The following is a 57,671-nucleotide window of genomic DNA, read 5'->3' as shown; positions in this document are numbered from 1 at the left end:
AGGACCTGTCGTATCTTCTGTGCCGTGAATCATCGTTAACCAGCCGTCTTTAATCGTATAATCACCAAAAATATCGACAATCCCATAATTGACATACAGTTGGCCGCTTTCCTGCACAACATTTCCTTTAGCTGCCGTCTGTGCCATCGATTCACTAGAACCTACTTGCAAATAACCACCATTCACATTGAACGATTTATTTTCAGTGAATGCATCATCTACTAATGATCCACCGTTAATCGTTAGGTTACCGGAAATAGTCATTTTTCCTTTCTCAAGGTCAAAGAAGCCTTTTTGAGTGACATTGTTATTTACATGAACAGAACCGCCACCTAGTTGGATATTCCCACTTTGATCCAAATTATTAGCAACCAGTAGTTTATGACCGTTTAACTGCAAATCACCGCGAATTCGCTGCTGATAATCTCCACGAATGCTGATCTCTTCCTTTGAATCACCACCGTAGTCACCATTGACGCGAACAAGTCCATCTTGCGTAAATTCATTCTTCACATCTAGCTGACTATTGTTTAAATTAATCGTAGCTCCTGCCTTTTGATCAACATTTCCTGCTTGGATTGTTCCACTAACAGCACGAAGCTCCGAGCAAGAAAGCAAAACTAAATCGCCATCCACTTTTAAATCATAGCCATTCAAATCTAATTTCATGTTTTCTGTTAACACTAAATCGCCTGTCTTATGTAGATCTTCTGTCAACGTCCAATCACTAAACACTTTCGGACCTCGTAAGTCTTCAATGCTTTTTCTTATGTTTTGAAAAGTATCTTGCAAATCAGAAGCATTAACTGCGCGCTCATATTGTCCATTTGTATTTGTCGCAATTTTGGTTAAAGTTTCTTTATCAATATCAGTATCATTACCAAGACCAATTGTATAGATCGTTATATTGGCTTCATTGGCTTTTTGAGCTAGCTGCAATGATCTCTCGTTATTAATTGAATAACCATCCGTTAAAATGATCATAACTTTATGATTGTTTCCACCATTATTAGCAAACTCCTTCAGCGCTTCTTCCATTCCTGTACTCATATCTGTCCCGCCGTTGGGCTGACCTGTTTTCAAAGCTTGCTCTACTAAATAACGATCATACGTAAGCGATTGTAAATTCATCGCTGTTTCATTAAATTTAATAACGGACGCTCGGTCATATTCATGAAACGATTTCAATAAGTTCATTGCTTCCGTTATGCGAATATTCTCAGGATCATTCCCTGTCATACTCCCCGAATTATCCAAAACAAAAGTGATATCTAACCCTCTATTCGGACTACAACCAATCGCCGAACCACTTTGTGCAGCTTGTGCTGACTGCTGCTGAGGACTGAATACCATAGATACAAACAACAACATCGTAATCAATAATGCCAACTGCTTCTTTACTCTCATAACTTTGCTCCTTTCATTCTATAAAAAGGTAGATAATAAATAGGAAAGTACATTTCTACCACGTGAAAACCATCATTTTTATGTTAATATATTACTAGTATACAATAATTTAATTACCCATGTAACCTTAACCAAAAACAAGGAGGTCCTTTCGTGAAAAAAAGCTTTATCCTACTATTAATTCTATCCTGTTGCTTGTTTTTCTGGATTCCCGAAGCAACAGCTAAAACTTTTGAACCAAAAATGATCACGAATCCGATGAAAAGTTGGAATATCTCTTTCAATAACCCAGTAAAAGGAATCCCTAACGACTCCGATTCCATTTACATTTCTAGTCCATCTGGAGACAAGCATCCCATCTCCTATGAACTATCAAAAGATCAAAAAATGATGAAGATCATCCCTTCCGAACCATATTTAATCGGGAAGTCCTACACACTCGTCATTAAACAAGGGGTGGAATCTGCAAAAGGGAAAAAGCTAAAAGAAGACGTAGTCATGAATTTCCAATTACAAGGACAATACATCAAATCCATCGAAGCCGCTCTGAACCCATTAGCAACGAACGTCAAAGTGCAAGGAACAGACGGCGTAGCAGCAGTGAAGGTTTCTATTAACAAAGGATCAGAAACACCTCTTCACCCAAACAGCAATTATCTATTCACCCGCGGATTCATCGGCCTTATGAATGGAGACCTACTACAAATCCGCGCGTACAATCAACAAGGCAAATTAATAGAAGAACAGACGTATCAAATAGGAAGTTAGGAGGGATATATAATGAAGAAAAAGATAGCAATTATCTTGCTGTGTATCATTACTGTGTTTAGTAATATTCAAATGGGTATCGGAATACAGGTTTTAGCAGAGGGAATATTCCCCGGAAGTGTAGCAGGGAGTACTATTAGTGGTAATGATGGGAAAGGGAAAGGAACGGTTACTGTCACTGGAGCCCCTACTGGTGCTGAATTAACGCTGTACAGAGCAAAAGACAATAGTTCTGTTGGCAGCCCATTACAGGTTCAAGCTGGCCAAAATGCTATCTTTCAAGATGTCGATGCTGGGCGCTATTATGTGAAAGCGACAGTGGGAACTACCATATCAGATGCTTCACCAATCGTACATGTTCAACCTAATCCTGTTACTATTCATAGTGAGGAAAATTCAACAACCATTACAGTTTCAGGAGGAGTAAGCGGCGGTACTTTTACTCTTTATAAAGATGATGATGGAACTGCACCGTTTACACCACGTACAACAAATGTGGATGGTCAAGGAAACGGGAAATTCGAACTCGTTCCTCCTGGGAAAAACTATCGAGTGAAACAAGTCATTGACTCTGTCGAAAGCGCACCCTCCAACAATGGAGTCACCATCCGTCCTAATAAAGTAGCAGTTATTCCTTCAGCGGACGCTGGACCTAATAATGATCAAGGAACTTTACAAGTATTAGAATCAAAAGCAGGCAATATTATTCGTGTGTATTTTGGTGAGTTTAACGAAAGTAATTTATTAGACTCAAAACCAGCCGATTCACAAGGAGGCTATACATTTACAGGTCTAAAGGCAGGTAAATATTTCGTCACTCAGCGAGAAAACGGAGCAGAAAGCTTATACACAGAAGTGATAATTAAAGATGCCCAAGCACCTGTTATTACATTAAACGGGGACAGCGAAATAACGTTAGTACATGGAGAAGAGTACAAAGAGCTAGGAGCAACTGTAACAGATAACATTGATGGGACTTTCCCATTACCAAGTGAAAATATTAAAAATCCAATTACGAAAGACTCACCACCCGGTATTTATATCATTACTTACAATGCAACAGACAACAACGGAAACAAAGCTATTGAAGTAACGCGAAAAGTAATTATTAAACCGAAAAGAGTGAAATTAACAGCTACTCATACAAGCGGAGCATCAACACCAGATGGACCAAATGGCGATATTACCGTTCAAAATGTATACCCTGGCTCCATACTTTACTTGTATCAAGATCCAGGTGGTCAGCTTATTAAAACTTATCCAAAAGCAAATGCAGAAGTTATCGACTTAAAAGACATTCCAGTTGGAAAAGGCTATTTCGTCATCCAAGAGTATAAAAATGAAAATGGCTCTACTGTAATGAGTGAACCTTCTGAACGTATTGAAATCAAAGATACAACCCCACCAAAATTAACTTTAAATGGAGACAATCCAATTAAACTAACGATGGGTGACCAATATATTGAATACGGCGCTACAGCAACAGACAATGTCGATAGTTCAGCTGAACTGTCAGCTAAAATTCAAATTAGTGGTAACGTCGATACAAACAAACCAGGGACATACACGATCACTTATAACGTAACAGACAAAGCTGGGAATTCAGCTGCTTCTATCACGAGAACCATTATCGTTAACCCAAAAGCAGTAACGGCTATTGGCAGTAAAGCAGATATCGGTGAAGTAGGAGTTAAAAACGGGCTTCCTGGAGCGACACTTACGCTATATTACAGCGATGGTAAACCAGTCCCTAATCAAACCTACACGTTAAAAGCTGGTGAAACAACACACGTTTTTAAAGATGTAAAACCAGGTAAATATTATGTAACACAAACGGTTGGAATATTAGAAAGCTTACCTTCCAATGTTGTAGAAGTAGTAGATATTGACCGCCCACATATCACATTAGAAGGGCCTGAAAAACTCTCATTTGTATGGAATGAAGATGCAGAACCCTATTACGATGGGGGCACTCATAAATTTACTGATCCTGGTGCAACAGCAGAGGATTATATAGACGGAAACTTAACAGAACAGATTACAACAACACTGACATTACCAGATGGTACTACTAAGCCGTGTAATAAAACATCATGTAATATCACATTTACAGAACCTGGCGTTTATAAAATCACTTATAACGTAATGGCAGATCGTGGTACAGTAGCGGATCCTAAACAAAGAACAATCACTGTTACTCCACCAAAATTAGCCAAACCTACTAGTGAAACAGGAACAAGCATGATCAATGTATCAAGTGTATTTAATCATTCTACATCCGTTGTTCACTTGTACAACACTTACGATCAACTAATTGAATCAAAAGCAGCCAAAAATACAACAATCGCAAGTTTCAAAGACATTCCAGCAGGTTTAGGCTATTATGTAACACAAACAGTTAACGGTATCGAAAGTACGCCTTCTGAGACAGTAAATGTTAGCTCAGACAATGATGCTGACAAAGACAAACTCATTGGTATTTCTTCTTTTAGATTTTCAAAAGAGCAAGCCTTTGGAGTGATTAATCAGGAAAAGGGAACGATCACAGTGACGGTTCCTAAAGGGACGGATCGAACGAAATTGATCGCCTCCTTTACAACGATTAATGGACAAGAGACTGTATGGGTAAATGGGCAAAAACAAACGAGCGGTACAACTGTTCAAAACTTTACCAACTCGGTTACATATGAAGTAAAAAAAACCGGGGCTACAACGAAAACATACAGGGTCACTGTATCCGAAGCTTCTGGGAACTCGAACACATGGACATCGACACTAAAAAGAAACATCAATGTCTATACAACGCCGCAAACGTTCACTTTATCACCAGAAGAACAACAAGTGGCAGTGAAACAAGGAGTCAGCTTCGTTAACAATGACTTGTCGATCCATGTGTCACCAGTCAATGTGAAAGAAAGTAGCAGTCCATCCTTGAACATCAACAGCATGAGTAAAAGCTCCATGATCAAGCCGCAAGATCCGAGCTGGAAAAATAACTTAAGTAACATTATCGAATTAAACTGGGGACAAACAACGAAATCGTTCCTTCAACCAATCGAAGTGGAACTGCCTAATGCGACGGACAAAACTTTCGTCCGTCTGGTCCGCGACAATGATCAATTGTATGCCATTGTCCAACCAACTGAGACCGTTGGAAACTCCATGGTTGGACTCGCAACAGAGCCTGGTATTTATGCTTTACTCGACAAAGTCAACCGCCCGATCATTACGACAAGTACAAACAACGGAGAAACGACTTATAAAATCAGCTCATATGTCTCAGGTGCTAAGATTCTGTACACAGCGGACAGTAACAAAGTTAGCTTTGATCGCAGCGCAAGGAAAAATCTATTTAAGAGTCATCTCTTCTTTGGTAGTCCATCCGATTTACAGGAGTGGCAACCTTATAAAGGACCATTGACTAACGTTCACAACGGCGACCTTTACGCTGTCGCGGTAAAAGATCAAATCATTAGTGCGGTCACGGCAGCCGAGCCACCGCCAATGAAAGAGTGGGTTAAAGATTATCCGGTCGTGCCGCGCCATAAAGTATGGGAAATTAAATACAATACAAAAGTAGACAAAAAGGCACTATATTCAGACGTTATTTACGTGACAGATGATATCACAAAAGCAAATGTACCCGTTTCATTACAACTAAGCGCCGATGGAAAAACCATTTTTGTCGCCCCGCTTCAGCCGTATGAATCGAACAAACAATACACTCTGTGGATTGAAAAAGAAATCAAAGGTCAGTATAAAAACACCTTTTTAAAACAACCAACGAAAATGACGTTTATCGCTAAATAAAGTAATATGTTCAAAAGGGAAAAGCTATCCAGAAAGTCAGTTTTCACTGATCTTCTGGATGCTTTTTTCACTTTATGAGTGGGTTCTTCGACTTTCTAGTCCTTTCTTTCACCTTACGAGCAATTTCTTCGACTTTCTAGCCTGTTCTTTCACTTTACGAGCAACTTCTTCGACTTTCTAGCCTGTTCTTTCACTTTAAGAGCTGGTTCTTCGATTTTTTTCCAAAATAAAAAAACTCCCGCTAAGAATGAAATGCTTCTCAGCAGGAGTTTTCTTTTACAACCCAATCGTAAATTTCATTTGGACCGGCTCTTTTAATGCTTTTCCATATTTCGTTTGTACCGTTTTTTCAACAAATAGATAGTATGTTGCCCCACGTTGATATTGGAAGCCATCTGCTGGTCGTAATTCTAGCGTTCGGCCATTATTCCTTGAGATGTGGGCAATTGGTACTTTCACACCTGAATCATTTAACACATAAACACTTTGCAAATGAACCGTAGACCAATCAAGCTCTTCACTAAATGAAATTTTCCATGATTTGTTTGTACTAACACCTGTACGATGACCTTGATCTTTATATCCAACACGCGGATAAGATACGGCATTGTCACGCTCATTTACCGTTACGTTCACCATAGCAATCTTTCCACCGTCCACTGTGGAAACAGCGACGACGGCTGTTCCTTTTGACAGCGCGGTGAGCTTACCAGTTGCATCAACATTGACGATTGATGGATTACTAGATGTCCATATGACGTTTTTATTCGATGCATTCGATGGACGAACTGTTTCACGAATCGTTTCTTGTTCACCAACGACTAGATCGAGGTTAGGTCCTTTATCTACTGTAATACCTGTGACTGGCACTTTAATCACTAACTCTTCATCTACATGGAGCTTATTGCGCGTTAAACCTGTGACTGAATTCGTTTCAATATTCGGGTTCAATGCATCAATCCGCTCGACTGCATTCGAGTTTCGCTTATCACGAACGACGAAAGTATAGTAATAATCGCCAGGCTCAATCGTTTTTGTTAACGTCCATGTATTATTCGTTTGCTTCTCTAATGGGATTTCCACCCAGTTACTAAAACTACCACGAACGGCCACATATTCAGTTTCAGCATCGAGCTCCAATTTATTATGATCCGCATAGCTATCATAAATAAACGTCACTTCCCTGTTATCAATGCTTGGTCCTGTCGTAGCGTAAGGTAACACTTTCAGCACACTAAACGGACTACCGAAATCATCCACGGTTTTCCGTCGATTCAATGGGTCAAGCGTCCATTTGCCATTGACGATAAAACCATAATTGTATTCTCCTGGCGCTAAATTGACTTGTAGTTCCCATACATTCCCACCGACATTCTGCAAAGGAAGGTCAACCCAGTCGTTAAAACTGCCGTTTACTTTCACGCTATTTGTATTGGCATCACCAATATAACGGAGTAACACTTGTCCCCCTTGAACGAACGGGAACTCATTATATCTCATCACGTTATCGATACCAGACACTTGTTTAAAGATTGGTAGTTTCGTTGTTGAGTCAGAGGACATCTTATCCCATGACCAAACCGTACCCTCTTGGCTGATTGCTAATGTATAGTCATCAAAGTCATAACCACCACCACCGATAGCCACGGCATTAGTCATGCCTTTCACTTGAATCGGTGTCGTACGAATGGATTGTGTACCTGAAGCGTTGCGCCCCCACATCCAAACCGAGCCACCTTCTTTAATCGCCATCGTATGGTTCGCACCAGTGGAGATTGATTCCACATTAGTCATGCCTTCTACTTGAATTGGGTACAACTTCTGTTCACGACCACCATCACCGAGCTGACCGTAAGAATTCGATCCCCACGCCCACACCGTTGTGCGATCTTGTTTTAACGCGACTGTGTGATTGGCACCGGCGGCAATTTCCATAATATTCGTTAAACCTGGCACTTTCATCGGAGTATAATTGACATCTGTCGTTTCTCCATTTCCGAGCTGACCGACTGTATTACGCCCCCATGCCCACACTGTACCATCACGTTTCAAGGCAACCGAGTGTTCTGCTCCTGCAGCAACGGCAATGACATTAGAAACAGATGATACTAGTGTCGGTGTGATCATTGTACTGCCAACACTTGAGCCAAGCTGACCGTAAGCATTACGGCCCCACGCCCACACTTGTCCACTCACATCAACAGCTAACGTATGATGATCACCTGCTGCGACAGCAATGATATTGGACAATTCCTTTATTTGTGTCGGGTGTTCATTCTTTTTTACACTGGCTGAATGTCCTAATTGGCCATACGCATTGCGGCCCCACGTCCATACATTCCCGTTATTATCAAGGGCAACTGTATGGTCACCACCTGCAGCAATCGCTTTAATATTTAATAAACGATTGCCGTCCTGTTTTTGAATCGGTGCTGGTTTATTAGAGCTAGGGCTGATACCATTCGATCCTAACTGCCCGAATGTATTGTCTCCCCAACTCCATACACTTCCATCTTCCTTCAATATTACAAAATGCTTATTTCCTGCATCCACGACCCGTTCATGATTCATAACACCGTATGCGGCCGCTTTTTCACCAAATGGTGAGAAAAGCGGTGTCAGCAATACTAGTGCAACAAGCATCACGAACGTTCTTTTTAATTGAATAAACAATGCAGCGACACCCCCTTTTAGATCCTATTCTTAATTTAAGGTTCAACCGTAACAGCAATTTGGATTTTATATACTTTTTCAGTATCTTCCGCTATTAATACTACCTCTTTCGTTACTGGTTCTCCGCTAAGCGACACACCTGAAATTCTTAAATTTTTGCTTGCATTATCAAATGTAATAGTTGAATCTCCACCGAATACTTTCGAATCTTCAATACTCCATGTTAATCCTGCTGGAATATCACTAATATTGTCAAAAGTCAAATTCTCACCTAAAGACTGCCAATCTGATACCATGTTACTAACACCCTCACCGTACACTTTTGCAACAATCGGCTTCGCACCTGGAACTGGAACTTCTTCTACAATATTTCCCTGACCTTCTATCTTGGAACGGTCATAACCTGCTGGGATGTTAATTGTTAAGCCTAAGTGACCCGTAAATGCCCCATTAATGATCGTATTGTTTTTCAATGTAAGCGATGTTGCCTGTGGGTCAACTGCTATATCTCTATACACACCTTCTAACGTCACTGCTCCAGCACCATTCATTGTAATCTTTGGCGCTTCTGTCGCTGAGACGATGCGCAGTGGCGTGGTGTTCTTAAGAGTAATACCACCTGTAGATTCAAAATCATTCAAGTGAACAGAATTTGTACCGCCGCTAATAATTGTCGTTGTACCATTCACTTTATTTTTATCGAAAATAGCTGTACCATTTGCACCAACATCTACAGTTAAATCATTTAGAATAACAAGATCATCTAAACGAACGTGAACATCCGCCCCTTGTAATTTAAGCGATTTGAAGTAGTTACCATTCCCGATAATTGTAACTGAACGATTCACTTCGATATCCTCATTAATATTAGCACCAAGCTTAATCGTACTAAATCGCGGATTATCTAATACCATCTTTAATTCTTCGAGATTATTAACTGTCGCTGTATTTCCGCCAACAGAATACGTAACACCTAGTGAGTTTAATTCCTCTACAGGTATTTGTTTCATAATTTCAGTTAGTAAAGCTTTGTCTTCCATCAACTCATACAATGTAAAAGTCGTACCAAAGTTTTTCTTTTCGAATGCCTTAATATAATCGTTAATCATCACAGTTGCAGATGGTTTACCATCTTGGGCCGTCTCTGCTGCTCTTAACTTGAACTTTCTTTCCCCAAGGTAACGTCCGGTCGCACTATATGACTTGAGGCTAAATTCATCTGATAGCTCCGCCCCTGGCATTGCCTCAATTCCTGCTTGTCCCATCGAAAAACCTTTTACATCCTCACGATAAGACAAATCACGACTATAGTCTGCGTTACCTCGAAAAGTCACTTTCATCCTCGATACTTCTTCGTCCGTTAAAATGTCAATGTTCGTTAAAGAAGGTTGTGTAATCCCATCAATTAATGTTTGATGGTGAATCGTCTGAATTTCTTGTACAAACATTTTTGGTATATGAACGAAAACATCACGCGGTGCGTTGTTCTTTAATACATATTTGTTTAAATCTGTCGCAGGTGTATCAATAAATGTAGACTTAAACCCTGGTAATAAATCATAAATTTTAAAAGGAAGGACATAATCACTAAGCTGGTCAAAACGAAGTGTCTCCTTCTCGATAACTAGTTGATAGTCTAGGCTAGCTGCATAATCAAGAAACTCCAAATTTTTAAAGGTAACAGTCACCTCGTTTGATCCTTGAGTTCCTGTTACTGTGTCAATAATGTTAATCTTTTTCGTCGTGTCTCCCACATGCTCAAGACTTAATTTACTTGAGTCGACATTTTTTGTTAAAGGTTTATCTAAAGTAATTTTGAGGGTTTTGGCTCCATCAATCTGATTGAATACTTTCGTACTATCTGAAATAAATTCATACGAATATGGCTTCGCTGCTGCTTCAGCATGGAGAGAGCTCACAAACAAGCCTGTCACAGTAAGCAGAAAAATCAATGCGAGTTTCCACATGTTCTTTACGTGCTTCATAATAATCCTCCTTCTGATTTTAGTTTGCTATTAAACGATGAACTTTCGTTTCTAGTAAATTGCCATACTTATCATAAAGTCGAAGCGTCACTGTTGCCCCTTTTGGATAATCCGCACTTACTAAGCTAAATCGGTTATCTCCTTCATAGTGCATCATGTTGTTGTCTACTTTAGCTGTGTAGACTTGGTTAGTCGCTTGTACCGTAATCGTATGCAAGCTTAATAGTTCGAAATGTTCGACCGTAATGTTCTGCACATAATTCTCATCCACCACATGAATTTTCACTGTCACGATGAAGCCTGTGTTACCAATCTCACCTTTGGCGGATGTTTCGCCTAGTTTAGATGTATCGACTGGTCCCCATGTCACTTTCTCTTTACCTTTTGTATTGTCTTTATACGTGACCATCACTTCTTTTGGAAGGTCCGGTGTTTCGCCACGTTTGACGTTAATCGGCTCGAGTGGTTCGACTGATTTGATGTTGGAGTCGATGACTTTCATTGAATAGGAACGCTCAGATACATCACCAACGATGTCTGTCACTTGAATGGTGAATTGATAATCACCAGCACGACTTGGCGTTCCTTTGATTTCTCCTGTCGTTTCATTCAGTTGCAAACCAGACGGCATAGAGCCGGAACGACGCTTATATGTATATGGTGCTCGACCATGTACCGCTTCGACCTGTTCCGCGTATTCACTCTTCACAACACCTGTTTGTAAATCTTTTGCTACCATCGCTAGAAATGTCATACGCTTCCCAGTGGTGTAATCTAAAATATAATTGACATCTACTTGCGTCAACACCCCATCTGCATCAACATCGGCAGATAAAAATTGTTCTCGGCTCGTGATGTAATTTCCATTTAAGTGCTGTAAAATTCGAATCGCTCCAGCGGCTGTTACTTTATTTTTTCCAACGACATCGCCAATTGGCATTTTATGTTCAATTTTTCCGTGAAGCGGTTGAATGTTCAAATCCAATCCGCGTTGGCCTGTTGCTGTTAGATTCGCAACCTCTAACGGAATCGACTTGCCTGGTGTAAACTCGCTTGACAGGTTATAAGTGATGTACCCAACAACCGCGTTCCCCATCAGTCTTTGTTCTTTACCTATTTGCGAATAAAAGTCAATCGTTAAGCTATTATTATTTATGTGAGATTCGGTCCGAAATAGGTCCTCATCAAACAGAGCACCTGGCTCGTAACTGGCTAATGTCGCTCCTTTGCTCGTCGCTGGAACAGAAACTTTCACATGTCCGGATGTGAGGTAGGAGGTATTGCGAATAATTACAGGCACTTTCGCTTGCTGTCCAAGCGAGCGAACTTCCCCCACTTCCAGCATCGGATCAGCTGCTGCTTGTGTCGAAACAGCTGATAATACTGTAAATAACATTACTAAAAAGAACATACCTATATGTTTAAAATGCTTCATCGTGATCCCTCTTCCCTCCTTACTCTACAGTGAATTCACGTTGAATGGCTGTTTTTAACTTATTGCCCTTAATGGAGCGAAGTTGTTCAGTAATTTCTAACGTATAATTCCCTCTGGATAACGTGCTTTTTGGCTGCACTGTAAATGATTTGTTATCACGCTTTTTGATGATGATATCTACTTCATATCCTCTACTATCCTTCATTCTTACAGTGTGTTTGTTCAAGGTAGCTGTCCGAAATTCATTGTTTAAGCGAATCGTCCACTGTTTATCACCTTTTACTTTGGAAGGATGTTTTTGCTTGTCCCCTTTGAATGGTTTAATGCTGCCATCTAATAGATCAACAGGAACGAGTGAAAGACCTTCGCTAAACAATTGAACATTTTCCAATTTCAATGGAATCGTCTCGCTAGCTTTAGATAAACGAACAGAAACCGTGAGCAACGTTCCTTCAAGAGCTTCCCCAGATTCATCAGCCCACACGAAGGACACTTTCCCAGGTTGGTCATCATTGGTCGAACTAAGATAGCTTGTCATTTGATCACCAACGACAGCTTTTGAAACAGTCAGTAGATCTTTATCATAAACAAGATCCAACGAACCACCCGCTAGCTTTTCCTTGCTGTGAATATAAATGCCTATGTCCACATTGACCCCTCTTCGTTCTTCATAAACAGTAGAAACGCCAACAACCGCTTTCTCTTCAGCTCGGACAGAAATCGTCGGAAGCAAAAAGCTAAAGCAGAGCAACAAGGCTAGAAATTTCATCTTTTTCATCATTATTTAGTTAGAGACACTTGAATAAGTGTCCTTCCCCCTCTCCGCCATTCTAACAACCAACTCTATTTATTCCTTTTCTTTAAATATATCGGCCAAAATAGAAAAATGTTAATAATTTATTCCAAAGAATCCAAGGGACGGAGGGACAGGTCCATTGTCCCTCCCCTCCATAAAAATAGAAAAAGCAGCAAACCAATTGAATAGGTTGCTGCTCTTGCTTTTCTGATTTCAAAATGATGTCTAGTATATATTTTTTTCCGATTTTAACCTTTTCACCAGATCGCTTCGGCCTATTCAGGTTGATCAATGAAAGGATTGCGATTGCCTTGCCATTTTTGGATCGTATCATTTCTTTTTCTTTCAAAGTCATCGACTGGATCTTGTTTGTGCCATTCTAATAGAACGGACTTTTTGCCATGGTATGGGTTCTTTCCGTTGTTTAACTTCTCATTCAACTCAAGGTCGACACGATCTCCACTTTCATAGCGAACCGCCATGTAAAAGATCATTCTAGCCACATCACCTTTCACACGATCAGGTGGCTCCCATGAATCAGATGAGCGATAACAACCGTTACAATCACTTACGGTACTTCCACCGTTATCAAAATCTAAGTTCCCTCGCGTGCTATTGATACGAACATCTGTCGGACGTAAATGATGGATGTCTGTACCTGGACCTTTACTCGTTCCGAAATCACCATGTGATTTCGCCCAAACGTGCTCGCGGTTCCAATCGCCCATATCTCCGCCATTTAAGCTCTTTGAACGAGATTTTCCCGAGTAAAGTAAAATCACGTTATTTGGGTTGTTAGGGTCCTCATCCGTTTCTTTTAGCGCTTCCCACACTGTATCATAAGATAGTTGTTTATGATCATCAATAATTTCATGTAAAGCTACTTTCAACTTGCTTCCTGTTTTCCCATAGGCATCTTTATAATAACCATCAACTGGCGTTTCTTCTGCTTTAACAGTCACACCAAAGCTCCCTGTTTTGCTAGCCTTTCCATCTGTAGCCGTCACCGCAACAAGGTGGCTTCCTTCTTCAAGTGCTAGTGTAAGAGTAGCTGTCGCCTGATCAATTTTCCCTTTCGTAGAGGTGAACGTTAAAGGGTCATTGTCAGGATCAGAAAAATGATCGGATAAGCGTAAAGAAATCGTTTCCCCCACTTTTACTGTGCGATTCGTAAATTCCTTTTTTAACACAGGAGCTTTATTTTCACTAGGCAAAGAAGGAGAGCCAATTGGCTCTCCTTTTGAATCTGTGAATTTAATAGAATCAGGTGTTGCGCCATTTTCGTATTTAATTTTTTCAATGATGTTTTCAGCGCCTCTAATTTCTTTCACGTTCTTACCATCAATGATTACTTCACTTACATCGGCACCTTTGAAGTCAATGATGGCACCTGCTGCTTTTGGTTGAATGATTACTTTTGTTTTGCTTAAGCCAGCACCTTCAAGTTGAGCATAAGCACCTGTTAACCAAATACCTTCTGTAATTACAGATGAATCATCTAAGTTAATAGCTACGCTTGGTGATTTAATTGTTAATTTCTTTGTTTTAAAATTAGTTAAATTGTATTCTTTTTCAGGCTTGATTGGTTCTGGAGTCACTTCTCCATCACCTTTCAAATCAACTTGTACTAGTACTGGATCATGGTCACTTGCACGTCCTGCCATATCTGTGAAATCGGCATTGATATGAAGAATATCAACTTCTGTAGCTTTCTCAAGGTTGTTAGATACTAAAATATGATCTAATACTTGAGAGTTCCCTTGATATACGTATGTGTAACGATCAGATGTCTCTACTTTGTTGATCATATTCGTCATATATTCACCTTCATGAATCTTTAACGCATCAGAGAATTGGAAGTCGTTAAAGTCACCAAGAGAAACAATGTTTGCGTTTGGATTCTCAGTTTTTACATCTTTGATAAAGTTAGTTACCACTGTAGCAATTTGCTTACGTTGTACTTCACTTCCGTAAACAGGCGGCTGTTGTGAACCGAATAATGGCGTATCTCCACCTTTAGAGTTCCAATGGTTCGCAATCACAATAACATTTTCCCCTTGGAAATCAAACTGAGCAGCTAATGGCTTACGACTGCTATTAAATGCACTGTTGTTTGGATCAATACGACCAGGGTTATGCGTTAATTTACCATTTTCATATCCAACGGCTGTCGTTGCATTCCCTTGAGACATACCTTCTGTTAACGACACACGGTCAGGGTTGTATAAAAAACCAACTCGAATATTTGCTCCTGGTGCACCACCATCTTGGTCGTTCACAGGATCGATATTGGCATACTTATATGTTGGTCCACCTGCTTTTGCAATCTCATTAATTAATCTTTGATAACTTTGGTCTGCCTTTGAATCACCAGCATCTTGACCGTTATTATCTTGAACTTCCGTCACGCCAACAACATCAGGGCTTTGCATATCTTTAGCAATCGCTCTTGCTAGCTTTTGTGCTTTATCATCTGTTGTAGATTGTTTATTATTTGAGAAGTTTTCTAAATTATAAGAAGCAACTGTTAACTTCTTATCATCCTTCACAATCTTTGTTTGTTCTGGTGTTGCCTTACCTTTTTCATGAGCAGCTTCCATCTTATCTAATCCAACGTAAATTTTGTAGTTTTGGAATGAGTATCCTACTACTCCTGTGATCGGTCCTGTAAATTTATCACCAGTTGCCACTTCAAAGTCACGAGCTGGTTTGTTCGGCTCTAAACGGAATTGGATACGATCTGCGTTTTGGTTATCTTTTTCTAATAATACGCCACCATGTAAGGAGTTTGTTTGTCTGTTTTCAAGGACTGTAATTAAATCCCCATGCTCTTGTGGAGCAACAGCTTTCACATTGCCGACTTCTACACGCATACCTTCTAAGCTTTCCCAGAAATCAATCGCATCTACTTCTGGATTAAATTTAGCTAGTTCATCACTATCAATATGTCGAGTCGGTAAATTAGTTTCGTCAATTACAATTGGCTCTGGTAACTCCACATTGTTTTTTACGACTTCAACTTTACCGCCTTGATCATCCCGAACATTGATTTGTGTCGTTTTCATATCTGTTGTTTGACGGTCATTGAACCCATCAATCGCAAATTCACTGACTTTACCAGTAACAGATACTAAATCGCCCACTTGAATTGGCCAAGCACTTTTGCCACTGTAAAGGACAATTCCTTCAGATGTTTTTGCATCATTATCTGCAAGTTCATCTGGTGTTTGGATGTGATAATAATTGGCTGTTCCTAATTGGAAGGAATATGTCACAACACCTTGAAGATTTTCTACCGTTTGTCCATCAAATGATGATTTATGGCTGGCTCCTTGAATATCATGGATTTGTAAGCTATCTGTGATTTTATAATCAAACGTTTTTACTTCAGAAGAACCATCTGCTGTAATTGCTACTGCTTTAATTGTTGTGTCTTCTGTAATTTCTATCGCTGTTGTATATTTAGTGCTTTCTTTTGTAGGTTCTGTACCATCTAATGTGTAATAAATTTCAGCACCAGCAGTGTTTACAGATAATGTAACTGTTGTGCCACCTACAAATGTGCCGCTACCTGGGTTCGCAAAAACCGATTGGATCACAGAGCTATCAACTACGATATCTTGTTCTGAGCGCGGGATGATTTGATAAGTAGCATCAAATTGAGAAACAATCCCTGTGATTGAATCATATTTTGTGTCGACAGTCAGACCCAAAACACCGTTTTCATCACGAACTGTTACAGTCTTTCCATCCGCTGTAGCTGTGTAGTTGCCTGAACCAGCGTCAGCCGTGATTGTAACGTTTTTAATCATTGCCAATTTGGACTCATTGTCTTCATTGACTTCATCAGCGGTAACCTCTAAAGGAGTGGGAACACCTACATTCTCCCCCTTTGTTACGATCGTAGCTGGATCCATTTGTAATAGACTTCTATATTCCTTCAGAGTACCTTTTATCGTTACTTCCTCACCAAGTTCCACACTTAATGATGTTGGACGTACGGCAATGGCTGCTGTTTCGTCTTGAAGTTGAATCGCGTTTTTTAACTTAGCTGTGATGATTCCTTTAACGACTACTTCCTCACCAAGCGATTTTGTGCGTGCATCGGCAATTGACTGCTCTTGTAATAGCGTATAAGTAAATGTACTTACCTCACTATCTTCAAGCCCATCTTTTTGAGCAAATGCCTTTATTGTCAGTTCTTTATCAATAACAATTGGGTTGCTGTAAGATGTACTTGCAACAGTTGGTTCTGTTCCATCAGTCGTATAATAAATATTGGCACCTTCTGTTTGTGTAGAAAGCGCCACTTCCGTACCAGCAACTACACTTGATGCTGCTGGAGAAGCGCTCACTGCTTGAACCTTTGTTTCGTCAGTTGGAGTTTCTGGATCACTCTCCACTTTTGTAATACTAGTTGTAGACTTCAACCCCGGATGAGAATAATAGGCGGTTAATGCCCCCGTAATATCTACTTGTGTATCAAGCAACTGAGGATTGGTTTTTAAATTCCAATTGTTTCTTAATTCCCCAGATGGCAACTGTACGTAAATCATTTTATTTGTGTCTGTTTCTTCAGCTGTATCTGCTATAGCAATATTTGTATCGCCAAATTCATCTGGTGTTCTCGTTACACTTGTAGTTCCTTTAACAAAACCAACAATATAACCTCTGACTGTTTGTGTTCCGGTATTGTTCTCAATTGCATCAGCAACAGTGATGAAGCTTTCGGCACTTACCTTCTGAGCATTCATTGGTGTAAAAAGGCTAATAAATAACAAAATGACTAATCCAATGTTCAAACTTTTCATAAACTGCTTGGTCTTCATTTATTCTGCTCCAATCAATTTAATTATAATTTTAAAAACCTACAATAACCATTTAATCCTAAAATTATGTCGTTGAAAATCTTCGTGCTAGCTCACATGCTTGATTATGCCAATAAACTCCAAAGCCCTCTGCCCTAACAGCGGAAGGCTTTGTCTTTAAAAAATTATAAAATTGTCTCTCCAACTACAGTAATGTCCTCCAATAGATTCATAGTATCCCCTTCAACTGCAGACAGATCTAAATTACCTTGTACTTTAATATTAGAGATGTTAATATCCTCATCCAATGTTCCAGTTAGGATTAAGTCACCTTTAATTTCAGCATTTCCTAATTCTGTGACATTTGAAAGGTCAACTGTGACACTCCCTTCATGTACTTTCGGCTCTTCAGCTGTACCACCAAAATCTTCAGGTGCTACTTCTACTGTGCTATTCCCGTCTTATACCTTTTTATTTTTGTATTGGTTTTCGATTTGGGCCTACACCGTACAAGCGACTTTCATCGCATACGGCGTGCTATCAGCAATAATTACCATAAAACTTATTTCCCCACAGACAAAATTACCAATGTAATGTAAATACTATTCAGGCATTATTTTTAATTTTTTGTAAATTAAATGTTAACAAAAGAATTTATTTCTATAATTTCACACTTAATCCTAATCAAACAAAAAGAAACAAAAGAAAATAAAAGAAGGGCATAAAGGCAAATTCCTCGTCCCGCTCCTCCATAAAAACAACAAAAGCAGCAAACCAACTAAATGGCTTGCTGCTTTTGACATATTCAAAGGGACAAGAGGCCTGTCCCTTCGTCCCACTATCTAATAGTAAATTTATAAGTAATGGCTTCTTTTAAGTTTTTATCTTTGATTGATTGTAACGATTTTTCGATGACGAGGTAGTAGTTTTCGCCTTTTGTGTATCCTCCAGTTGGGGGATAAATTTTTAAGGTTTTGCTGTTTTCTAGCTTGATAAGCTGGTTACTTTTTTCGCCAAAGCGATTGACGACGTATATTTGGGAATCGCTAAAGTTGTTTTTTATATCGTTATTAAATATAATCGTCCATATTTTGTTCGGGTCGACATTGCTTTGTTCGCCGAAATGCTTATAACCATTCATCGGGTATGTAATTTCTTCTCTTTCCTCTTTTACATCGATAGAAAAACTTGTTTGTTTCCCTTGAAAGCTGACGTTAACGATAGTTGATCCAGCATTTTTGGCCGTTAAATAGCCGTTCTCGACTGAAGCGATTGTTGGATCAGCAACTGTAAATACGGCTTGATCTGTAACATCCATCTCCGTTCCATTGCTCAGCTTGGCCGCAACTATTAGCAGAATTTGTTCTCCCTGTTCCAGTGCTTTGTCAGGCAGCCTTAACATCTCAAGACCAAGGACTTCTTTGCTATATTGGATATCAGCAATTGTAACAATATAATCATTGGCTTCTGTACGAGAATATTCTGCCCAGTTATATCTCCAGCTTGTGGCACCTGTTTGCCTCGCTGCCGTTTGAATTAATCCGTCTAGCTTCTCTTTGATGTTATCAGCTTTTATGATAAAACGAAGTGAAAATTCTTCGGCCATCTTATCGAACTGACTAGAAACAAGATGAACAAACTCCTCATCTGTTTGACTAGTAAACTCAGAAGATAAATAATGTAAATCTAAACTTTTCGCTAGCTGATCATAGCCCAACTTGAACAATGCATCAGCGTAATCGGCATTTGCTGTCGGATAAGGTCGCTCATAGCCATTTAATCCTCCCGCTTGCCACAAATGGTCATCATCAATCATCTCATCTGACACTAAATAATAGTTGTAAAGAACACGTCCTGCTTTATCAGGAATCGGATCATCCCATGTCGCATCCAAATGGTACCACTTTCCATCTAATTGAACTAAATTCCATGCGTGACCAATTCCATCGGCTTCACCACTGATGAGACGAACGGGAATTCCAACTTCAGTAAGCATGTCATACATTAACATCGCATAGCCGTTACACAATGTTTTTCCTTCTGTCAGTGCAAAATAAGGGGCGTTTACTCCTTGATCAGACGTTGTATCATATTCAACATTTAAAACGATGTAATCATGGATTGCCTTTACCTTCTCATGATCATTCATGCCATCCTTAATAATTTCATCAAGAATTTGTTGGATTCTTTGATCGACAAACGCCACTTGCTCAGCTGTTTGATAATAATTTACGTTAAATGTTAACTTGATGTTTCCATCGAATCCTCGTGCCGAAAAACGATAACCTTGCAAATCATAGTTCAGATATTCATGTTTTAATAGAACAGATTGAAACGCCTGCTGAGCCTTTTCTATTACCCCATCGAAATCTCCAGAATAATCAACGGTAAAATTCGTTTTCCTTTGTAACAAAGCTGCTTCAAGAGCAGAAGATAACACCTCTACACTAGGGTCGGTAGCAGCGGCTTGAAACTTCATACTCCCGTCTGGCAGCACCGGCTCAGTCTCATGTAAAGGATTCGACCACTCTCCATGAATCACGCGAGCTTCTTCTTGTGCAGAAACAGAAGCGGGCAACACACTAGAACATAGTAGCAAAGACGCAAAAGCTAGATTTCTCATAATAAAACCCCTCTCTTGGGACAGGTCCCTTGTCCCGCTTTACGCAATTGATAAACTATTACAGCGAATAAAATTATTTCTCTACATCCAAACTAGTCCATAATGATTACATTTTACCATCATACGAGACTTAAATACTATCTAGAAAAAGAGAAAAGCTCTGCGGAGGAATATTCCTCCACAGAGCTTTTAATGGGACAAGGGACCTGTACCAACGCCCCGCTACATTTTAAAGCGACTAACGGCGGATTGCAGTTCGTCAGCCAGTTGGCTCAGTGAATGAGCGCTAGCTGAGATGTCGTCCATGGCTGCATTTTGCTCTTCAGCCGCTGCGGCCACGTTTTGAGTGTTGGCGGCGGATTGGATGCCGAGTTGATGAATTTCGTCCATTCCTTGATGTAATTGGTGCGTGCGATCAGTGACTTGCTTGATCATCGTTGAGACAGCGGCGGATTGCTCCTTCACTTCCTTGATCCTGTCGACGATGTCGTTGAAATATACGCCTGTTTCATTGGATAAGCTCAATCCTTGTTTCACGGCCGCTGTACTTGTGTTCATCGCCTCTGTGACATTCATAGAAACGTCTTGAATATCCACAATCAAGCCTTTAATGCTGTCAGCCGCCTGAGCGGATTGTTCAGCTAATTTCTTCACTTCATTCGCCACAATAGCAAACCCTTTGCCATGCTCACCGGCTCGTGCCGCTTCAATGGAGGCGTTTAACGCGAGTAAGTTCGTTTCTGTTGAAATCGTGGTGATAAAGTCAATGATTTGACCGATTTCCTCGGACTTTTGACCAAGTTCCTTCATCTTATTTGCCGTCGCTGACTGAGTTTCATCTATATGTTGAATTTGTTTCAATGATTCGTTAATTTTTCCATAGCCTAATTCGGCTGTCTTATTTGTCTGCTCGATCGCGTTAGTAATGGAAGTGACCGACTGTTTCGCTTGCTCCATTTGTTCTGTCATCTGCATCGTAATCGTGTGAGAAGTATTGACGTTGTTCGCCTGAACATCTGCCCCATACGCCACTTCCTGAATCGAGCTAGAGATTTGCTCGGTCGCTTTGCTCGTTTGCATCGCACTTGCCGAAAGCTCTTCACTCGTGGCCGCTACTTGGCTCGCTTGATCGGTTAATTGATACACCATGTCTGCTAAATGGTCTTTCATCTTATTTAAATAACCAATCATCTGACCAAACTCATCTTGGCTATCGGATTGAATGGACTGAGTTAAGTCCCCTTGTGAGACCGCTTCAGCCAAACGATTCACTTCTTTAATATTTCGCACAATACCATTCGTATAAAAAACAATAAGGCCCACGATCAGCACGATGCCAATAACGGAAAGGACGGTTAATAATTGAATTAATGACGTTAAACTACTATAAAGTTCCTTTTCCGGAGCGACAAGTGCGATCGTCCAGCCTGTTTCGGGGATTTTTTGAAAAAAGACTTCGTTCATCCCGTTCTGATTTTCATATTGTAGTTGGCCTGATTCTTTGGCCACTATATCTTTTCCAATGGCGGCTAGCGACTTATTCGGATGATTTTCTATTTGTAGATCGATCGTTTCTTCTTCATGAGGGCTAGCTAAAAAATTCCCCTTTCCATCGAGTAAAAAGGCATAGCCAGTCTCTCCTATTTTCAGATTACTAATTAATGATTTCAGATTACTTAAGTCGATATCACCCGTCACGACACCGGAAAATTGATTGTTTTTGTTATAAAACGGAGCAGTGACTGTGATCATTGTTATATCAAGAGTTTTATCATAATAAGCCTCAGAAAAGACAACACTTCTTTCAGTATTTTGGCCTATTTTATACCATTCATGGCTAGGATAATTATACTTCGGATCACTATAAACATCCGTTGTTTTCATTTTGCCGTTTTCTTTGTAAGCATAAGTGGAGAAAAATTTCGTATCTTTTTTGTATGTATATGGAGCAAAATACACTCCACCACCATATGAACTTTCATGGGTCGCAAATGTTTTCTTGAAAATTTCTTCGTACTGTGGCTTTGTTAATTTGTTTGTGAGGATGTCTAGCTCTCTTGCAATTATTTCTGGAATTTTCGCATGCGTCATTAAATCATTTTCAATCGCTTCAATGGAATGGTCGAGCTTATTACTCATACTCGCCTTGATTTCCTTCTCAAGCGCATCCTTCGTCTTCCAATGCGTTAACGCCATAATCGACACTACAAGCAAAATCAACAAAGGCAACATCAATACTAAAGTTCTCATCCTTACACTCTTAAACCGCATGAAATAAAACCTCCACTCATTAGTTTCGGGACTATTTTATCATGAAATGAAAAATAAATAATACCCATTTTTAAAAGAGGCACAAGGGACTTATCCCTGCGCCCCACCATTTTCCTTCTTTTCTAAATATTCAAACTTATGTATAATTAACTAAATTTATATAGTAAAAATTCAGGAGTGATGTTTAGTGGGGATAAGAGGAAAGTTCATGTTGTGGTCGACGGTGTTGATTTTGGTTGTCGCTTTGCTTGTTGGTATGAGTACATACACCTTTGCCAAAAAAGCATTAGAGCAGTCTGGCATAGCGGAGTTGCAGCAAACGATTTCTGGGGCAGTGGCTATCGCTGAGATGTTAAATAAAGAAGTAGAAAAAGGGAATCTCACATTAGAAGAGGCGCAAGAGAAGGCCCGAGAAATCATTAATGGGCCGCTGAATCAACAGGACAAAAACCGAGATTTAACAAACTCTCGATTCCTATACGGACAAGAAGGGTATATGTGGGCCTATAATGATGATCATATTAGCACAATGCATCCATTTGGATTAGAGGGAACAGATAGTACTGATTTTCAAACGAGTGATGGTCTCTATTTATTAAAAGAGCTGATTAAGCTCTCCAAAAACCCAGAAGCGAACGAACGGGTTTTAACGTATTTATGGAAAAATCCTGATGAACAATCGGAACGAACACAGCTGAGCTATGTCGAATACTTCGAGCCGTGGGAATGGACCTTTGGAATTGCCGTTTATCCTGAAGAATTTTATAGTGCTCTTTCCAATTTGCAATGGGTCGTTGTTTTGACCATTAGTTTTATTACTGTATTGACGCTTGCTTTCGTTTATTTTTATTTAAGCCGTTATAGCAAGGTCATTCACCTCGTGCAAGAACGCGCCGAGCAAATTGGACGTGGGGATTTGACGCATGAACCGATTAAAATAAAGGGGAAAGATGAATTTGCACGAATGGCCGTTGCCTTTAACAAAATGACCAATGATTTAAGAAACTTAATCATCGGGGCGAGCCATCAAGCCGACTCTGTTAAACAATCATCTAGTCAATTACAGAAAAGTGCCGCGGAAACGAATGAAGCATCAGAGGAAATTGCCAAATCGATCATCGTCCTTTCTGATAAAACAGAACTGCAAACACAGCAACGTATAGAAGCTCAAAAAGAAATGGATGATGTCGCTCACGAATTAAATCAAGCAATGAAAGAAATCGAGCAAGTGAATGAAGAGGTGCATTCAACTTCTAAGTCGGCCAAAGAAGGGAATAAGCAAATTGAAGCGACGACCGAACAGATGAAGCAAATAGAAGAAAAAACGGCTGCTGCTCGAACGACGATTTTACACCTTCATAAACAATCCAATGAGATTGAAACAGCCATCTCACTTATTTCGATGATTGCTGATCAGACAAATTTACTAGCATTAAACGCCTCTATCGAAGCCGCACGAGCGGGAGAACACGGAAAAGGCTTCGCTGTTGTCGCTGAAGAAGTCCGTAAGCTAGCTGAACAATCGGCGGAAGCAGCTGCCTCCATCGTCACCATTGTTCGCGACATTCAATCTGGAAATAATGTCGCAACTAATTCCATCGAAGACGTCACAGCTAGTGTGAAAGTAGGAGCAACCTTTATTAAAGAAGCACAGCTAGCCTTTCATAACATTTTAAACTCCACGATTAGTGCTTCACAATTAACAAAGGAGGTAACTCAGAAAGTTCAACTATTAAATGAAAAAGTGCAGCTTCTAAAAGCCACATACCATGCATCCAATGAAATTGCTGCTAGCACAACTGAATACAATGATACGATCGTCGCATCGGCCGAAGAGCAACATGCGGCTATGAATGAAATGAACCACCTAGCCGATTCCTTAACTACTATCGCTCACGACCTACAAAGCATGCTGAAGCGATTTTCAATCTAGAGTATAAACGGAGAAAATAGTGGGGCTTCCTTGGAGAATATTGCCGTTCTTTAGTCAATATTCCACACATATACGAAAAACCCTGCAGAAGTTTGTATCTGCAGGGTTTATTCTTCAAAAAGTATGAGCGGGACAAGGAACAACTTGTCCCCTCATCCCTATTCAATTCCTATAACTTCAAGGTCGTCCCCAGAGCCTGTTTCGCCTGGGTCTTGGAGTGTAATGTTTCCGTTGTTATCGATGACTACTTTTCCGATGGACACATTCTTCACCGCCGCTCCTGCATCTTGCAGTACGTCTAAAGCTGCTCCCATTGTTCCACCAGGCACAGCCGCTTTTGCGTCTTTATAATCATTTAGTGAAAATGTTGTTCCATCACCCATTTGAACATACTTAACAGGGGCATCCTTTAAAAAGTCCACGCCACCAGCTTTCATACCTTGATAATCTCCAATAACTAATGAGTACAAATTCCCATTTTTTTGGATTACAAAATCCGAAATACTTAACGTTGCAGCTTGTGTTGCTACTGGAGCAACCACGGCAGGAATCACTGCGGATGCTGTCAAAGCAGCAGCTAGAATCATAGCCTTAGATGATTTATTCCACATGTTCATACGCCTCCATTTGTCATTAATAGTTATCTCCATCCAATAATACAACTTATCCCTATTATCTTCAAATAGAAATAAGACTAATTACACAATCCATTTTAGGCTAAACAGATCACTTAACTGCTATAACCCCGTTCTCTACTTCTTCTTTAGTATGCTCTGAACTTGAAACTTGACCACTATAAATATTTGAGTTGAATCTGTTTAATTCTAAATCATACGTCTGATCGCCAACTGTAATCGTATACCCCTTCTTGCTTTGAAGCTCCGTTGGAAGTTGATCAAAAACCAATACAACTCCCCATGTATCAGTAATCGTATTGTCTTGTATTTCATAAGCTGAGTTAGATAATGATTTTAAAACCATACCATTTGTTGTCATTTCTTCATCTTTTCCTTTCTTATCCGTTGAATCTTCTGCTTTTTCTTCTGTTGTTGATTGATTGTTTTTAGGAGATGAAGAGTCTACTAGTTTTTCTTGAGTTTCATTTGTCTCTCGGTCATCCACAGTCAGTTGTTCATCTACTTTTTGATCCTCGCTCAGTGAAGAACGGTCCGATTGTTTCTGCTGCTCCACCGATTGTTCAACATTCGGTTGTTCTTTTTGCTTTTGCTCTTGTTCTTGTTCCACCGGTTGCTCTTTTACGGATGCGGAAGATGACTTATGATCTTGATCTTTCGATTGTTGTACAGCCGGATCTTCTGTATTTGTTTCTTGGTTTTCGTCTTTTTCGTCCACCCCAAAACAACTAGCCAACAGCAAAGCTGAACCGAGCATTCCCACTACTAGCTTTTTCTGCATTTTGCTTCTCCTTTCTCCAATCATGCTAATCATCTAAAAAACAAAGAAGCTTGAGCACTAGACTTAAAGATTACTTAGTTTTAATAAAGCCAGCCTCTACTTCTTCCTTAGAATGTTTAACGCTCGACACTTGACCGCTAAAAATGTTGTCATTGAATTTATTTAAGGTTAAATCATACGTTTCACTGCCAATCGTGATCGTATACCCTTTCTTACTTTGAAGATCAGCTGGAAGTTTATCAAAAACTAATACAACTCCCCACGTATCCGTAATCGTATTATCCTGCACTTCATAAGAACCTTCTGGCAATGACTTCAATTCAATGCCTTCCTTAGCTACTTGTTCCTCTTTCTTCGCCTCTTGTTGCTTATCATCAGATTTTCCATAGTTTAGTGCCATCATTCCAACGATTAGCAGTATAATAGCAACCCCAATGACTCCTCCGGCTACGAACTTCTTATTCACCAAATCCACCCTTTCTTTCATATGTAAAAACAAAATTATCACAAATATCCATGTTAACTAACTTTAAACTAAAAATGAACACAACTAATCAAAAAATACAATTTATACTAAAAAAATAACAAAATTATTCATTCACTGCAAATTATATCATGGTTTGGGACTGAGGGAAATGATTTCAAATTTCATATATTTGTTCCATTAGACAGTAAATTAGCGGACTATATACTAAAAGTCTCACTAATTTTTGCAATCTCCATTTAGAAATAATCGACAAATACATATAGTAATGCTTTTCCGCTACATTTAAATAGCTTCTGACCCATTCCATAAAACCTAAATCATATTACCTCCCATCCTTCACCCTACTTTTTGACAATTATTTTACTATTCAAACTAATAATTTAATAGGAAATAACACAAAAACCAATACAATTATTTCATAAATAGTAAAATAATTATTTATTTACCTGATTTATATTGATATGATTATATAGTACCAGAAAAATGACAAATTTAAATTGAGGTGAATGGATTGAAGAAGTTAATTGTCACAGTTCTTACAGCACTATTATTTTTTTCTGTAGGTAATTTTTCACCGGTTCATGCGCAATCAGGTTCCTTTGATTGGATGTCTGACAGAGACGCACCCATCGCACCAAACTTATATGCCCACTTATTGAAAAACGCAGGAATGGCGTCTTATGTATTCACTGATCGAACAATTGACCTAAACCAAGCAAAGTCTCTGTTTGAAGGAGAGCCAACAGTTACAGAAACGCATATTCTCGGTAAAGCAAAAAATCAAGATAACATTAACCTTCTTATTACAAAAGACGGCCTATTCGTTTCCTTTGTCCCTTCTAAGCAAGGGGCGGGTGTCAATAGAATTTTTGATAACATTTTACCGCTAGATACAATTGTACAGCGTGCCGTAAAAACATTAGCAGGCCCAACGATTCATCGTTTTGCTCATGTAAATTTTCAAGCGTTAGAAGCAGAAAAAGTATTATATGTTGATTTAAGCAAAAAAGAAATCTCTATACCCAATGATGTATCGATTAGTGAAATCAACGGGATAGGAAGACGTGATGCTGGCAAGGTTGAGAGATTAACTAAACATATTTTTACTCCTGGCCAAACACATACACTTGAAGTTGACCAGAAAATTTTAGTGGATGGTATTGGAGCTAGTACAGGCAAAATGGTAAATGATCTGTGTTGCATGCGGTATTCGTCTGATGACTATCTCAGCATCTCCTATAAAGGTTCTGATATAACAACAGGAGACACTCCGTATGTCAATCTAGCACTCGACTTTAAAAACCATTTCGTTCCTGTATTCCGCGATATTCCGGCTGGAAACTGGGCTGAAAAGGATATCTATTGGGCAGTTAAAAAAGGCGTTATTTTCGGTTATGAGAATGGGACATTTAGACCGAATTTAACCTTAACGGAAGGTGACTTTGCCGTATTACTTGCTCGTTACTACGGAATTAATCCAGGGGAATCATACTCTGGAAAGCATCGTACACAGCCTTACTATGATGCACTTGAGAAATATAATCTTCCACTAAAAGGATATAAAAGCGATGCAGCGAAATCAAAAGGCGTGACACGCGGTACAATCGCTCAAGTGTTATCTGCGTCTCAAAGCGGTAGCTCTGATGTTAGACGAGCAGTTCAATTTTTATATGACAATAACATTTCTTCAGGAACAACTGGTTCAAAAACATTTGAAGACTTTAAAGTAAATAACACGCTTCAACGAAACCAAATCGCTGCCTTCTTCGCAAGAATGAATGTACAGGGCATGAACCAAATTAAATAAGACTATACAAACAGGAGAGCCCTCCCCTCATCGAGGCGGCTCTCCTTTTCTCATTTTTATCCCCAAAAAGGGGCTAGCTGGACAAGGGACCTGTCCCTACATCCCCCGTTTCCCTGAAAGATTCTCCAACAGTTCTTTCACATCAATACCAGCCGATGCTTTAAGAGATTCTTGCATCGTCGACATAAGATTTGTTGTGTAGCCAGTGATTTTGTTTGCTCCGCCATTTTGGCTGTCACTGCCTGTATCGACGACAGTGATTTTATCGATGTTTCCTAGCGGGCTAGCGACTTGCTTCGCGTATTCCGGAAGCATTTTAATGATCATATCTAAGACAGCTGCTTCACCGAAATGTTCAAAGGCTTCAGCAATTTTACGTTTCGCTTCTGCTTCTGCGAGACCTTTCATCCGAATAATATCCGCCTCTGTTTCCCCGCTCGCTCGTTCCGCATCGGCTTTCGCCAATCCATCTAAGCGGATTTTTTCCGCTTCCGCCTTTGCCATCGCTTCCACTCGATACTTATTCGCTTCTGCTTCGGTCATTTGCTTTGTCTTCTCGGCTAAGGCTGCTTGTTCCACCGCATAACGATCCGCATCGGCCTTTTTCTTTACTTCTGAGTCGTATTGACGCTCGCGGCGCTGAATCTCTTTTTCTTCCAGCTCAATTTGCTTTTGACGCTCAATAATGCGGATTTGCATTTCCTGTTCCGTAACCTCTTGCTTCGCCCGTGCCGTTTCGAGATCATAGGCCTGATCCGCTCGGGCTTTCGCCACATCTTGTTCCCGACGATAATCGGCCACTTTTAATTGATTTTCCTTCTCCGCCTCGGCAATCTCTGTCGCCCGCTCCAGTTCCGCTTTCTGCGCTTCTTTCGCCGCTTCCGCTTTTTTAATCCGCGTTTCTTTCTCTGCTTCCGCTGTCGCAATATCAGCATCGCGCTTCACTTGAGCGATCCGCGGCTTACCAAGAGAATCTAAATAACCATTTTTATCACGAACATCTTTAATTGTAAAAGAAACAATCACTAACCCCATTTTCGCTAAATCCTGTGAAGCGACACGCTGCACTTCTTGTGAAAACTTATCACGGTTTTTATAAATTTCCTCGACCGTCATCGAGCCTAAAATCGAACGCAAATGACCTTCCAACACTTCCTTCGCTTCATTTTCGCGATCCTCTTTCGACTTCCCAAGGAATTGCTCAGCTGCTGTCGCAATTTCACCGATTGACCCGCCAATTTTAATGATTGCCGTTCCATCCGCCATCACCGGAACCCCTTGCTCTGTATACACTTCTGGTGTCGTCACTTCCAGCTTGCTTGACAATAAACTTAAAGGTTCGGACTGTTGAAATACCGGAAAAATGAATGCACCGCCACCGCGAATAATCTTAATCTTATTCCCAGAATCATCAACATGTACATTCTTATTTCCTAAGTAACTTCCCGTCACAATCAACGCCTCATCCGGTCCAGCTGTTTTGTATTTCGATACATATACCGCAATCAAAGCCACCAATAAAAATGCCACTACGCCAATAATCGTCCATATAACCGTCATTTCAATACCCTCCTATTGTTGATCTTGAAACAGTAGATCATATTCTTGCACATGCAACACACCTTTTTGTACCTCAATAATCAATACCGTCGTTCCCTCAGCAATCGGCTGATCGTCAAAAGCACAAGCAGGCTTGGAAATCATTCCACTACTATTCTCAATAATCACTTCTCCAAAGCCACCTGAAGGAATAGGGATAATGACCTTTCCTGTTCTCCCACTTAAAGACTCTTCTGTATACACAAGAGATTCCTCCGCAGATGATAAAGGAATTAACACAAAATAATAAAGTAAAAGATCCATAACAACAGCAACACCAACAGCTATTAAAAGAATATAAAGACTTTCCAGGCGAGAAAACGCTTCCAAACAATACCCAACAGCAGAAAAAATCGTCACAAAAGCTAATAGAACCGTAGGATTAAAAAATGGAACCCCATCATCAGCTCCACCGAGCACATCGCCAAAAAGAATGTACAAAACGGTAACGGAGGTTGAAGCAATCAGAAGAAATAAATACACAGTATCAATGGGAAAACCGAATAACTCCAAATGTGGGCCTCCTTTCATTAAGTATTTTTAGTCGGAATATTCATTATTAAATTTACATTCTTTCTTTTATATACGTTAACATATGGATAAAAGTTTCACTTATGTAAAAAATTATTAACGAAGACCTACGTCATAGAATACGATTTGCTTTTCAAAAAAAACAGAAAGCCAAATGAATGACTTCCTGTTTCTAGATTAACAACTATTCAATTTCTGGGACGAGGAACCTGTCCCTTAGAACATAGTTTCCATTTCTATATTCCATTCATCACCATCAAAAGTCAGAATACACTCGCTATCTAATCCTCCTATTGATAAGTCCTTTATTTCCAACTCGATTACATCTCCAACGTTTAGAGTACTGCTGTTAACTTGTATCTCGGCAACCGTCGGATTATTGGAATCAAATTGAATATTAATGTCTTCGTTTGTCATACCACTTGTGCGTGATAAGGTAACTTCAGAGACATCTTCTGAAAATCGAAGACGTATGTTTGCTTCAGTGGAATTATCATCGAATTTAGCCACTGGTGGAGCAAAGTCAAAAGCGGGTACTTCTTCTAAACCAGCAAACGCATTGCCATCTAAATCAAATAGCGCATTATTAGCAATTGTAATAGCCGGTGTTGCTGATGTATCCTCGTCCTCTCCTTCTTGTAAAGTTACTATTAAATACTCGCCATTATTCCCAGTACCCTCCCACTCAACTTCTAGATCTTCTGACGTAACTTCTGATACATCCATTGTTTTAGCAGATAACACTGTATAACCTTCTACTGTGATGTCATCCTCTGAAAGAGATGTTCCTTTTAATGTCTCACTAAATAAGAAGAAAATATGATCTATTTTTCCATTTTGATCAAAATCTACACTCAAACCACTTGGTGGAAACCCCTCTGCCAAGGTTGGCCCATCTGAATTGCTATTCCCGTCTTATACCACTTATCTATTTGTCATGGCTTTCGTTTCGGGCCTACACCGTACAGGCGACTTTCATCGCATACGGCGTGCTGTCAGTATCGTTCTCTTTTCATGCTACTTATTTCCCCTGTTTTTATCGTATTAGACCTTACTCTACAAAAACTCTCAAACAATTGACCCCCTACTTACCTATCTGATGACTGGATGCCCTCCATTTTCCTTAAAAAATTACAGATAACAGAAAAACTCATTTTCTATTAGTCAGCTTGATGAAAAAATGACACCCCCCGACACTATCTCATATTCGATAGTGCCGGGGGGTGTTAAGTTGACAGATATTTATTAAGTGGCGTATCTTGCTATTCAGCAAATTTAGTCGTTAGTTTATACCCGCCATAATAGCCTGAATCGTTAATTCGAATATAGTATGTTCCTGGAGATAGCTCTTTAGCTATCGTTGCCATTTTTCTATTATAGAGCGTCTCGATAGCATAACCATCTGTTCCATGAGAGCCGTATAGGTACAAATCTAATTCCTTCCCGTCAAGTTGCGTCGCTGTGATGTCTATTTTCCCTGATCTCGGTACTTCGATCTTATAGTAGTCATTTTGATTATATCCCGTATTTTCATAAGTATAGCCGATATGACCATAGACCGTGCCGTTCACTGGCATAGAATCAGCTAATATATAACTACTTGGAGCTTTGTCATTGTCAATTTCACTAGCATAAAAATCGTTTGTCAGCTCATATGCACCGTAATAGCCCGAATCATTTACTCTGACATAATACGTTCCGGCAGCCAATCCTACATCAATTATTGGTCCTGCTTGATTATATTTCTCTCTAATTGGATAACCATCATTACCCAACTTACCGTATAAATACATATTTAGTTCTCCACCATGTAGTTGCTTAGCTTTCAGAACTAATCGTCCATCTTCTGGTACGACTAATTTGTAATAATCATTGCGGTTTTCAGAACGGTCATCAAAAATATAACCAATATGCCCCGTCATCGTATGATTCAACTTGAATTCATTTGCTGTTACGTAACTGGCGGTGCCATGATCATTTTCCACTGTGTTTTCAGTAAACTTATTCTCTAACGTGTAGTTTCCATAGTGACCTGAATAATTCACCCTGAGATAGTAAGTTCCTTTACTTAACCCCGTTGATAAAGTCGCTGTCGTCTTATTATAAGTGCTGGCAATATCATAGTCATCACTACCCCCTACACCATATAAGTATAAGTCGACCTCTCCACCATTGAGCTGTGTAGCAGTTAGTTCTAGTTTCCCATCTGCAGGTAACTCTATTTTATAATAGTCATTTTGGTCATCTTTTGATAAAGCACCAGATATCGACTCGTTTAAGTATAACTTTGAGGCATGGATATATGTATTATTTGACTCAATATCAGCATTTCTAGATTCAGAAACTGTGGTAAAATCCATGTTATATTTTTTACCGTTTTCTAAAAACACCTTCATCTCGTATTTGCTGTTTCCAATAAACCGATCGGCTGGTGATACTTGAATCTCATTTTGAGCATTAACGTTAATATTCACTGGAATGAATGCACCATTTCGTTCGATGACGATGGCATCGAACGAAATGGTGCATTCATTCCAGTGAGCATTAACGTTAATATTCACGGGAATGAATGCACCATTTCGTTCGATGACGATGGCATCGAACGAAATGGTGCATTCATTCCAGTGAGCATTAACGTTAATATTCACGGGAATGAATGCACCATTTCGTTCGATGACGATGGCATCGAACGAAATGGTGCATTCATTCCAGTGAGCATTAACGTTAATATTCACGGGAATGAATGCACCATTTCGTTCGATGACGATGGCATCGAACGAAATGGTGCATTCATTCCCGTGAATATTAACGTTAATGCTCACTGGAATGAATGCACCATTTCGTTCGATGACGATGGCATCTATTTGACTTAGGGAAACGGCCGATGAAAACTTAACTGTCCACACTTTCTCCAAAGGGACATTGTGTTGCGGTGCAAAAGTCTCCCAGTTAGAAGCCGCACTCATCATGCTAACCTGATTTAAGGTCATATTTGCACTTTCTTTCATCCCATACTCATTAAATCCATGTTCATCTACACTCGTCTCAGCTGAAACCATTAATGAATTTGTTGAAACAGGAAGCATCAATAACATTACTGAAAGAAAGACAGTCACTAGCTTCATTTTCTGCATGGAAAAAACTCACTCCTTCTTTAAATTAAATAGGCTAAAAAAGCAAAAGAACTAGTAGCTTCCACCATGCACATCACGCTATAAGTGACAGGACAAGAAACCTATTAGCCTCATCCCTCCTCTAAGCGTGCGACATGTCATCAGCACTAGTTCTTTTCACTCATAACCCTACATTAATTATATGATAGTATTTACCAAAAAAACATGATTATGGTTCGACAAAACCCAACAATTTTCGGGGAGTGACAGGCACCGCTCTTTCCACTCTTTGAAAAAGAAAACAGCAAGCCGAATTCACGACTCGCTGTCTGCACTATTTGAGTGATTAATGGGAGGTGGAACCTGTTCCCCCGTCCCTTAAAGCAAACAAGGTCGTTTCATATTGGATGCTCGTTTGCTGGCCGGTTGTTGTGTAGATGCCTTTGATGTTTACCTTGTATGTGTCTCCTTGTTGATAAGATATTTGATTTGGTTGGAAGATGATTGTATATGGTGTGTATCCATAATTGCCTGTGCTAATGTTGAAGAAGCCGTCTTTATCAGTTTCGTTGCTAAACTTCCATGTTTGACCATCTTTTGTTCTTGTTAATGTTACTTCTATATCGTCTAATTGATTGTCATCATATACTTCTTCATTCAATGAAACAGACCATGGGAAAGCTCTTTTCATAAACTCAATTGGAAATGCGACTGCTGATGGCCAAGCAATCTGCTCATATGAAACAACTGGTGGGTCGCGCCACATATCGTCGCTAATAACTTTCATAGCTGTATGTTTCCACCTATCTGTCGCCATTGCAAAACCGAATCCAACCTTTTGTAAACGCGGAGATAAAACCCACCTGCGATGTCCGACATGCACTCGGTTTTTGTCGGATACATCCGGCATGTAACCATGTAATATACTATCTGTCACATTACTATAACCAAGCCCTAGATTACTAGTACTTGCTCCTAAACTACCTAATTCATAAAAAGATTCATCCATATCTTGCGGTTTAAAAGGATGATGGGACATCTGCTGGTTTGCGGCGTTTACCACAGACGCAGCTTGAGCCTCTACAGTAAAAGATGGATCGAGCGTAACATTATCAGGCAAATAAGACACATAACGCAAGAAATTTGTGACACGTAAAGCCTCTTCTAACGCATGATCATTCATTTTACCTAAACTATATGGTGCTACCACTTGAGGTTCAACATCTAGCATCGGCCCATCATAACGTGGTTTTGCTACTTCCCAGCGCTCTCGCAGTTCTTTTACCCTCATTTTATACAATGAAGAAGATTCTATCGTGAACGGAACTACCTGCTTGTTCTTCAATGGCTTCAATTTCTTCGATAACACACCATCCGTCACAAATAGATAATACGTTTTCCCATATGTATACCCTTCTTGAGGAGAATCGACATAGACCTCTTTCCCACTTGCCCGTAAAGTAGTAGGAACTAATTGTTTCCCCTCTTTATCCTCTGAAACATACACATTTTTCTCTAATGTTTCTGGTAACACCTCATGAGTAAAACGGATCGTCCAGCTCTTATCAGCTGGCTGATCATGAAACGGGCCAAACGTTTTCGCATCAGCTGTGATGAACCATGAAAAGAAACAAATAAGAAATAAACCAATGACTTTCTTAACCAAGATGATCTCTCCTTTCAACAGTAAGACAGACCGCTAATCGGCTGACTCCATTCTCTAGCACTAGTTCTTTTCACTCATACCCTTAAATCAATTATAATCTAGTATTTATCAAAAAATATTATTATAGTTCGACAAAATCTATCAATCTTCGTGGGATTGGGATACAGTTCAGTCCCTTGTCCCACTGAAAAGAAAACAGCGAGCCGCATTCACGACTCACTGTCTGCATTATTTGAATGATTACTGAGACAAGGAACCTGCCCCAGTATCCCATTAAACTGTCTTTTGTTCGCGTTTATCATCGTCATATTTGACAACTCTGGCGATTTCCTCGTCCATATGCTTGTCCGAGTTTTTTGTTCCATACTTGGACATAGAGTACTTATATAAGATGGCTCCTAAAACGATCCAAGCGAATACAATAACCCACTCATATGGCCAAATTAGTGCTGAAGGCATACCTGGCATATAAAGAATACTCACACCAAGAGCCATGAAGGCAGCAATCCAACCTATAGCTGTTCCACCAGGGAGTTTAAACGGACGATGCATAGTTGGATGTTTTTTGCGTAAAATAATGAACGAAACGGCTACCATAAACCAAGCTACAACTAATCCTAAACCACCAGCATCTACTAACCATACTAATGCTGGGCGTCCAAATAATGGAGCAACAGTAGATAATACAGCAATTAACAGGATTGCTTTATGTGGAGTGTTATATTTTGGATGTAATTCACCAAGAGATTTTGGAAGCATACCAGATTTAGCTAGGGCATAAATAGCACGGCTTCCTCCAACATAGAAACCGATCCAGCTCGTTAAAATACCACCAATACCACCGAGAACAAGGACATTCCCCATGAATTGACTACCACCGAATGCCTTAGCCATGGCATCTGCTGTCACAAGAGTAGATTCAGCCATTTCTGTAGGAGTTAACACGCGTGAAACGCCAAAAATAATTAAAATATACCAAATAACAGCAAGAATAACAGAGAAAATAAGTAACTTTCCAATTTGTTTCTGAGGAAGATTGATTTCTTCAGCCGCTTGTGGAATGACGTCGAATCCAACAAACATAAATGGAGTCATAATAATAACAGCAAGCAAACCAGCTGTTCCATTCTCAAAAAGTGGTTGCATATTAGCCGCATTTCCAGAAATAGAACTACCAGTAATCAACAAAATTCCTGCGATCGCAATTAAAAGAGTTAAAATAAACGTAATGACTGTAGAAAATTTAATACCGCGGAAATTAATCCAAGCGATAATGATCGAACCAAGAATCCCTACGCCAGCCCAAGTAATTGTTACATCCCAATCAGCAATCGTGTATAAATAACCTTTACTATAACCAGGAATTAAATAATCAAAAACGGTTGGTAGCGCAACTGCTTCAAAGGCTACGACTGAAACATATCCAAGAACGATAGCCCAAGTGGTAATAAAACTGACGACCCTCCCCATTGCCATATAGCTATAAGCATGTTCTCCTCCAGCTAATGGAAGGGAAGAGGCTAATTCTGCGTAAGTTAGTCCAACAAATGTAACTACGATACCCCCAATAATAAATGCAAGAATGGCTCCTAACGAACCGGCTTCTGTGATCCATAGCCCGGTAGTTACTACCCATCCCCAACCAATCATAGCACCAAAGGCAAGGGCAATAACATCTCGATTTCCTAGTGTTTTAAGAAATTTTTGATCGCTCATTCAATCTCCCCCAATCATATTCATACAATTATTTTTCTTTTTTTTGGTAATTAATAAGATGAATGCATACAAAAATAAAGTTTAGTTTGGACTTCACCCCTTTTAAGACGATGATTCATTTAATGAAATTGATAATCAGTTTGAATATTCACTTAATTTAAATCAAAACCGATGAAAAGCGCTTTCAAAAAGTCGTTAAAAATTTATAAAAGTTAGTAGTTTATTCAGTAAAACTGAATAAAGTCAAATGCGAGGTTTAGAAAGAATAGTGAATGAATGGTTGCGAAGATAAGTCCTTGTTTGTTTAGTCTTGTAGTTAATACATGATTCATAACTATCAACTCTTATTTAGAAGGTAAATTGATTATACAATAACGCGAATTAAAATTCAAAATATTTTTAATAAACTGTTAATATTTTTTACACAGAAAGAACTAGGCTATTGTTACTACTAAGAAAACAGCGAGCCGCACTCACGACTCGCTGTCTGCATTATTTAATTGATTACTGGGACAATGAACCTGTCCCCGTGTCCCTCTTAAATTGAATAAGTGTTGTTTTGTGAATGGTGCTTTCTTTAAATCTTCTACGTATTATGTTTTGCATGTTTTTATTGTTTTTGTGGGTGAAGAATGTGATGTATGTGTTATGTTCTAGTGCTTTTTTAACGAGTTCTGCATAGAGCAGCATGCCTCCAAGTCTTGTAGCAGCGGATTTTTTCACGTAACTGTTAATAGAGAGTACCATGTTTTGAGCGATTTTTTCGCATATACACCATCCTGCTAATTCTCCTGATGCGTACAAAACAAAACTATACTCACCATCAATCTTATGTAAATCTTTAAGGTAAGGAATGATGACTGGATCTCCAATCTCCTGATTTAATATCCGTTGCTTAAACTCCTTTTCGATAACAGGTGTCCAATGCACAATGTTTAAATGAGCGGGTGTTTCTAATCCCCATACCCAATCATTGTTCTGCATCTTCTTCATGTCCATTATATATTTATTAACGATTTGGGGATTCGTACACCAACCTTTTTTGGCAAACAAATCGGATATGACTTCAATTTCCTCATCAACCGTTACAGTTGCGTCGATACATGTAAACCCCTTTTTAGCTAACAACTGTTCTGCAGTATTTAGCAATTGCTCTAGAGCAGCGATACTATGCTGATAATCTCTTACCAAAAAATGAACTATACTCGCTGTTTTCAAATGAATGTCTAATTTAGTTAACAATATTCCCACGGGAACACCTTCAGAAACAGCTCCCAGCCCCCATACCGTTGAGTCAGCTGACTGTAATTGTTGGAAATGGCCAGGTAATAAAAAGCGTTGGAACGATAAAAAATTAGTATGATTCACTTCTATAACTTCAAACATCTCTTCACCTTTTCAAAAAGAACAACCCAAGACAAGCCTTGGGTTGCTTTTCATTATTATACAAGCTCATAAGAATCGGTTACCGCGTTATAGATAAAATTGCGGTAATCATCTGACTGATAGTTGGCATTAGCCACATATTTCAGGTCCCACATAGTAACCACTGATACACTCTGTGAGGAAACAACATCAGTGCCATTTGAAACCTCTACAAAATAGTAGTATGTTTGATTTTCAATAACGGCGTTGTCCACATATTGTCCTGTTCCAGCACTGATCCCTGTAGCAAGTTCCGTTGCTCCAGTCAAACTGTTAGTTGTATTACGCTTTACAGTATAAGTTAATGTCCCATTTGATGCACTATCTGTCCAAGTAATCTTATTTTGAACTCCTCCCAATGTAGCTCCATTTGTATCCTCGCTAATACCTTTTACATTTGTAGCAGGCTGTAAAACAACAACGCTATTCTCGTCTTATACCACTCTTCTCTCTTTGTCATGGCTTTCGATTCGAGCCTACACCATACAAGCGGCTTTCACCGCATACGGCGTGCCGTCAGTAATCCTTCTCTACTTACTAAACTTATTTCCCCTAGGCATAGAATAACAAACAAAGTTTAAAACTAGCTTAAAGTTTGGTACTTTTTTCGGAGGGGGGGATAGGTCACTTGTCCCTTATGCAAAATTAGACTAAAATCATGCATACTGAATTTATAGACAACGTAGAATAAAAATGATCGAGTGTTGCTAACACTCGATCATTACAACTATATGCCGCATGAAGAGCGGCGGACCTATTGAATGTGTTTGATTATCTAATTTCTGAATTGTAAAGGAAAATAGCAAAGTCTCCACGTGTGATCGGGATTGACGTTCCAAATTGATAACTGTTAATGCCTGTAGCAATTTTATAACGCATCAATGAAGATACAGCATCTTCATAACGAGAGGTAACATCTATAAATGGATGTTTCGTGCTACCAGGTGTTAATTTATATGCACGTTGAAGAATTAAAGCCATTTCCCCACGTGTAATTTGATCATTAGATCCAAAAATTGTTTTCGTCTTACCACCAATAATACCTTTTACTTTCAAGACATTGACATATGCTTGTCCTCTTTGTGGCACATCAATAAATCCCGATTTAGGAGCAGAAGCTATGTTTAATTCTAAAGCTTTTGCTATCATAATAGCAGCATCCACTCGTTTAATCGTTTCGTTCGTGCCAAAAATTGTATTAGATAATCCTCCAGTAATCTTTCTGCCAACCAAGTAATTAACCGCATCTAGATGAATAGGCTCCAAATCGGTAAACTGCTGAGCATTAACTTGAATAACAGCCGTCGCCGTAAATCCTTTATAAGAAGCTGTAACAGTTGCTTTTCCCGGTTTCAATGCCTGAAACTTGCCATACATAAAAGTAACAACCTCGGGGTCACTTGAACTCCATTGAATCTCTGTTGATGGGATCGCCTTCTCAGATCCGTCACTATATTTACCAGTCACTTTGAATCCTTGCGTATCATCCACACTCATATAAAGAGAAGACGGAGTAAGTTGGATACTCGTTAATTTATTAAATAGAACTGTTGTATCATAGATCGTTCCATTCACAATTAAACGTTTTCCATTATGGCTGAATACAACATAATCATAATTGGAGTTAATAGCTTCTTGAGCAATTAGTTTTTTTGTTTCCATGTCAAAAACTTGTAAATAATCATATTCTCCTACCACTGCTATATATTTATTGCTTGAATGAAAATCGAAATTTTTCCAATCTCCACTATAATCATTTTCCTCAAGGACAACCTCTTGATAATTGTTATCTACATCAAACAGATGTGGCTGACTGCTGTAAGAAGTCTCAGAAAAAAATAACGTGTTGTTGTCTGCCGAATACTTGACCTTTGTTGAACTCCAACTAGAGTCCTTGTTCACTAGTTTATTAGTTATGTATTCTCCAGTCTCAGAATGTCGAATGTTAATACTACCATTCTCTTGACCAATAGCTAAATGTTTTTTGTCCGCATTATATGCTAAAGATACCGGAATAGAAGGCGTAGTAAATTCTATTATTTTTTCACCTCGAAAAACATCCCAATAAATCACATCTCCAGAATCATCAACAGAGTATAGTACAGTCCCATCCTTATTGAAAGTGATATCCTTCACTACTTTGTTACCATACTTATCTAGCACTAATGTTGAAAGCAAGGTTCCTGTTTGTGCATCCCACACCTTAATTTTGCTCTCATCAAAATCTCGACCGATGGACACAATCCTTTGACCATCAGGGCTAAATAATAATTTAGAAATGCTATATCTATTTTCATCTTTCCACTCATTAACGAGAGCTCCTGTTGCAGCATTAAACACAGTAATATAACCATTTGAATCCCCTGTGACAATAAACTTATCATCTGGACTAAACACTGCAGTTGTGATCGCTCCATTCGCTTTCAAGTCAGAGATTTCAGGTAAATTAATCAACTCTGATGCAACCACTCGTCCAGACCAAATGTTACATATAAGTAAAGCAAACAGTAAAGCAAATATTTTTTTCATACTTGGTTCCTCCTTTTATCAATATGAGCAGTTCTATTATCTCAAGTCTCGATTAAAAAAGTTGTTTGATTTTGTCGAACAAAAAAGAAACAGCGAGCCGATTGCCATACCATCCTGCTCATACACTTGACCGTCAAGCACGCCATCTTCTTCTTTTACTTTCTTCGTTAAATCTTTATTTTGTTTAATATCTTTAGCCGCTTGATCCTGACCGTTTTTTACTTCGTCAGTTTGTGCTTGCTGCTGTTATTCCTGCTTTGTATCATCCTTTGCCAGTTCCTCACCGTTCGAACAGCTTGCAGCTAACAAAAGTATCCAAAAAAGCCCCACAGAGATTTTAATCTCCACAGGGGCTGATTCCAATATCCCATGAATATACTTATCACTTCACACTTAACATCTGTATTTCCTGTGAGGATAAAGGACGATTATAGATTCTCAAATCATCTAAAGATCCATTTAACGGATACCATTCACCAGATTTTCCAATGCTAAAGCCTGTTGCTAATGTACTAAAATCTGTAAGATTCATCGCAAAAGATTCCGATACCACTCCATTTACATAAGAAGTAGCTGTAGTCTTTGAGATGACAAAAGCAATGTGTACCCATGTGCCAGTAGGAATATGATCCGCTACAAGTCGGCCCCACCCATCGTTCTGCGTGGCATCTGGATAATACATAATAATACGACTTGGATCTGTTGCACTAGTAAACAGTCGATTATTAATCTTCCAATCACTATCCATTAAAATATCATGAGCTCCATAAGGTACTGTCTGTTTGTAACCATTCATACCCATTGTACTATTCACCTTTAAAAAATAGGCCACAGTTATTTCATCTGCAAATGTAAAGCTTGGATCGGATGCGACATTCACCTGATTCGGTGAAGATACTCCCCCGAACTTGATTGCTTGATTGCTTCCTCTAGACTCATATGCAATGTTACTAGGGCTTTCTATTGCTGCGGTTACATTGTTTGCTTGATTCAGAACACTATTTTCAAAATCGAAATGAACCAGTAACTGACTTACTAGGTCTGGACTATTGCTATTCTCGTCTTATACTATTTATCATAGCTTTCGATTCGAGCCTACACCATACAGGCGGCTTTCACCGCATACGGCGTGCCGTCTGCAGTCACTCTATAAAACTTATTCCCAAATTTTTTATGATATTATCTAAAAGTAATATTTGAACATAAAAAGTCAATTGCCTATTTCCCTTTTTAAAATTTCAGCCTTTTGAAAGTACATCGCTATTCGGTCAAGGTGCTAGGGTCCATCATGCCATATAATAGTAAATGAACGATGTCATTAGCAATTTCCGCTGGTTCTTTTTGCTGGGAAAGTAATTGCGAAAATGTTAATCGTTCGATCATACCCATTAAACATTCTGCCACGATTTGTGTATCTAAATCTCGACGAAAATAGCCTGCATTGACTTCAAAATCAAGATTCTCTTTAATTTGTGTAATGAGTTGTCGTTTGATTTCAACTGCTTTTGTTGAAATATAAAAACCGATTCGTGTCAAATCTGGATTTTTAGATAGATAATCAAGCAAACTCTTTAACCCATATGTAATTCGCTCTTTCATCGTTGCTAACTCAAGCGCTGGCTCCAAACGACTGTTTTCTACAAAAGCGATCATTTTTAAGCGAAATAAACTCTCTAATTCTTCAAAAATCGCCTCTTTATTTTTAAAGTACAGATAAAAAGTAGGTTGACTTAATGATGCTTTTTGTACAATGGAACTCACCTTTGTCTCATGATATCCATATTGCGCAAATTCTTTCGCCGCTAGTTCAAGCAACAACGCTCGACTTTCTTCTCCACTTGCCCCAATAGGCCTCCCTCTTCCTGCCAAAACATCCACTCCAAATCATCAATTCAATACTTATAAGACTCGATACTCAATCACATATAGAAGTCCGTTTTTAAACTTTTTGTATATTTTCAAGCTAGTTATCATCAGAGAATATGATGATAAAGTAGACAGACATAGACAAATAGCTTTGTCTGCCTACCTATTATTCCTTATTTTTGGGAAATAAGTTTCTTCGAGAACTACTACAGACTGGGTTCCTTCGCTCCTGCTAGTTTTCCCCTTCTCACATGTTACCATGCAAGTCCAAACGGCTAGCGATCGTCACTAGTATGAACCCGCAGCCATCTTTTCGGCTTCACTGGTTCTACCTAACCTCTTCCGAAAAGACTTCAAACGTTCCATCGTGTTGGTCCCTTCTTTTAATGACCTTAAGCTTCCACTATACAGTATGCACATCATCCGTTTAACAGTTCCTAATTGTGCGGATGCTCTGATGACCATTGCAGATCATCGAAATACATGTGAACTCCTAGCCATTTCGCACATATACTTGTCACATACAGCCTACGTGGATTCGTCGTCCTAGCCATAGCCATTTTTTAAGGAGCCCCGCCTCAGGAATTTCACCTAAGTACGACTTCACCTGACTTCACCCCTTCGCGTAGATAGACGCTTACTGGATGCAGGAGGATTAGGCTCATGAGCAGTTGGAACTGTTCCCCACGCATCAGACCTTCCCTGATGACTCCAACCACGATAGTTAGAAAAAAGACTCCTTGGGGATAGTTATTATCCATGTGGTCTGATTTCCACTTCTTTCACTAGATGACTAGCTTATGAAGTAACGTTTCGTTTAGTTTTATTAAGAAATTGTTACCGTATTTGATTCTTCCCCAACAGGTGTTAAACCATCAGCAGAAGCTTTTTCACGCACTTTGTAAGTACCTACTGCTAAATCTGTGATTGTTGTACCTGTTAATGTAGCATCAGACCATTCAGTACCATTATGGATTTCATATGTTTTACCCGCTGTTAAACCTGTGATTGTTCCATCATTACCGTTCACTACATCTGTTTTATCAATCGTAATAGCTAGCGGTGCTGGATTTTGTATCGTTACTACATTTGATTCTGCTCCTACTAGTGTTGACGCTGAAGCTGCTTCACGTACTTTATAATTCCCAGCTGCTAAACCTGTGATTGTTGTACCTGTTAATGTAGCATCAGACCATTCAATACCATTATGGATTTCATATGTTTTACCTGCTGTTAAACCTGTAATTGTTCCATCATTAGCAACTACGATATCTGTTTTACCGATTGTAATAGCTAGCGGTGCCGGTGCTATACTAGCAACTAATCTATTGTTAGTAGTGACTGCTTTTTGACGAACATATACACTACCCGCTGTGAATGTCACTGCTGTATTTGCGGCACTAGCATCTACCCATGTACCATCTGTACCGTTTGTAGAATCTAAACTATACTGCATTGCAGTTGTTGTTCCAGTAATTTGTCCTGAAGCAACATTTACTCCCACACCTGTTAATGCTATAGCGCTATTCCCGTCTTATACCAATCTATTCATTGGCTTTCGCTCCGGGCCTACACCGCACGAGCGGCTTTGACCGCATACGGCGTGCTGTCAGTACTAGTCTCATTTACTCATTTCCCCAAATTCAGTATAATCCGATTTTTTCTAATAAACACTACTTTTATTTCGACAAAATACTACATAGGATAAAATGAGGTTTGTTGTAACGTTGATATAGTTTGTCATAAAGCAATAGGAGTGAAGGATAGAAGGGACGAATTTCATTAGGGTAGCTGAAAATACTAAGAAGCGATCGTTCTCATCCAAAAACAAAAAAACGCACCAAATAGAGCTTTTCGCTCTTTGATGCGATTGTTAAATATTATTATTCTTTGAGTCACATTTATGATCAGATTGAGAATCGGAAACTCATTAATTTTCCAACCCTTATCATCTAGTAACTCGTCGTTGCGTTAGTTCTTTTAACTATGACAGCATACTCACACCTTGTGTAACAAAACAGCCAACCATCCTTTCAGACAGTTGGCTATTTTGTTTAAAGGAAGAGAGCCGAAGCCCTCTCACCTTCACTTTACCACATTAACGTGGCGGGGGGGAACCCCAGTTGCTTAGTTAGCAAATACTACAGTTGGAACTGCACCAGCTGCCGCAACTCTTTGTTTAAGAGTAATAGTACCAGCTGCTTCAGTAGCACTATACGTGTTAGTTACATCTCCATTAATCACTGTTGCTAAATTAGCTGCTGTTAGAGCTGCTGTAGCTCCTAATTTTACTTGTCCAGCAGCAGGTGTTCCCGTTACGAATGTATACGTTTTTCCACCAACTGTGACAGTTTCGTTTGCAACTGGGTTTGCAGCAATTGAGAATGTATATTCAGCTGCTGTAGCCGTTGCTGGATCAGCCACTGCACCATTTGCAAGAGATGTAGCTGCAAGAACTACAGTTGCTACGTCAGTGCCAGTTGCTGCGTCATTCAATGCGGCAGTAATACCAGCCGGTGAACTTGAATTAGCTAAATCGTATGCTGTAATAGCTGCTTGAATTTCAGTTAGTAACTCCGATTTTGTTCCTGCTTTCGTTAAATCATCAGCTTTATCACCGATTGTAAATGTAAAGTTACCTGATCCATCGATAACCAATACAGAATCTTCAGCAGTTGTGTTTGCAGTACCGCCTTGAGTTACAGTAATTGTCTTACCATTTAATGCTGTACCATCTGCTACTGCAGTGTATACGATATCATTACCCGTAACTGTAGCTTTTGCCGCTGGTGTTGTACTTCCAGCTGCTGCGTAAGGTACTGTATTAGTAACAGCTGAAGCTGATCCTACTACTGCGCTATTCCCGTCTTATACCAATCTATCCATTGGCTTTCGGTTCGGGCCTACACCGTACGAGCGGCTTTGACCGCATACGGCGTGCTGTCAGTATTAGTTCAATTATACTAGAATACTTGTAAAAAAAGGAGCAACCATTTCTCTATGATTGCTCCTTATAAAGTTTTCAGTTTAGAAACGAATTTTGGGGAAATAAGTTTCTTCGAGAACTACTACAGACTGAGTTCCTTCGCTCCTACATGTTTTGTCCTTCTCGTATGTTACCATACAAGTCCAAACGGCATGTGATCGTCACTACTATGAACCCGCTGCCATCTTTTTGGCTTCACTGGTGCTGATCCACCTCTTCCGAAAAGACTTCAAACGTTCCGTTATGTCCATCCCTTCTTTTGACAACCTTAGGTCTCCACTATTCAGGTGTGAGAACGGCTAGTTTAACAGCCAATTACGCTAACCGCCATTCCATCATTACAGATGGAAGGATGAATGCTGAACTCCTAGCAATCTCGCAACACTCACTACCTCACCCTGCCTGCATGGATTCGTCTACCTGACCATAGCTGCCTTTTAAGGAGCCCCGCCTCAATTTCATGAGTACGTCTTCACCTGACTTAGTCCCTTCCGTGTATCAGCACATCCCTGGACCCAGGAGGATTAGGCTCTTACTAAGCGGCTGTTTAGTAAGGATCGGAAATTCTCCTACCAATTGGCACATAACAGTTAGAAAAAAACCTCATGAAAACTGCTAAAATTTCTATGAGAATTCTAGATGTTATTCATGAGGTGTCTTTTCCGCTTACTTCGCTAGTTCATAACTAACTTATAAAGCAACGTTTCGTTTAGTTTTATTAAAGAGTTTTTTGTTTTGATGTTACTTTTACTGGAGTAGCATCTACAGCACTTACAGATACAGTTGTATTGAATACAGAGTTTTCTTCTTTCGTAGTAACTGTTGCTGCTGCTGTACCATTACCTGCAAATGTTACGTTTCCAGATACTTTAGTAAATGTAAGCGTTGGATTTGCAATTCCAGTACCATCAGCAAATGCATTTCCTGTAGCATTTAAGTTAACTTTTGCACCGTATTGGTCAGTAACAACAACATCTGCATTTGTAAGGAAGTCAGTAATTGCGAATGCTGTTGTTGCATTAAAGTCAAATTTCTCAAGCGCTGTTGCTGTCTTATCGTCAGCTTTACCATCTGCAACAACATTAACTTTTTCAACCTTAGGAGCTACTTTAGAGAATGTTACTTCTTGATTAAGCTTCTCACCAGTTGCATTGATTGTAACTGTTAATGGAAGTGTAATTGTTTTTGCATCAGTAGCATACTGATACACATCGCCATCAGCATTGATTACACCATCAGTAGAAACGTCAGCTTTCAAAGTAGCATTTGTAGATGAAACAGCATAGTCATTTCCAGCTACTAATTTCACTTTGCTACCGTCAGCAAGTACACCATAAACTTCTACTTCTTTATTATAAACTGTAGCGTCTGTTGTAGTTGCTCCAGCACCTTTTTCATCATAAACAGTTCCAACTGGTTTCACTTCATATGAAGCATACTCAGAACCGTCAGTTACACGGACTGTCACTTCAGCCGTACTGCTTACGATATCTTTTGAACCATCGTTAAGAACAAATTGTAATGTTTCAGTTCCATTTGCAGAACCAGCTGTGATTTCAGCAGTAGCTGCATCTGTGATATTTGCTGCATCAATTGTAATCTCAGGTGCATTTACATCAGCTTTCTTCACAACAATTTTCTTACCGCCAGTTAATGATGCTTTCACATCTGCTGAATCAATCACACGTCCATATTGATCTTCAACTACTAAATCACTTGCATCAATTGTTTTAGAAGCTCCCGCTTTAATTGTTGAGCTAACTGTTGATTTCAATCCACGAATTACAGTTGCTTCAGCCTCTTCTTTCACATTAATAGTTAAAGTAGCAACCTTGTTTGTAGCAGATTGAGCTAATAATGAGTAAACACCTTTAGTAGCTACTTGAGCTTTTGGTACTTTTACAAATAATGCTTCGTCTTTCGTTACAAACTCAGCACCTAAATTCAGTGTAACACCTTTAGTGTCATTGTTAAGAACTTTAGGGTCAGTAATTGCTTTTCCTTCTTTATCAAGTACAGATGCAGGGATATATACATCTTCATTAGCTACAGCTAGTGCAGGAGCAGAAAGTTGAACTACATCAGCTCTTGTTGTTTCAGCTACATTAACTTTGTAAGCTGCGCTTTTACCAGATGTTTTTGAAATTAATGTTACTTGGCTTTCACCAGCTTTAGAGATAGCATCCAATTTTACTGCTAATTGCTTTTTGCCATCAATTGTTAATTGAGTTAAAGTAACTGCTGGTGCAGTTCCTTCTAATCCAACAACTGTTGGGTTAGATTCAGCAACGATTAATCCAGATGCTGCACTTGTATTTGTTAAGGCATTGCCATATTGATCTTTAAGATCTACAAGTAGATAATATCCATCTGCAACTTTTGAATCTTCATTCAAAGCTTTACCATCTTTGTTGTAGATTCCTTTGATCTCAACGTCAGAAACAGTTGCTGCCGCTGATAAAGTAACTACTTTAGTTGCTGATTTCGCACTTTCAACATGGATAAGAGTGATTGGAAGCTTATCTCCAACTTTTTCATTTGTTAAGGAAACAGTTGCAACACCATTAGCTGCTGATACAGCTGCACTGTTTGTAGTTAATGCAGTTGTTTTTGTGATATCTTCACCATATTGGTTTTTCACTTGGTAAGAAACAGTTGCTTGAGTAGGAGGAGTCGTGTCATTCACAACGGCTACATCAGATAAGATTTCAATTGAATCTACTTTCTCATCTTCTACTTGAACTGATTTTGTAAGAGCTGCATCAGTTAAACCTGTTACATTAACAATGTACTCGCCTTTAGTTAACTTTGTAGAAAGTTCAAGAGTAACTGATTTGTTGTCTGCTGACCAAGTTGTTTTAGAAACGTTTTGCTTGATTGTTGATTTAACAACTTCAAGTTTAGCTTTAGCAGTATCAACTTCTTTGTTGAAAGTTACTTCTAAAGATTTAGCGCTAACCGCTTTTATTGTTAACCCCTAAAAAACCTTCTAAATGGCATTTGTTTCAATGGAGATAAAGATATAATCTATAATCCGTGATTTTTACTTGCAAGAAAGATCCTGCAATTTTTTATTGTACTTCTTTTTATTCCCCCAATAATCCGTTTGTCTAAAAAATATAAAATGCTCAATTCAAAATGGACGAACCACGATTTCTTTTGCCAAAATACATAAATAATGTACACTATAGAATAAAACGACATCGCAGATAAAAAATCGCTTGAAGGAGGACATTATGTGAGATCTGTTGAGGAGATCGAAAAACTTTTAGATCAGCTTGAAGACTGTATTGCAGACGATTTAGAAGCACAAGACTTAGATTTTAAAGAATGGACGGATCGTAGCTTCGGAGATAATATTAAATTAATCATTAAAATGGCCATATGTATGGCAAATGGTGGCGGAGGACATATTGTCTTTGGTGTAGCTGATAAAGTTCAAAAAAGAAGAAATGCAATCCGGGGTGTTCCCGTTGATTTAGATTTGTATGAATTGCAAAAAAGAGTATATGAAAAAACTGATCCTCATCTACTCCCTACATTTAAAGAAATCACAGTCCCTGAAGGCACAGGCACATTGTTAATAGTTAGTGTGACTGGCGAAATGGCCCCTCATACTAATACTGATGGTTCAGCAACAATTCGCAAGGGAAAAGACTGTATTCCGTTAACTGGATCCTTACGTAAAGAAATGGTAGGGTCTTCTGTCACTATGGATGTAACTTCTGAAATAGTTCCTGAGGATTGGACAACTCTTGTCTCAGCAACCGCAATAGAGAAAGTTAGAGAAAAGATGGCTGAAGCCAATGCTCCAGAGGATTTGCTTTCCTTAAAAGATTTTGATTTATTAAACTCAATTGGTGCACTCAACGGGAATTATTTCACAAAGGGAGGTTTATTGATTTTTGGAAAAAGCGATGCTATTCAACGGCTCATCCCACAATACCGTTGGGCTTATAGAAGAATGTTGAGCGATACAGATTATATTGTTAGAGATGATGGCTATCATCCCATTCCTATTGCCGTCCATGAGTTAGAACGTTACTTAGCTACTGACAACCCAATTATGACTGTTGAATCGGGCCTATTTCATCATGAATTCAGCACCTATCCTAAAATTGCTATCAGGGAAGCCTTATTAAATGCCTTTACTCACCGAGATTATCGCATTCATGGAGCAGTTATGTTAAAACAGTACAAAGATAAATTGATTTTAACAAATCCAGGAACATTTATGGAGGGGATTAATCCTAATAACATTGTTCATCATCCATCTGTTCCAAGAAATCATCATCTAATGGAGCTACTCGATCGTTTGCATCTTGTTAACAGATCAAACATGGGAGTACCACGTATTTATCGCTCTCTTTTAGTTGAAGGTAAAGAACCGCCAAGTTATCGTGAAGTAGGTAATAGTATTGAGTTGAGCTTGATCGCATCATCACTATTTCCTGGATTCAAAAAATTTATTGCAGACCTATCAAGTGAAAATATCCATTTAGATGTTGATGAATTACTTGTTTTGCAGTACTTACTTCGACACGAGCAAATTGACACATCAACAGCTGCACGAGTTGCTCAAAGAAATCATGATCAAGCTAGAGAATTGCTTAGTAAAATGACAAATGAATCACAACTACTCGAAGCTGTTGGGAGAGGAAAAGGGCGCTATTATACACTTTCTAAGACAACTTCAGATATCTTGAAAGAGGAAATGAGTTATGAGCGTCAGATTACTTTGGACGAAGAAGCAGTGAAAATGAGAATTTTAACTCTTCTCAAAGAACAAGATCTCACTAATCAAGAAATACGCAGAATGACAGGTTGGAATCGAAAAAAAGTTTATAAAGTTATTACCGAATTAGAATCAGAAGGCGTACAAAAGGTCGGATGGGGTCGTTCAGCAGTTTATACGCTAAAAGACAAATAAGTGAACTATTTATTACTTCTAAATAGCACTTTTTGCGTTTATAATCCACATAATGACTATAAATACGCGACTCCTCTTAACCCAACAAGGACCGTTTAGGACCAATAAAGGACCATTATTAGTCCTAAACGGTCCTTTTTGCTTTCATAAGCTGACTAATAATCGTTAATACAAACATCTCACGACCAAAGAAAAGACCAATATCGGAACCAATAAAGGACTATTATTAGTCCTAAACGGTCCTTTTTGCTTTCATAAGCTGACTATAATCGTTAATACAAACGTCTCACGACCAAAGAAAAGACCAATATTGGGACCAATAAATGGACTATCATCCTCAAGCTTCGCATACATCCGAAACTGATGTGAATACCGGTGTTAAAATGGTTCTTACGCTGGTATTGACAACTGATTCATACACTTTTAGTAGGTAACCTATCAAAGCGAATAAACTGCAGCTTAATTCTCTAATTTTCACCATGAACAAAATAATGATCCTTGCGATTAAACACAAGGATCATTGACATATTAAAACTATGTTTTGATTTTAGATAAAAATAAACTGATTACGATGATCAATGGTTCCATAAACATTTAAATATTCGAGTGGCTTTTTGTTATTTACAAACTTTGATTGACATCTAATCGCGGAATACACAACTATCTCTTTTTTACCTTGTTCTTGTTTCTCTTTAATAATATCAACAATCTTTTGATCATAAATTGTATACGAAACTGTAGGTTTCCGCAGTACCTCATCAGTGTTATTTTTAGGTAGAAAAGAAGAGTGAAATTCCAATATAGAATAACCATACTTCTCTCTTAAGTCCTTCAGTTCAAATGTTCCCTGAATACAGATTGGATAACCATTATTCCCCTTGTGTTTTTGGAAGCATTTATCATATCTGTCCCGTTCATAATAGAAGTCACTCCAATTAATAATGACCCCCTTGCATTCCAGCGTAATCATTTGAGACAATTCTTTTTGATCATTTAAAATTGCTCGCAATGCCATAAGTTTTCTTAATGTCCGTATGTTCGCATTATTATCGGTAGCCTTTGACCGGACCTTATTCGTCGCATAGGATTCGCTTGATTTTTTAGTGTGATTATTCTGCGGTTTAATGCTTGCTAAAGGAATGCCGATATTAAATTTATACGTCTTTTCATTAATTAATTTTAACGCTCCATCAGACTCATTTGCTATTCGCTTTAATTCAGATAACACATCATAAACACAGTACTCTTTATGTGGCTTTGAATGAGAGCGTATTTTAAAATGACCAGAGATCGGTGTACCGTCTTTCCTAGTCGTACATTCTATATATTTCAAATCAATTCCACAATACACACATGAAAATATCTGCTCTTGAAACCCTTCTTTCTCCACTGCTTCAACCTTAATTTTCCTATTAGTGCCTTTTACATACGCTTCTTTAATCATCACCATTAACTGAAAACACCTGCCTCTGTAAAGTATGAAAAATGTTACTTACATTCTTCTTAATGACTCAATCAACTCTTCATTTGAAGGATCTACATAAATCGCTGTCGTATTAATGCTTTCATGTCGAGCAAGCCGACGAATAATTTCAATCGGTGTATTAGTCAAAGCAAGGTTTTTGCAAAAGCTATGTCTAAATCTGTGCGGTGTGATCCCTTCCATCCCGGCTAAATCACTGTATTTCTTCATAAATTTTTGAATTGCTCGACTCGTGATTTGCTCTGATCGTTCCGACACAAATAACCAAGTTGAGGTGAGATGTGATGCTTTGTCACTTTCGCCGCGTAGCTTCAACCACTTCTTCAGATTGCGAGAATATTTATGGATAAGCGTAACAACTGCATATTTCCCTTTCTTTCCATCTCGAACGACAACTTTAAAATCTTTACCACTCAGCGAAATATCCTCAATGGTAAGATCAACCACTTCCTGCACACGTAACCCCGCATACAGCATTAAATCAATAATTGCTAAATTTCTTGTACGTAACCTCTCACTTGTCTCAAGTTCAGCATAGCTAATAAAACACTCCTGCTCGGCTGGCGTTAACCATTTGGGTTCGCCACTATCGCTGTCGGCAATTGTCACACGCTTTATACGAGTCATAGGACTTTCTTTTATATATCCAGCTTCCTCTAAAAAGAGAAAGAAAGATTTTAATGCCGTGATATACTTATTGACTGTCGCTGGATTTAACCTTTTATCGTGTCGAAGAAAAGAAATATATTCTTTGATGTCAATTGGTCGTGCGTCAGTGATTGATGCGTCGTAACCACTCCAGTTGTAAAATTCTTTGATTGCATGACGATAGGATTGAACAGTCTTGTCATCTTTTCCCTCTTCTTCTAGATAAAAAATATAAGCATCAATAACATTCACCATACCACCTTCTTTTTTTCGTACTGCGAACTGGCCAATTATCTTTTTGTATCGTACTGCGAACAATAACAAGACTATTATTCTTGTATTGTTCGCAGTATTGACATTCTACGAATAGATAAATTCATTCATTATTTTTGAAACAGAGCTTTGACTTCATGGCGATAGCCGTGCTTCATTAAAAACTCTAGAATGGCTGATTCGAATATTTGGCGCTGCGTAATATTATTCTCATAAGAAAAATCAAGAACAAGCTGATTTAATAAATGACTAAGTTGAACATTTTTGTTTTGGGCAATTCCCGGAATAAGGTACCGTGGGATTTGATTAATAAATGAGTCGGATACCTGTTCTTCAGTCACTTCAGTATTCTTCTGTTCTTGTAGTTCTTTCGACTCTGCATGGGCCAGTGGCACGTAATTTCTACTCTTGTTATCCCATTCATAATGCTTCTGCTTCATATAGTCTGCCAAAGATCGATGGTTCGGAAACAGAAGCTTTTTGGCCACTTCCTTGGCATCAAGCCCAGCTTCAAATAGGGAGATTACTTGATTGATTTTCCCAGGATGAACAAGTGAATTATTTACTTGCTCTTGAGATACCTTACTTTCTTTCGGTATATAATTTTGAATCTCTTTATCCCACGTATAGCCTTGCCGGCGCATATACATATCTAACGAACGGTAATCACTATGCTTAAGTTCTGTTGCTAACTCATCCCTATTGATACCAGTGTTCAGCGATTGTAAAATGTAATTCGTTCGATCTTCTTTCTGCAGTTCAGCTAACATAATAAATACACTCCTCCCTCTATAGTTGATTAACAGCATCTCTCAAATCATCTATTTGAACATTCAGATAAATGCTAGTGGTCTTTAATGAAGCGTGTCCAAGTAAATGCTGTATTGTCACAACATTCGTTCCTTTACTCAATAAGTTTGTAGCAAAACTTCGACGTAATGTATGATTAGTTACTTTCTTGGTCCATTTCAGTTTCTTTGCCGCCTTTCGCAACTCCATATTTACATACTGACCAGACAATCTACCCGTTTTTTTCGTCGCGAAAAAATAGGGGGAATCAGAATCTCTTTCCGTTTCAAGATAGTCTAGTAAGTGTGGCTGTACAGATGCTGCCAGTGGAACTGTTCGATTTTTCTTTCCCTTGCCATTCACGACATATATTAAACTCTTTTCGAAATCTACTTGTTCCATTTTTAATTCAATCGCTTCATTGATCCGCAAGCCTGTTTTCAACATAAAAAGAATGGCTGTACGGATAATAGGATGTGTAATGGTGCCTAGTAGCTCTTCTATTTCTGTTTCAGTAAGAGAAACCTTTTGTTTTTCAACCACTTTGGCACTATCAATCGTTGCTGCTGGATTTTGTTCGATCCATTCTTTTTTTAATGCATAGTTAAACATCGAACTCACACTAGCTAAATAGCGATTTCGACTTCGCGGTTGTAAATTTCTTTCTTCAGCTAAATAAATTAAGTATTCTTCAAGATCATCACGAGTAATATCATCGAGGTACACTAGACCATTGAGATGTCCCTGAAGGAATCGATTGAGAGAATTCAAGTCTTTTGTATAGCCTTTTATTGTTTCTAAGCTATATTCACTCATTTTCAAGTAATTCAAATAGGCTGTTTGTGTGTCTTCAAATAACATTTCACTCATTCCCTTCAAGAAGATAAATGACGACACTGGAATCGGTAACCAAAGGCACCAAAAATGAGCGCTCGATTGTGCACGTCTAAATAATCGATCTGATGAAGATTTACATGATGATCTGCATCGTATAAATGAAGCGCAAAATCTAATACAAACTTTTCAGATGTTGACCACGGTGCCGATAGCTTTTTCAATTTTTCTTTCTCAATATAGCCACTTTCTTGATCTACACAATCTAAATATTTGGACAGTTTTGGATGTTCTAAAAACAAGTGCATCATTGTATCCCAATTTCGATCACCGGTTAAATAAATTGAGTCCATAGTTTACACCCTTTCAAAATTATAGAATTACCCTTTCTTTCTTTTTTATTGAAAGAAAGGGGGGTACATAAAGTTACAATTTGGTAAATGTATGAAGACGAGCGTCTCGTTTACGAATATATTCATATTGAATCTTATTCTCGAGTAATGCTCCTTCGATTCGCGTAATGGCCGACTTTAACTTGTAAGCAGAAACCCACTCATCTCCCAAAATCTCTTGTGCAGATATTGTTTTTCTTAAAAGATTCAACATCTCTGAAGCTGTTGCTGACACACAATCATGTTTTTTCATCATTTCAATCACAGCCGATAATAGCCAATCGTACTCACTTGCTTCTTCAGCTACTAAGCGTCGATTATTATTAAATGCCGTAAGAAACGTGCCAGTGGCAAATCCAAAGGCCGGCTCAGCAGCCGTTATCCATTTTGCAAAGTCAGCCATGCGGGGCTTTTGAGGCAGATGAATCATATTGTAATTTTTCAATGCCATACTCACAGCATCATAAATTAGCCCCATAATTGGCCCTTTTATTTTTTCAAAATCTCTCCAAATCTCTTCTTTTGTTCGACGATTTTCAGACATAATCATCGGCAAAGTTAGGACAATTGAACGATCTGCTAAATCGTAACGTTTCGTAATATTCTCGATGCCATTTAGAATGACGGGCTTCATGGCTTTTAAAACAGATTCTTCATCATTCGTATACAATTGTCGACGAGATAACCCACCGCCTGTCGACAATTTACAAAGGGCATCTGACATATGCTCTGATATTTTTGAAATATTATCAAATGCCAGCAGCCAATTCTTTTGTGCCATGACTAATAAATCCTCTTCACTTTCTGGCAGTGTACGAAGCATCGCATACCCAGGGTCAATAATCGATTTAGTTATTTCGCTTACTATCGTTTTCCCAGCCCCTTGAGCTCCATTTAAAACCAACAAAGGGTATGGACCATGAGGGTTAAAGCACCCGATTACAAATGCCAGCCACAAAATGAACTGCTCCTCTTTAAATTGAAAAATTTGTTTGAGTTCATCTAATTTTCCACACAGCTGAGGAGAAGGTAAACTTCGCATTGTTTTTGGGCGAATAAACTTTACTTGCGCACCCTTCACAATCTGCCAACCTGTTTTTGACACTTCTATAACATCAAAAGCTTCATTTCCAGAATCAACGTACACTTTTCCTTCATCATCATGAGCAATTCTTATAAAAATTTCTTTCCAACTTATATTATTTATCTCTTCAATAGACTGAAGCGTAGCGTGCGCTTCTTTTACAGCAGAAGACCTTGGACTGTCATGAAAGTGCTGATAATACTCATTGGTCATCCACTGTTTGAACAACAGTTCTTCCAACAAAACATTTCGCTGTATTCCGTTTATCGTTATTGTTGCTACTATACCAAGGTCTGTTTTAAAGAATTCTTCTGCTGATGCATAGACAAGATCGATAAATGCCTTCGTCTGAGAAATCTCTTTATTTTCATATTTTGCTTTAATGCGCTCTTTTACGTCTAATTCTTCCATCCTCTTCACATCGCCTGCTTTACGTTTAGACATATACGTCTTCACCTCTAGCAATTTTCAGCGCTTGATGAAATGAGACTTTATATAATCGCTGTACCGCTTGAATGCCGTTACCACTTCCGCACCCTGCAAAACATGTCCAACCGCCAGTGTGAATGTGAAAAGAGAAAGAATTATGTTCATCGTCATGGAACGGACAAGTAGCACTAAGCCACTCCCCGTTCCCTTTTATGTTTTCTACAAAACGACCATAGAATTCAAACCAATCAACTGTCTGTATGACCATTTCCGCATCTAGACTTTTCTTTCTACCCATCTTTTTATATAATGGACTCAAAGTCTTTTTGGAAGGAGACTTCTTTTCAGTTGAAGCGATCTGGCAGGATCGCTTTTTTTCCATATAGGGAATGAGCCACTCTGGAAATGGAGCCAGCTCAGCATCATTTGGTGAAATAACCCATTTATATTTATGTCCACTGGGATGAATGGATGGCGGTGCTACCACCTGCTTTTTATCTGACAAAATGTCTACTTTTTCAAATGGTGTGCAGGAAGGTGCATCAGGATGATACATGTAATAAAAGTGATAACCACGGTTTGTTTTTACGGTCCATGATCGTGGAAGTGGGCCTAAAGATTCTAGTCGTTTCAACGCTTCTTCGTCATCAATATCAATGACAATACAATTTGAGATACGACCTGTTAAAATTCCAAGATTTTTATGAGCAAAGCTAATTCGTTGACCATTTTCGTTAGTTATACCGAATTGAATTTCTTGTTCTGTCAAAGGTTGTAAGTGAAAAAGGCTTGTCCATCCTTTTAAAATTGGACGTTTCCCTGTGAGAGGCATGACAGTAAAGCCTCTGCGATGGTAAGCAAGTGCATGTTGAATCGTCTCATCGTGCATGCTAATTACGCTCCTTTTTTAACTTAACTTGTTCAATGGCTTGCATGATGCGCTGTTCGTCTTCTTTAGAAAGAGGTTTTCTAAGTAGTCTATATAAGGTGTTTTCGTGAACTTTCATCTGATCAGACACTTCATACGTAAATATATTTGCATCTTTAATCAGTTGACGAAGTTTTGTATTATTCATTTATTCACCTCCTTTAGGTTCACACAACTTCGTTGACTTTGTTGTGTGAACAAAATCAACAACCACTATTACATCATACATGA

39 protein-coding genes and 1 pseudogene (1 of these 40 cut by a window edge) are annotated in these 57,671 nt (G+C 38.9%); 6 read left to right on the top strand and 34 right to left on the bottom strand.

Going from position 1 to position 57,671, the window contains the following annotated elements; genetic code table 11:
* On the bottom strand, positions 1-1,407 hold the beginning of the coding sequence (locus CEF22_RS02120; protein ID WP_100401555.1) for a VWA domain-containing protein. 1,461 nt of this gene lie to the left of the window's left edge; the window shows 1,407 of its 2,868 coding nt (coding positions 1-1,407); it begins with the start codon at positions 1,405-1,407; its stop codon lies off the left edge, out of view.
* Between the two features lie 153 nt (positions 1,408-1,560).
* On the opposite strand from CEF22_RS02120, the gene CEF22_RS02115 reads away from it, so the two are divergent.
* Both CEF22_RS02115 and CEF22_RS02110 read left to right on the top strand, forming a co-directional pair.
* Positions 1,561-2,175, top strand: a complete 615-nt coding sequence (locus CEF22_RS02115) for an Ig-like domain-containing domain (protein WP_100401554.1) — start codon at positions 1,561-1,563, stop codon at positions 2,173-2,175.
* A 12-nt stretch (positions 2,176-2,187) separates the two neighbouring features.
* Positions 2,188-5,985, top strand: a complete 3,798-nt coding sequence (locus CEF22_RS02110) for an immunoglobulin-like domain-containing protein (RefSeq protein ID WP_100401553.1) — start codon at positions 2,188-2,190, stop codon at positions 5,983-5,985.
* Positions 5,986-6,261: 276 nt separating this feature from the next.
* Here CEF22_RS02110 and CEF22_RS02105 read toward each other — a convergent pair whose 3' ends face one another.
* The 8 genes and pseudogenes from CEF22_RS02105 to CEF22_RS19005 form a co-directional block, all read right to left on the bottom strand.
* Positions 6,262-8,658 (bottom strand): RCC1 domain-containing protein, encoded by a 2,397-nt coding sequence (locus CEF22_RS02105; RefSeq protein ID WP_100401552.1) that lies wholly within the window; start codon positions 8,656-8,658, stop codon positions 6,262-6,264.
* 35 nt (positions 8,659-8,693) lie between these two features.
* Positions 8,694-10,643, bottom strand: a complete 1,950-nt coding sequence (locus CEF22_RS02100; RefSeq protein WP_100401551.1) for a hypothetical protein — start codon at positions 10,641-10,643, stop codon at positions 8,694-8,696.
* A gap of 19 nt (positions 10,644-10,662) precedes the next feature.
* Positions 10,663-12,078: a putative Ig domain-containing protein gene (locus CEF22_RS02095; RefSeq protein ID WP_100401550.1), complete on the bottom strand. Its 1,416-nt coding sequence runs from the start codon at positions 12,076-12,078 to the stop codon at positions 10,663-10,665.
* Positions 12,079-12,097: 19 nt separating this feature from the next.
* Positions 12,098-12,847, bottom strand: coding sequence for an Ig-like domain-containing protein (locus CEF22_RS02090; protein WP_157843135.1), 750 nt, complete (start codon positions 12,845-12,847; stop codon positions 12,098-12,100).
* A 302-nt stretch (positions 12,848-13,149) separates the two neighbouring features.
* The gene (locus tag CEF22_RS02085; protein ID WP_100401548.1) at positions 13,150-17,703 is read right to left on the bottom strand and encodes an endonuclease; all 4,554 of its coding nucleotides are present in this window, start codon (positions 17,701-17,703) and stop codon (positions 13,150-13,152) included.
* A gap of 817 nt (positions 17,704-18,520) precedes the next feature.
* Positions 18,521-20,305, bottom strand: a complete 1,785-nt coding sequence (locus CEF22_RS02080; protein WP_100401547.1) for a transglutaminase domain-containing protein — start codon at positions 20,303-20,305, stop codon at positions 18,521-18,523.
* Between the two features lie 222 nt (positions 20,306-20,527).
* Entirely contained in the window at positions 20,528-21,385 is an 858-nt protein-coding gene (locus CEF22_RS19010; protein WP_442857383.1) for a methyl-accepting chemotaxis protein, read from the bottom strand.
* 84 nt (positions 21,386-21,469) lie between these two features.
* Positions 21,470-22,501: pseudogene (locus CEF22_RS19005) on the bottom strand (cache domain-containing protein); the annotation flags it as partial.
* Between the two features lie 283 nt (positions 22,502-22,784).
* Between CEF22_RS19005 and CEF22_RS02070 the strand changes: the two are divergent.
* On the top strand, positions 22,785-24,509 hold the full coding sequence (locus tag CEF22_RS02070) for a methyl-accepting chemotaxis protein (RefSeq protein ID WP_100401545.1): 1,725 nt from the start codon (positions 22,785-22,787) through the stop codon (positions 24,507-24,509).
* Positions 24,510-24,667: 158 nt separating this feature from the next.
* Here the strand turns inward: CEF22_RS02070 and CEF22_RS02065 are convergent, their stop codons facing one another.
* The 3 genes from CEF22_RS02065 to CEF22_RS02055 form a co-directional block, all read right to left on the bottom strand.
* A complete protein-coding gene (locus CEF22_RS02065) occupies positions 24,668-25,120 on the bottom strand; it encodes a hypothetical protein (protein ID WP_095480773.1) in 453 nt (150 codons plus the stop codon).
* Between the two features lie 115 nt (positions 25,121-25,235).
* A complete protein-coding gene (locus tag CEF22_RS02060) occupies positions 25,236-25,925 on the bottom strand; it encodes a hypothetical protein (protein WP_100401544.1) in 690 nt (229 codons plus the stop codon).
* A gap of 70 nt (positions 25,926-25,995) precedes the next feature.
* Positions 25,996-26,391 carry a hypothetical protein gene (locus CEF22_RS02055; protein ID WP_100401543.1) on the bottom strand — a complete coding sequence of 132 codons (396 nt, stop codon included), beginning with the start codon at positions 26,389-26,391 and terminating at the stop codon, positions 25,996-25,998.
* Between the two features lie 532 nt (positions 26,392-26,923).
* Here CEF22_RS02055 and CEF22_RS02050 point away from each other — a divergent pair.
* Entirely contained in the window at positions 26,924-28,219 is a 1,296-nt protein-coding gene (locus CEF22_RS02050) for an S-layer homology domain-containing protein (protein WP_100401542.1), read from the top strand.
* Positions 28,220-28,315: 96 nt separating this feature from the next.
* On the opposite strand, the gene CEF22_RS02045 is transcribed toward CEF22_RS02050, so the two are convergent.
* From CEF22_RS02045 to CEF22_RS01980, 14 genes are all read right to left on the bottom strand, one after another.
* On the bottom strand, positions 28,316-29,779 hold the full coding sequence (locus CEF22_RS02045) for a flotillin family protein (RefSeq protein WP_100401541.1): 1,464 nt from the start codon (positions 29,777-29,779) through the stop codon (positions 28,316-28,318).
* Between the two features lie 12 nt (positions 29,780-29,791).
* Positions 29,792-30,331: an NfeD family membrane protein gene (locus tag CEF22_RS02040; protein ID WP_100401540.1), complete on the bottom strand. Its 540-nt coding sequence runs from the start codon at positions 30,329-30,331 to the stop codon at positions 29,792-29,794.
* Between the two features lie 234 nt (positions 30,332-30,565).
* The gene (locus tag CEF22_RS02035) at positions 30,566-31,234 is read right to left on the bottom strand and encodes a hypothetical protein (RefSeq protein ID WP_100401539.1); all 669 of its coding nucleotides are present in this window, start codon (positions 31,232-31,234) and stop codon (positions 30,566-30,568) included.
* A 377-nt stretch (positions 31,235-31,611) separates the two neighbouring features.
* Positions 31,612-33,483, bottom strand: a complete 1,872-nt coding sequence (locus CEF22_RS02030; RefSeq protein WP_100401538.1) for a PPC domain-containing protein — start codon at positions 33,481-33,483, stop codon at positions 31,612-31,614.
* Between the two features lie 325 nt (positions 33,484-33,808).
* Complete coding sequence (locus tag CEF22_RS02025; RefSeq protein ID WP_100401537.1) at positions 33,809-35,128, bottom strand: hypothetical protein; 1,320 nt, start codon at positions 35,126-35,128, stop codon at positions 33,809-33,811.
* 273 nt (positions 35,129-35,401) lie between these two features.
* The gene (locus CEF22_RS02020; protein WP_100401536.1) at positions 35,402-36,844 is read right to left on the bottom strand and encodes an APC family permease; all 1,443 of its coding nucleotides are present in this window, start codon (positions 36,842-36,844) and stop codon (positions 35,402-35,404) included.
* A gap of 504 nt (positions 36,845-37,348) precedes the next feature.
* A complete protein-coding gene (locus CEF22_RS02015) occupies positions 37,349-38,230 on the bottom strand; it encodes a hypothetical protein (protein ID WP_100401535.1) in 882 nt (293 codons plus the stop codon).
* 56 nt (positions 38,231-38,286) lie between these two features.
* Positions 38,287-38,628 carry a hypothetical protein gene (locus CEF22_RS02010; protein ID WP_100401534.1) on the bottom strand — a complete coding sequence of 114 codons (342 nt, stop codon included), beginning with the start codon at positions 38,626-38,628 and terminating at the stop codon, positions 38,287-38,289.
* A gap of 412 nt (positions 38,629-39,040) precedes the next feature.
* Positions 39,041-40,798 (bottom strand): S-layer homology domain-containing protein, encoded by a 1,758-nt coding sequence (locus tag CEF22_RS02005; RefSeq protein ID WP_100401533.1) that lies wholly within the window; start codon positions 40,796-40,798, stop codon positions 39,041-39,043.
* Between the two features lie 382 nt (positions 40,799-41,180).
* Positions 41,181-41,678, bottom strand: a complete 498-nt coding sequence (locus tag CEF22_RS02000) for a LamG-like jellyroll fold domain-containing protein (protein ID WP_157843134.1) — start codon at positions 41,676-41,678, stop codon at positions 41,181-41,183.
* A 380-nt stretch (positions 41,679-42,058) separates the two neighbouring features.
* Positions 42,059-42,667 (bottom strand): TetR/AcrR family transcriptional regulator, encoded by a 609-nt coding sequence (locus CEF22_RS01995; protein WP_100401531.1) that lies wholly within the window; start codon positions 42,665-42,667, stop codon positions 42,059-42,061.
* A gap of 823 nt (positions 42,668-43,490) precedes the next feature.
* The gene (locus CEF22_RS01990; RefSeq protein WP_100401530.1) at positions 43,491-44,168 is read right to left on the bottom strand and encodes a hypothetical protein; all 678 of its coding nucleotides are present in this window, start codon (positions 44,166-44,168) and stop codon (positions 43,491-43,493) included.
* A gap of 623 nt (positions 44,169-44,791) precedes the next feature.
* The gene (locus tag CEF22_RS01985; RefSeq protein ID WP_100401529.1) at positions 44,792-45,322 is read right to left on the bottom strand and encodes a hypothetical protein; all 531 of its coding nucleotides are present in this window, start codon (positions 45,320-45,322) and stop codon (positions 44,792-44,794) included.
* 1,046 nt (positions 45,323-46,368) lie between these two features.
* Positions 46,369-48,336, bottom strand: a complete 1,968-nt coding sequence (locus tag CEF22_RS01980; protein ID WP_100401528.1) for a hypothetical protein — start codon at positions 48,334-48,336, stop codon at positions 46,369-46,371.
* Positions 48,337-48,487: 151 nt separating this feature from the next.
* Between CEF22_RS01980 and CEF22_RS18400 the strand changes: the two genes are divergently transcribed.
* Both CEF22_RS18400 and CEF22_RS01975 read left to right on the top strand, forming a co-directional pair.
* The gene (locus tag CEF22_RS18400) at positions 48,488-48,631 is read left to right on the top strand and encodes a hypothetical protein (protein ID WP_157843133.1); all 144 of its coding nucleotides are present in this window, start codon (positions 48,488-48,490) and stop codon (positions 48,629-48,631) included.
* Positions 48,632-48,888: 257 nt separating this feature from the next.
* Positions 48,889-50,580 carry an RNA-binding domain-containing protein gene (locus CEF22_RS01975; protein WP_100401527.1) on the top strand — a complete coding sequence of 564 codons (1,692 nt, stop codon included), beginning with the start codon at positions 48,889-48,891 and terminating at the stop codon, positions 50,578-50,580.
* A 547-nt stretch (positions 50,581-51,127) separates the two neighbouring features.
* Here the strand turns inward: CEF22_RS01975 and CEF22_RS01970 are convergent.
* The 8 genes from CEF22_RS01970 to CEF22_RS01935 all read right to left on the bottom strand — a co-directional run bounded on the left by CEF22_RS01970 (position 51,128) and on the right by CEF22_RS01935 (position 57,588).
* Positions 51,128-52,030, bottom strand: coding sequence for a hypothetical protein (locus CEF22_RS01970; RefSeq protein ID WP_100401526.1), 903 nt, complete (start codon positions 52,028-52,030; stop codon positions 51,128-51,130).
* A 42-nt stretch (positions 52,031-52,072) separates the two neighbouring features.
* A complete protein-coding gene (locus tag CEF22_RS01965; RefSeq protein ID WP_100401525.1) occupies positions 52,073-52,966 on the bottom strand; it encodes a tyrosine-type recombinase/integrase in 894 nt (297 codons plus the stop codon).
* Between the two features lie 128 nt (positions 52,967-53,094).
* Positions 53,095-53,754: a hypothetical protein gene (locus CEF22_RS01960; protein WP_100401524.1), complete on the bottom strand. Its 660-nt coding sequence runs from the start codon at positions 53,752-53,754 to the stop codon at positions 53,095-53,097.
* Positions 53,755-53,773: 19 nt separating this feature from the next.
* A complete protein-coding gene (locus tag CEF22_RS01955; RefSeq protein ID WP_198508004.1) occupies positions 53,774-54,634 on the bottom strand; it encodes a tyrosine-type recombinase/integrase in 861 nt (286 codons plus the stop codon).
* A gap of 14 nt (positions 54,635-54,648) precedes the next feature.
* Positions 54,649-54,960: a hypothetical protein gene (locus CEF22_RS01950; RefSeq protein WP_100401522.1), complete on the bottom strand. Its 312-nt coding sequence runs from the start codon at positions 54,958-54,960 to the stop codon at positions 54,649-54,651.
* A gap of 73 nt (positions 54,961-55,033) precedes the next feature.
* The gene (locus CEF22_RS01945; RefSeq protein WP_100401521.1) at positions 55,034-56,527 is read right to left on the bottom strand and encodes a hypothetical protein; all 1,494 of its coding nucleotides are present in this window, start codon (positions 56,525-56,527) and stop codon (positions 55,034-55,036) included.
* Positions 56,520-57,401, bottom strand: coding sequence for a bifunctional DNA primase/polymerase (locus CEF22_RS01940; RefSeq protein WP_100401520.1), 882 nt, complete (start codon positions 57,399-57,401; stop codon positions 56,520-56,522). The genes CEF22_RS01945 and CEF22_RS01940 overlap by 8 nt, the downstream gene beginning before the upstream one ends.
* Before the next feature lies 1 nt (position 57,402).
* Positions 57,403-57,588: a hypothetical protein gene (locus CEF22_RS01935; protein WP_100401519.1), complete on the bottom strand. Its 186-nt coding sequence runs from the start codon at positions 57,586-57,588 to the stop codon at positions 57,403-57,405.
* Between the last annotated feature and the right edge of the window lie 83 nt (positions 57,589-57,671).

The sequence above is a fragment of the Bacillus sp. FJAT-42315 genome (assembly GCF_002797375.1).
Lineage (GTDB): Bacteria > Bacillota > Bacilli > Bacillales > Domibacillaceae > Bacillus_CE.
The sequence above is the reverse complement of the archived record's forward strand: the minus strand, read 5'-3'. Positions and strand labels throughout refer to the sequence as shown.

Coding starts and splice junctions, on each gene's coding strand:
- CEF22_RS02110 (WP_100401553.1), top strand. CDS start 2,188: ATGAAGAAAAAGATAGCAATTATCTTGCTGTGTATCATTACTGTGTTT.
- CEF22_RS02100 (WP_100401551.1), bottom strand. CDS start 10,643: ATGAAGCACGTAAAGAACATGTGGAAACTCGCATTGATTTTTCTGCTT.
- CEF22_RS02095 (WP_100401550.1), bottom strand. CDS start 12,078: ATGAAGCATTTTAAACATATAGGTATGTTCTTTTTAGTAATGTTATTT.
- CEF22_RS02090 (WP_157843135.1), bottom strand. CDS start 12,847: ATGAAATTTCTAGCCTTGTTGCTCTGCTTTAGCTTTTTGCTTCCGACG.
- CEF22_RS02085 (WP_100401548.1), bottom strand. CDS start 17,703: ATGAAGACCAAGCAGTTTATGAAAAGTTTGAACATTGGATTAGTCATT.
- CEF22_RS02080 (WP_100401547.1), bottom strand. CDS start 20,305: ATGAGAAATCTAGCTTTTGCGTCTTTGCTACTATGTTCTAGTGTGTTG.
- CEF22_RS19010 (WP_442857383.1), bottom strand. CDS start 21,385: ATGCAAACGAGCAAAGCGACCGAGCAAATCTCTAGCTCGATTCAGGAA.
- CEF22_RS02070 (WP_100401545.1), top strand. CDS start 22,785: ATGTTGTGGTCGACGGTGTTGATTTTGGTTGTCGCTTTGCTTGTTGGT.
- CEF22_RS02065 (WP_095480773.1), bottom strand. CDS start 25,120: ATGTGGAATAAATCATCTAAGGCTATGATTCTAGCTGCTGCTTTGACA.
- CEF22_RS02060 (WP_100401544.1), bottom strand. CDS start 25,925: ATGCAGAAAAAGCTAGTAGTGGGAATGCTCGGTTCAGCTTTGCTGTTG.
- CEF22_RS02045 (WP_100401541.1), bottom strand. CDS start 29,779: ATGACGGTTATATGGACGATTATTGGCGTAGTGGCATTTTTATTGGTG.
- CEF22_RS02030 (WP_100401538.1), bottom strand. CDS start 33,483: ATGCAGAAAATGAAGCTAGTGACTGTCTTTCTTTCAGTAATGTTATTG.
- CEF22_RS02020 (WP_100401536.1), bottom strand. CDS start 36,844: ATGAGCGATCAAAAATTTCTTAAAACACTAGGAAATCGAGATGTTATT.
- CEF22_RS02015 (WP_100401535.1), bottom strand. CDS start 38,230: ATGTTTGAAGTTATAGAAGTGAATCATACTAATTTTTTATCGTTCCAA.
- CEF22_RS02005 (WP_100401533.1), bottom strand. CDS start 40,798: ATGAAAAAAATATTTGCTTTACTGTTTGCTTTACTTATATGTAACATT.
- CEF22_RS01970 (WP_100401526.1), bottom strand. CDS start 52,030: ATGGTGATGATTAAAGAAGCGTATGTAAAAGGCACTAATAGGAAAATT.
- CEF22_RS01965 (WP_100401525.1), bottom strand. CDS start 52,966: ATGGTGAATGTTATTGATGCTTATATTTTTTATCTAGAAGAAGAGGGA.
- CEF22_RS01960 (WP_100401524.1), bottom strand. CDS start 53,754: ATGTTAGCTGAACTGCAGAAAGAAGATCGAACGAATTACATTTTACAA.
- CEF22_RS01955 (WP_198508004.1), bottom strand. CDS start 54,634: ATGTTATTTGAAGACACACAAACAGCCTATTTGAATTACTTGAAAATG.
- CEF22_RS01950 (WP_100401522.1), bottom strand. CDS start 54,960: ATGGACTCAATTTATTTAACCGGTGATCGAAATTGGGATACAATGATG.
- CEF22_RS01945 (WP_100401521.1), bottom strand. CDS start 56,527: ATGTCTAAACGTAAAGCAGGCGATGTGAAGAGGATGGAAGAATTAGAC.
- CEF22_RS01940 (WP_100401520.1), bottom strand. CDS start 57,401: ATGCACGATGAGACGATTCAACATGCACTTGCTTACCATCGCAGAGGC.
- CEF22_RS01935 (WP_100401519.1), bottom strand. CDS start 57,588: ATGAATAATACAAAACTTCGTCAACTGATTAAAGATGCAAATATATTT.